The sequence below is a fragment of the Buttiauxella sp. S19-1 genome, from assembly GCF_022134725.1.
Classification (GTDB): Bacteria; Pseudomonadota; Gammaproteobacteria; order Enterobacterales; family Enterobacteriaceae; genus Buttiauxella; species Buttiauxella ferragutiae.
On record NZ_JAHWLU010000006.1, the window covers coordinates 1 to 57,671 of the forward strand.

Here is a 57,671-nt window from a genome sequence, read left to right on the forward strand (position 1 = left end):
TCGCTGGTGCCAGGCCTTTGCCTAACGGCGTGAAGTTTTTCAGCTCGCTTGCACCCACGCCGCCACTTAAATCGCGCCACAGGTCATGACCAAATGCCACTACCGCGCCTAAATTGGCTTCCGGGAATTTATCCTGCAAAGCACTCAGTGACTGATTGAAGGTTTTGCTGCCCTGACGAATGGCATCGAAATCGCCCTGAAAACTCGCTTCCAGCCAAACAGCGGCGCGACAATGTTCTGGCAGAATGCCAGTTTGAACACGAGACATGAATCCTCCTAAATGAACACGCCACTCTACGTGGCGTTTATTCCCTGATGATACCCAATCGCGGCGGCGCCTTCTTGAGAAGACGCAAACCCAGGGTTAATTTTTATCGACGCCAGATAATTTTACTGATTTTCCAGTTTTTGAGCGTGTCGTCAGATGGCATCAACTCCGGCGCACCATGCCATTCGCCGCTAAACAGATAGCTAATATGCTGGCTGTTAGGTGCTTTGCACTCAACGCCATCGCTGTCGTCACCGGTCGCTTTGACACACGAACCAAATGCTTTGTCATAAAGAGTGCTAAAGGTGGTGCCAATTTTAACGCCACTATCGGTTTCAATATCGCTATCCAGCACATCGACACGACTGACCGTACCTTTTTCGCCGTTAACGACAACCATCACCGTTCTGTCAGTCATGGCTTCATAGAAGCGCACAATATCGCCGTTATCGGTTTTCATGCCGCTGCGCAAACGGTAGTTATCGTTCAATGCACTGCTAACGGCTTTTTCATCCATTGGTGTGCTGGCAGTGATTTCACCCACACCTTGCTCGCTCACTTCAAGCGACGAACCGAACCAGTTCATTGGATTTGCCGCAGACCAGTTGACCGAAGACAGCGTCGAGCACCCACTTAAAACCAGTGGCAATCCTATTAGCATCAGGCGCAGTGTTTTCATCAGAAATTCCTTTATTAAGCATGGGGACGCGTTTTGGAGTACAAACTTTCCCAAAAGTGCCAGGTTAATCACGGCTAAGAGTGAAGTAATCGCGTAAACGTTGGCTGCTACACAGCCACCACAAGGCAAAGATATCGGCTATCAGCAGCGATAAAGTCACAGCGGTTAACTCTTCGCCTTGCCATAAAAGCAGCAGTTGCCAGGCCAGAACGATACCCTGCGCGGCAACTAAAACCCAGCGCCAAATCGCCCATAACCGAGGGTGCAAATGGCGACGACCGCTAATCATGAATGCCAGCGCGGCGGGGATACCGGGCAATAATCCAAACCAAAAAGTATCGCGGTCAGGATAGAACACACTGAGGATGGCATCGCCCTGCTGGCGGGACGCCGCTGCAAGCACCAACACAAACCAGGTTCGTGCCTGCAGCAGGAGAATACACCAAAACAAAATGGGTGTTTTCAGATTACCGTGAGTATCGTAATCCGACGGTGGATACAGCTCAGGCATTAATATTCCTGGTCTTCAATCAGCCGTTTGCCGAGTAGCATCACATCCTGCTGCTCGTACTCGAGCCGCTCATACATGCCAATCACCAGGTCGTTTTCTTCACGCACCATGATTTGAATTTTTGGGCAACCGCGGGCAATCAGCTTTTTTTCCAGCCGGCTGAGCAGCGCATTGGCGATGCCGCGACCACGAAATTCTGGGTGCACGCCGAGGTAATAAGCGGAGCCACGGTGGCCGTCATAGCCGCCCATTAATGAGCCAACGACTTCGCCCCCCACTTCCGCGACTAAGAACAGATCCGCGTCATGATTAAGTTTGCGCTCAATATCCATTTCAGGATCGTTCCACGGACGCAGTAAGTCGCAACGTTCCCAAAGCGTAATGACTTCTTCGAAATCATCCTGGCGAAAAACACGTATTTCCATGGGATCAGCCACCTGAAAGTCTAAAAGCCTGATTATGGCTTTAAGTTTCCGTTTAGCCAATAAGCAGCGAAAAAATGGCATACTAGCCACTCATTCATTTTTCGAAATAAAAATTCCGGAAAATGCTTGTCGTTTACCCTTTGCCGATACGCTATAAATGCCTATCAGCAATTTTGAAGATAAAAAAACTCGCCGTATGAGCAAAATTAAATCACTGACGCATTTGACTACTCGCCGCCAGCTACTGCTGACTGGTTTGGCTGCCTTAACCTTAACAGGCGTAAATAAGGCTTTGGCCAGTTCCGAAGCTAAACCCCTTAAAACCACCACTAACCACAGCAAACCGACGAAAAAATCTGGCGCTCGCCGGGTGGTGATGCTCGACCCAGGTCACGGCGGTATTGATACCGGCGCGATTGGTCATAATGGTTCCAAAGAGAAACATGTGGTACTGGCCATTGCTAAAAATGTGAGAAACATTTTAAAAAGTAATGGGATAGAGGCCAAACTCACACGTACCAGCGATGAATTTATTCCGCTATACGATCGCGTTGAAATCGCCCATAAACACGGTGCCGATCTCTTTATGTCGATTCATGCCGATGGATTTACCAACCCATCCGCAGCCGGTGCGTCGGTGTTTGCCCTTTCCAATCGTGGCGCCAGTAGTGCGATGGCAAAATACCTTTCTGATAAAGAAAACGCCGCCGATGACGTCGCGGGCAGCAAAGTGAAACACAAAGATCAGTATTTACAGCAGGTTCTGTTCGATTTGGTTCAAACCGATACCATCAAAAACAGCCTGACACTCGGCTCACATATCCTCAAACAGATAAAGCCAGTGCACAAACTGCACAGCCGTAATACGGAACAAGCGGCGTTTGTAGTCCTGAAATCACCGTCGATCCCGTCAGTACTGGTCGAAACCTCCTTCATCACTAATCCCGGTGAAGAGAAACTGCTTGGCACGACCGCGTTCCGCCAAAAAATTGCTAATGCCATTGCCTCTGGCGTCATTAGCTACTTCCATTGGTTTGATAACCAAAAAGCTCACAGCAAAAAACGTTGATGCCTATGAATACGCCTGATATTCACGCCGTAAAACAATTCCTGCTGCAATTGCAGGACACCATCTGCCAACAACTCAGCGCCGTTGATGGTGCCTCATTTGAAGAAGATAGCTGGCAGCGCGAAGGTGGCGGCGGTGGGCGCAGTCGGGTGTTACGTGGCGGGGGTATTTTTGAGCAAGCGGGAGTTAACTTCTCTCACGTTCATGGTGATGCCATGCCTGCATCAGCCACCGCACATCGTCCGGAACTTGCCGGACGCAGTTTTGAAGCAATGGGCGTGTCGCTGGTAGTGCATCCGCTCAACCCGTACATTCCCACCAGCCACGCCAATGTGCGTTTTTTCATCGCAGAAAAACCGGGCTGTGAACCGGTGTGGTGGTTCGGCGGTGGTTTTGACTTAACGCCGTTTTACGGTTTTGAAGAAGATGCCGTTCACTGGCATAAAACCGCGCACGACCTGTGCCAACCGTTTGGCGATGACGTATTCCCGCGTTACAAAAAGTGGTGCGACGATTACTTCTTTATTAAGCATCGCAACGAACAGCGCGGTATTGGCGGCTTGTTCTTTGACGATCTCAACACGCCTGATTTTGCGCATTGCTTTAGCTTTATGCAGGCAGTGGGCAACGGTTATCTGGATGCGTATTTGCCAATTGTCGAGCGACGCAAAGCGTTGCCGTGGGGCGAGCGTGAGCGCGACTTCCAGCTTTATCGTCGTGGCCGTTATGTCGAGTTTAATCTGGTGTGGGATCGTGGCACGTTATTTGGTTTGCAGACCGGCGGGCGTACAGAGTCGATTTTAATGTCGATGCCACCACTGGTGCGTTGGGAATATAACTATCAGCCAGAAGAAGGCAGCCCGGAGGCTGCCTTGTATCGTGATTTCTTGCCGGTTAAAGATTGGGTCTAACCCTGTTGTCGGATGACGCTTACGCTTATCCGACCTACAAGACTCCACCAAACAATCACAACGGAACGGTCTGCGCCTCAACTACCGCCAGCGCCACCATATTCACAATACGACGAACAGAAGCAATCGGCGTTAACACGTGCACCGGTTTCGCCACGCCCATCAGTACTGGCCCGACGGTCACCCCTTCGGAGCTTGAAACACGCAGTAAGTTGTAGCTAATGCGTGCCGCTTCCACGTTCGGCATGATCAGGATATTTGCCGAACCTTTCAGCGGGCTGTCTGGCATACGTTCGTTGCGAATGCTTTCCACCAATGCCGCATCACCGTGCATTTCGCCGTCAATTTCCAGCTCTGGTGCACGAGCACGCACCATCTCCAGCGTCGCGCGCATTTTGCAGGCGGCTTTTGAGTCGGAAGAACCGTAGTTGGAATGCGACAGCAGCGCAACTTTCGGCTCGATACCAAAGCGGCGCACCGTTTCTGCAGCCAGCAAAGTGATTTCGGTCAACTCTTCCGGCGATGGATCGTCATTGACGTAGGTGTCAGCAATAAAGGTGTTGCCGCTTGGCAGCAACAGCGCGTTCATCGCCCCCGCCGCTTTCACGCCTTCACGGTAGCCGAACAGCTTCTCAACCACACTAAAGTGCTCGTGATATTCACCGATGGTGCCACAAATCATCGCGTCAGCTTCACCACGATGCACCATGATAGCGCCGATCACCGTCGTGTTGCTGATCACCGCACGCTGCGCTTGTTCTTGCGTAATGCCGCGGCGTTTCATGATGTTGTAGTACTCGTTCCAGTACTCTTTGAAACGCGGATCGGATTCGTTATTCACGATTTCGAAGTCGACACCGGCGCGCATTTGCAGGCCCAGTTTCTTCAGACGCATTTCGATAACCGCCGGGCGGCCAATCAGAATCGGCTTCGCCAGGCCCAAGGTAATCAGTTCCTGAGTCGCATGCAGCACACGCGCTTCTTCACCTTCGGTCAGCACCACACGTTTCGGATCTTTACGCGCCTGCGAGAAGATCGGCTTCATAAACAGGTTAGTTTTGTAAACGAACTCGGTCAGTTTTTCGCGGTAAGCGTCGAAATCCTGAATTGGGCGCGTAGCCACACCGGTGTCCATTGCCGCTTTCGCTACCGCTGGTGCGATTTGCACGATTAGACGCGGGTCGAACGGTTTTGGAATCAGGTAATCCGGGCCGAAAGTCAGCTCTTCTTCGCCGTAAGCTGAAGCCACCACATCACTTTGCTCGGCATGTGCCAGCTCGGCAATGGCGTGAACTGCTGCCAGTTTCATCTCTTCGTTAATCGCCGTTGCGCCAACATCCAGCGCGCCACGGAAGATGAACGGGAAGCACAGCACGTTGTTCACCTGGTTTGGGAAGTCAGAACGGCCGGTGCAGATAATCGCATCAGGGCGCACTTCTTTTGCCAACGGTGGAAGGATTTCCGGTTCAGGGTTCGCCAACGCCAGAATCAGTGGCGAACGCGCCATCTTCTTGACCATTTCCTGTGTCATGGCTTTCGGGCCAGAACAACCGAGGAAAATATCCGCACCTTCAATGACTTCAAGCAGCGTGCGCTTGCCGTTATCGTCCACCGCGTAGGCCGCTTTAGTTTCCGCCATGTTGGCTTCACGGCCTTTGTAGATAACGCCTTTCGAGTCGCAAACCACGATGTTGTGTTTCTGGATACCCAACTGAACCAGCAGGTTCATACAGGCAATCGCAGAAGCGCCCGCGCCAGAAACCACCAGGCGGACATCAGAAATATTCTTCTCAACTACGCGCAGGCCGTTAAGCACCGCAGCGGTACAAATGATGGCTGTGCCGTGCTGATCGTCATGGAACACAGGAATGTTCATGCGCTCACGCAGTTTTTTCTCGATGTAGAAACACTCTGGGGCTTTGATGTCTTCTAAGTTGATGCCACCAAAAGTAGGTTCGAGCGCTGCGATAACTTCAATCAGCTTATCCGGATCCATTTCATCGACTTCGATATCAAACACATCGATACCGGCAAATTTCTTGAACAGAACCCCCTTACCTTCCATCACTGGCTTGCCTGCCAGTGCGCCGATGTTGCCCAGACCCAGCACTGCGGTGCCGTTGGAAATCACGCCGACCAGGTTGCCACGTGCGGTGTATTTGTAGGCCGCAAGCGGGTCTTTTTCTATCTCAAGACAAGGTGCCGCCACGCCCGGGGAGTATGCCAATGCCAGGTCACGCTGAGTGGCGAGTGGTTTGGTTGGTGATACCTGAATTTTTCCGGGAGTTGGGAATTCATGAAAATCGAGGGCACTTTGCTTCAGTTGTTCATCCATTTCTTCGTTCCTTTCTTATTACTCTCAAGGGTCGGTAAGGACTTTGTAGGCCACGTAGTATCGCGCTTGCAGGCGCTCTAAACTTTGAACATAGCCATACTATCAGCAACGACTTATAAAAATGTTAGAAAACCAGAACTACTATGTTACCTGGCATTAACAACAATGCCATGCCTATCTGCTATGCTTTTTAGTTATGCCTTTGATGAATTTTCGTCACAAGCAACATGGAGCATGTAAGTAATATTCTGTATTTTAAGGAGATAGTCATGAGCCAGCTAGAGAGTATCAAGAAGTTCACCACCGTTGTTGCCGACAGCGGCGATATCGAATCTATCCGCCATTACCAGCCTATTGATGCAACAACCAACCCCTCGTTATTACTGAAAGCCGCAGGTTTAGCGCACTATCAAACGCTCATTGATGATGCCATTGCTTACGGTAAACAGCGCGGAGACACGCTAGAAGCGCAGGTTGTACAGGCCAGCGACAAACTGGCAGTTAATTTCGGCGCGGAAATACTTAAAAGCATTCCTGGCCGTGTTTCGACGGAAGTCGACGCCCGCCTCTCTTTCGATAAAGAAAAAAGCATCGCCAAAGCGCGCCATTTGATTGCGCTTTATGAAGAAATTGGCATTGATAAATCGAGAGTTCTTATCAAACTCGCTTCAACATGGGAAGGGATTCGTGCTGCTGAGGAACTGCAAAAAGAAGGTATCGACTGCAATCTGACGCTACTGTTCTCATTTGCCCAGGCGCGTGCCTGTGCCGAAGCGGGCGTATTCCTGATATCACCGTTCGTTGGCCGTATCTACGACTGGTATCAGGCTCGTAAACCGATGGACCCGTATGTGGTTGAAGAAGATCCAGGCGTCAAATCGGTGCGCAATATCTATGATTACTTTAAGCAGCATAACTACAACACCATTGTGATGGGCGCGAGTTTCCGCCGCACCGAGCAAATTCTGGCGTTGGTGGGCTGCGACCGCCTGACTATCGCCCCTAACCTGCTGCAACAATTGCAGGAAAGTGATGAACCGGTAGTGCGTAAATTGGTGCCGACTTCGCAAGGCTTCCGCCGTCCAGAACCGATTAGCGAAGCTGATTTCCGTTGGGAACATAATCAGGATCCAATGGCCGTCGAAAAACTCGCAGAAGGCATCCGCCTGTTCGCCATTGATCAACGCAAACTGGAAGATTTACTCGCCGCCAAACTTTGAACGACAACCACGGAGTGAAACATGTCATCTCGTAAAGAGCTTGCTAATGCCATTCGTGCCCTGAGTATGGACGCGGTACAAAAAGCCAATTCGGGCCACCCAGGTGCACCGATGGGGATGGCAGATATTGCCGAAGTGTTATGGAATGACTTCTTGCACCATAATCCGACGAACCCCACCTGGGCTGACCGGGACAGATTTATTCTCTCCAACGGTCACGCCTCGATGCTGCTCTACAGCCTGTTGCATCTGAGCGGGTATGACTTGCCGATGGAGGAATTAAAAAACTTCCGTCAGCTTCACTCCAAAACCCCTGGCCACCCGGAAATTGGCTATACGCCAGGCGTGGAAACCACCACCGGTCCACTTGGCCAGGGTCTCGCTAATGCCGTCGGCATGGCGATTGCTGAACGCACATTAGGGGCGCAATTCAACCGCCCCGACCATGAAATTGTCGATCACTTTACTTACGTTTTTATGGGTGATGGTTGCCTGATGGAAGGCATCTCCCATGAAGTTTGTTCGCTAGCAGGAACGCTCGGGCTGGGCAAACTGATTGGCTTCTACGATCACAACGGCATCTCAATTGACGGTGAAACCGAAGGCTGGTTTACCGACGATACCGCGAAACGCTTTGAGGCTTATCACTGGCATGTGGTGCACGAAATTGACGGTCACGACCCCGAAGCCCTGAAGAAAGCCATTCAGGAAGCGCAGAGTGTTAAAGATAAACCGTCGCTGATTATTTGCCGTACCGTCATCGGTTTTGGCTCACCCAATAAAGCCGGTAAGGAAGAAGCGCATGGCTCACCGCTTGGTGAGCAAGAAGTAGCGCTCGCCCGTAAACAACTGGGCTGGAACTATCCGGCGTTTGAAATCCCAAAAGAGATTTATCACGCCTGGGATGCCAAAGAAAAAGGCGAGCAAGCGCAAGCCGTATGGAATGATAAATTCACCGCTTACGCCACAGCTCATCCTGAACTGGCCGCTGAATTTAACCGCCGGATGCACGGAGACATGCCAGAAAACTGGCAGGAAACTACGCAGAACTTCATCGAAAAATTGCAGGCTAATCCGGAAAAAATTGCCACCCGTAAAGCCTCGCAAAACGCGCTCAACGCCTATGGCCCGAGTTTGCCAGAGTTGCTTGGCGGCTCTGCGGATTTGGCCCCAAGTAACCTGACCATCTGGAAAGAGTCCAAATCCATCAAAGAGGACATCGCCGGGAATTACATTCACTATGGCGTGCGCGAATTCGGTATGACCGCCATCGCCAACGGCATCGCCCACCATGGCGGTTTTGTGCCATATACCGCCACGTTCCTGATGTTTGTTGAATATGCGCGTAATGCCGCGCGTATGGCAGCACTGATGAAAGCGCGGCAAATTATGGTGTATACCCACGATTCAATTGGCCTGGGTGAAGATGGCCCAACTCACCAGGCAGTTGAGCAACTCGCCAGCCTGCGCATGACACCAAACTTCAGCACCTGGCGCCCATGCGACCAGGTGGAAGCCGCGGTGGCGTGGAAAACGGCAATCGAGCGGCATAACGCCCCGACAGCTCTGATTCTTTCACGCCAGAACCTTGCGCAAATGGAACGCACGCCAGAACAGGTCAACGCCATCAGCCGTGGGGGTTACATTCTCAAAGACAGTGGCGGTACGCCGGATGTGATTCTGATCGCGACAGGTTCAGAGATGGAAATTACGGTGCTGGCGGCAGATAAGCTGGCGGCTGAAGGCCATAAAGTGCGCGTAGTTTCACTGCCTTCCACCGATATTTTTGATGCGCAGGAAGAGGCGTATCGCGAGTCAGTGTTGCCTTCTGGTGTTGCTGCACGAGTGGCGGTGGAAGCGAGTATTGCGGATTATTGGTACAAGTATGTCGGCCTGAAAGGGGCGATTGTTGGCATGACCACTTACGGGGAATCGGCACCTGCCGATAAGCTGTTCCCGTTCTTTGGCTTTACCACCGAGAATGTGGTGGCGAAGGCGAAGAAGGTTTTAGGTGTCTGATTCGTTTACGCTCTTGTAGGGCGGATAAGCTTGCGTCATCCGCCGTTGTACTCCGGTGCAATTGGCGGATGACACTGCGTTTATCCGCCCTACAATAAATCTTACTTCGTCACCCACAACGTCGGCCACGACGGGCTAGCATTCCAGCCGTCACACGTCGGTTCCTCGGCATAACGCACCAGACGGAAACGTTGCCCGTCGAAACGCCAGCGCGTCGCGACTCCGCAGTCACCGATACCGCGCCCTTTCGCAAGCGTGGTCAGCTCTTTATTGGTTTCGTCGTATCCTGAATTCATCAGTTCAAGTTCGGTGTTACCGCTTGCTGGTGTGAAAGGCAGTTTTAGATGGATTTGCCGTGCAGCGAACGGCTTCTGGCGCGATACCACCCACGCGAGATCGACAATATTGTAAGCTCCTGCCTCACAACCAATCATCAGCAACGCTTTGTCGTCACTGACAGCAAACACGCGAACATCCCGACGCGCAGGATCTAACGAGCATTGGCTGCTATTGATGCGCCAGGATCCATAATCCATTAAGTCGCTGACTTCCACTTGCGTCAATGGCGTCGGTGTTGGGTTAGTCAGTTTGACGGCTTTTAGAGCGGGAGCGGGCGGGACACTCAATGGCGGATCGTCACCTTTTTTGACCCAGGCTGTTTCGCTACCGACGCGCTGTTGCTGGCTATCAATAAACAGCAACGACGCTTTTAGTCCGCTGAGCGAGATGTTTCCTTTCCCTTGTTTCAGGGTAATGGCATCCGCATTGCCGACTTTTTCGAGGAAACCATTTATCGCATCCGCATCACCGGTTTTGAGATGGTGGGGTGTTATCTGCCATTTTTCCGCATCCAACACCAGCAGCTCGCCATCCACTAACAACTGTGAGGCAATCGGCAGCGCTGTCATGTCGGCAGTGGTCATATTGCCTAAATCGATTCTCAGCGTCGCGTCGGTATGCGCACCGGCACTGCGGGTCAGTGTCATGACCAGACCTTTATGCAGCCCAGAATTACGGGCTGAACAAAAATTTTGGTTGTTGCAGGTGACTTGCCAATCGGAAAACGATTTTTGTGCCGCTGCCGCAAAGGCAGAGTTCGCTATAAAGAATAAAAACAGTAACAGCGATGCTTTGCGCAGAAACATTGGCGACACGTATCCTGAGAAGACGAAGAGAAAAAATGGACAAAATGTGGCGATATCTTCGTCTGGTTAACGTTTGTACTCAATCAGATTTATCGGATAGATATTGTTAAAAACACCCATCCATAATCCATTGAATTTTAAACTCTTTAATCCATAAATCCGCGTAATTTCAGCTGTTGTAACAGAATGACTGTTTTTCCATCACGAATTTCACCTGTCGCGACCATTTCCATCGCTTGTTGGAAGGGAATTTCGAGCACATCGATATCTTCGTCATCAATCCCACCACCCGCATTTTCGCGTTGAGCGTCGCTGTATTCCGCCATGTAGAAATGGATTAACTCGGTGACACCGCCCGGCGACATATACAGCTCGAACAATTTTTCAACGTCCCCGACCTCGTAACCCGTTTCTTCGATGGCTTCTTTACGCGCACAAACTTCCGGTTCGTCGGCATCCAACAGCCCCGCGCAAGTTTCAATCAACATGCCGTCAGGATTACCGTTGACCCACGTCGCGACGCGGAACTGGCGTGTCAGCACCACGGTTTTTTTATCGCGGTTATACAGCATCATAGTCGCGCCGTTACCCCGGTCATAGACTTCGCGTTTATGGCGAATCGCTTCGGAGTCGTTACGGTATAAATCGTAGGTGATATTGCGCAGGATGAAGTAATTATCTGAGAGGATTTTATCTTTGATGACTTCGATTTTAATCGACATACCGTCTCCACAGCGAGTTAGGGGAGCCGATAATCATAGGCTGCTAAGTGGGTAAGCGTCAATTTGATTACCCTCACCCCGGCCCTCTCCCACAGGAGAGGGAGAGAACCGAACCCGTTCCTTCTCCCTCAGGGAGAAGGTCAGGATGAGGGTGGTTACAGACTAAAAGCCATTTTTTACTTCGCTCATATCCGGCAACTTATGTGCAATCCCCTTGTGGCAATCCACACAAGTCTGCCCATCTTTAACTGCTTTATCGTGCATTTTCGCCGCTACAGTTTTCTGCGCGGTGAAATCCATGTAGTCAAAGTTGTGGCAGTTGCGGCACTCTTGCGAGTTGTTGTCTTTCATCCTGCGCCACTCGTTTTGCGCCATCGCCAGACGATGGTCATTAAACTTTTGTGGCGTGTCGATTATGCCAAACGCTTTGGCATACAACTCTTTGCTGGCCTGAAGTTTACGGATAATTTTCGGCACCCACTCGTGCGGGACATGGCAATCCGGGCAAGTGGCCCGCACGCCGCTACGGTTGTTGTAATGCACGGTCTGCATGTATTCCTCGTAGACGTTGGCGCGCATTTCATGGCAGCCGATACAAAATTCTTCGCGGTTAGTCATTTCCATGCCGGTGTTAAAACCGCCCCAGAAAATAATCCCACCAGCGAAGCCAATCAGCAGCAACGTGCCCAGAGCCAGGCGGCTCGGGCGACGCCACCACTGCCATATACGGCGGATGATGCCGGGTTTACCGGTTGATTTATCCATAATGGCCCCTAGTTTCCAAAGCCTTTAGACGGCGTGAAGGTGTTTTCCACAATCGGTGTCGCATCGGTTTGAGGAACATGACATTGCAGGCAGAAATAGCGGCGCGGTGCGACGTTCGAAAGCACTTTGCCATCGCTATCCATGAAGTGCGTCGGGCTGACACGCGGCGCTCCTGTGGTGCGGTAATGTTCAACGCCATGGCATTGCAGGCAACGGTTAGTGTTTTTGCTCACCTGATAACCGTCAACGCTATGCGGGATCATTGGCGGCTGGTTCACGTAGTTGAGCGCCATGCGCCCCTGCTGTTTAGGCATTTTTACCGAACCTTCCGGCGTGCCTGAAACTTCAGGAGATGGTGTGAGATCGACGCTGTTCGCCGCCCACAATGCGCCACTCACCAGCAGCGTCAATGCCGCCATCCATTTGAATAACATTCTGTTTTTCATGATATCCCCCTTACACCTTCGCCAGTTTGACAGCGCATTTCTTATAATCCGTCTCTTTTGAAAGCGGATCGGTCGCGTCGAGCGTCAGGTTATTGACCAGTTGCGCGGCGTCGAAGAACGGCATGTACACCAGCCCCTGCGGCGGCTTGTTACGACCACGGGTTTCGACAATCGAAATCACTTCGCCACGGCGTGAAATCACTTTCACTTTGTCGCCACGACGCAAATCACGCGCTTTGGCATCAAGCGGATGAATAAACAACACCGCTTCCGGGAAGGCACGATGCAGTTCCGGTACACGGCGTGTCATGCTGCCGGTATGCCAGTGTTCCAGCACGCGCCCGGTGGATAACCACAGGTCGTATTCCTGGTCCGGGGATTCTGCCGCAGGCTCAAATGGCAGTGCGAAGATCACCGCTTTGCCGTCGGGTTTGCCATAGAATTTGAAGCCTTCGCCCGCTTTCACATACGGGTCGTGGCCTTCGCTGTAGCGCCACAGCGTTTCTTTGCCATCAACCACCGGCCAGCGTAAACCGCGCGCTTTGTGGTAATCATCAAACGGAGCCAGGTCATGCCCGTGGCCACGCCCAAAACTGGCGTACTCCTCGAACAACCCTTTTTGCAGGTAGAAACCTAACTCGTGGGATTCGTCATTCAACTGCCCTTCAGCCAGTTCCGTGACCGGGAATTTGCTGACACTGGAGTTGGCAAACAGCACGTCAAACAGCGTTTTGCCACGATACTCCGGTTTCTGGTCGAGCAATTCAGCTGGCCACACTTCTTCAACTTTGAAGCGTTTCGCAAACTGGACGAGCTGCCAGAGATCGGATTTAGCCTCACCCGGTGCTTTAACCTGCTGACGCCAGAACTGGGTGCGGCGTTCGGCATTGCCGTAAGCGCCTTCTTTTTCCACCCACATTGCGGTTGGCAGGATCAGATCCGCGCTTAATGCGCTGATCGTCGGGTAAGGATCGGAGACAATCACGAAGTTGCGCGGATCGCGCCAGCCCGGCATTCGTTCTTCGGTAATGTTCGGCCCGGCCTGCATGTTGTTGTTACACATCACCCAGTAAACGTTGAGCTTGCCATCTTTCAGCGCACGGTCTTGTGCCACGGCATGTAAACCGACTTTCGCCGGGATGGTGCCAGCAGGAAGTTGCCAGGTATTTTCGACGATTTGGCGGTGTTTCTCGTTGGTCACCACCATGTCGGCTGGCAGGCGGTGAGAGAAAGTCCCGACTTCACGCGCCGTGCCACAAGCCGAAGGCTGGCCGGTTAACGAGAACGGCCCACAGCCAGGCTGGGAAATTTTGCCGGTCAATAAGTGGATGTTGTAAACCAGGTTGTTAGCCCAGACACCGCGTGAGTGCTGGTTGAAGCCCATCGTCCAGTAAGAAATGACTTTCTTGTTCGGGTCGGCGTACAACTTCGCAAGCGCTTCGAGTTGGTCTGTCGGTACACCGCTCATCTCAGCGGTTTTTTCCAGCGTGTACTCGGCAACGAACGCTTTGTAATCCTCAAAGCTCATCGGCTCGGAGGCATCAGAACCTGGGTTTTTGGCGGCTTTTTCCAGCGGATGGGTTGGGCGCAAACCGTAGCCGATATCCGTCACGCCTTTGCGCAGATTCACATGCTGCTTAAAGAACGATTCGTTGATGGCATTGTTCTGAATGATGTAGTTCGCGATGTAGTTAAGAATCGCCAGGTCGCTTTGCGGCGTAAACACCATGCCGTTGTCGGCCAGCTCAAAGCTTCGATGCTCGAAAGTCGAAAGAACCGCGACGTTAACATTTTCATTCGACAGACGACGGCTGGTGATGCGCGACCATAAAACCGGATGCATCTCGGCCATGTTCGAGCCCCACAGCACGAAGACGTCGGCCTGCTCGATGTCGTCGTAGCAACCCATCGGTTCGTCCATGCCGAAAGTGCGCATAAAGCCCACCACCGCCGAAGCCATGCAGTGGCGCGCGTTCGGGTCGAGGTTGTTAGAACGAAAACCGGCTTTGAATAATTTAGAGGCAGCGTAACCTTCCCAAACCGTCCACTGACCGGAGCCAAACATCCCGACCGCTTCCGGCCCTTTTTCCTTCAGGCTGGCTTTAAATTTTTGTTCCATGATGTCAAAGGCCTGCTCCCAGCTGATGGGAGCGAATTCGCCTTCTTTGTCGTACTGGCCGTCTTTCATGCGCAACAGCGGCTGGGTAAGGCGGTCTTTTCCGTACATGATTTTTGGCAGGAAGTAGCCTTTGATGCAGTTCAGGCCACGGTTTACCGGCGCATCAGGGTCGCCCTGGCTTGCCACTACGCGTCCATCTTGTGTGCCGACTAATACGCCACAACCGGTGCCACAAAAACGGCACGGGGCTTTATCCCATTTGATGGCGTCTTGCTTCCCGACAACGGCTCGGGCAACGCTCGGTACGCTAAGACCTGCGGCAGCCGCCGCGGCTGCAATAGCGTTCGCTTTCATAAAGCTACGACGACTGAGTTTCATGGTGTTTCCTCACCTTGCTCATCCTGCTGGTGATAAACCAGCGACACCGCCAGCACACCCGCAATATTGCGTGCCGACTCAATTTGATTCAGCAGCACATCACTGCGCGCTGCCTCCATAACCACGACTAATTTGCCGTGTTCAGCATCACTTGCTGCAACTTCGCTGCCCGGTAGTTCGTTTATTGCGGCGCCAACCGCGAGAATATTGTGGGGTTGGGCCTGAACCACCAGGCCTGCGACGTGCCAGTTAGCCTGCATTTGCGTGTCTCATAGTGATGGCTGAAACCGGACAACCGGCAATACATGCGCCGCAAGCGGTGCAATCAGCGTGGTTAAGTAGAGGTTGTGCGATGCCTTGTAGCGAGGGGCGAAAGGCAATCGCCTGAGTTTCGCAACTGTCCTGGCAACTGCGGCACTCGATGCTGTTTCTGGCAAGGCAGTTATCGCCAATCGACAAGGTATGTTCCCAGGGGGAAACCTCGCGTTTAAGAAAGATTTTTTCAGGGCAAGCTTGCGCGCAGGCGTAGCAGAAGGTGCATTCACCGTGGGCAAAGTTAACTTCGGGATAGCCACCCTGACCGCGTTTTAAAACACGTGTTTCACAGGCCGACAGGCAGGCATCGCAGCGCGTGCAATCCACCAGAAAATGGTTTTCATCTCCGCTCCAGGGTGGGCGGAAGGCAGTACCGGAGCGGCGAAAGCTGCCGGTTAATAGTCCACGTCGGGAAAAATCAGCCATAAGGCACATCCTTGCATCACAAAAGCCAGGCTCCACATCGCGAAGCTGGCAAAGATAACTTTGTTATTTCCATACTTTTTATGAGTTTTGTAGGGTGGATAAGCGTTAGCGTCATCCACCATTTACGCCAGTGGTGTCGGATGCCGCTGCGCTTATCCGACCTACGAAGACGTTTGTCATCAGTCTCAGATAACGTTGTTATTTCCATACTTTTTATGAGCGTTACCATATGTGACGAAGGGGTGGTAGAGGCATCACCCTTTAGGGGTAAATACAGGGGTGGGATCAAAAAGGAATTCGTTTTGTAAAACAAACACTCACCCCGACACAAAGCCGGGGTGAGATTTGCCGTTAATTCAGGCGCTGAGGGGGAACCGCCAGATATTCCATTATTCCCGCAGCGGCATGGCGGCCTTCCGCCATCGCGGTCACCACCAGGTCGGCGCCACGTACCGCATCGCCCCCGGCAAAAATTTTCGGGTTGCTGGTTTGGTATCGCAATTTATCCTCAACGCTGGCGATGATTCGCCCCCAGCTGTCGAGTTTCACGCTGTGCTCTTCCAGCCACGGCATACCGTGCGGGTGGAAGCCAAATGCCATAATCACCGCATCTGCTGGCATCACAAATTCGGAACCTTCAATCGGTTCCGGACGACGGCGGCCTTGCTCATCCGGCTCACCCATGCGCGTGCGCAGCATGCGAATTCCCATCACCTGGCCACTTTCATCAAGCTCAATGTTCAGCGGCTGCACGTTGAACTCAAACAATGCCCCTTCTTCGCGGGCATTTTTGACCTCTTTTTTGGAGCCCGGCATGTTGGCTTCGTCGCGACGATAAGCACATGTCACCCGCTCCGCCCCATGGCGTAAAGAAGTGCGCACACAGTCCATTGCCGTGTCTCCACCGCCCAAAACTACCACCTGCTGACCCGCCATATTGATATACGGTTCATCAGGTAATTCAGGCAGCCCCATCACCTGTTTGGTGTTAGCAATCAGGAACGGTAGCGCGTCGTAAACCCCTGGCGCGTCTTCGTTTGGCAGCCCGGCTTTCATTGAGCGGTACGTGCCAACACCAACAAATACCGCATCAAACTCAGCCAGAACCTGTTGCAGCGGAATGTCACGACCCACTTCAGTGTTGAGTTTAAATTCGATACCCATCGCACTGAAAATCTCACGACGACGGCTTAATAACGATTTATCCAGCTTGAACGCAGGAATGCCAAACGTCAGCAGCCCGCCGATTTCTGGATGGCGGTCAAACACCGTGGCCTGAACGCCGTTTCGCGCCAGAATATCTGCACAGGCAAGCCCAGCCGGGCCTGCGCCAATCACCGCGACACGGCGGTTTGTCGGTGTGACATAAGAGAGGTCCGGCGTCCAGCCGCTCGCAAACGCATTATCGGAAATATAACGTTCAATATTGCCGATGGTGACAGCACCGTATTCATCTTTGAGGGTACAGGCGCTTTCACATAAGCGGTCTTGCGGGCAGACGCGTCCGGTCACCTCCGGCAGGCAGTTTGTCTGATGCGAAAGCTCGACAGCTTCCAGAATGCGCCCTTCTTTGACCAGTTCAATCCACTGTGGAATATGGTTGTGCAGCGGGCAAGTCCATTCACAAATACTGTGTTCACCGCATTTCAGACAGCGGTCGGCCTGGCTTTCCGCCTGGATTTTATCGAAGGTACGATAGATTTCACCAAAGCCGGTTTTGCGTGATACCAGGTCAATTTTGTCGGGGTCTTGTCGCGCTGGTGTGGCGCGCATTTTGTTCACTTTGGTTAAGTCAGCAGCCAGCAACGGCTGTTGCGCCATGTGTTGCTGCGCGCTACTGTGCCACGGCTGAGATTCCTGAGCCGCGGAGCGTAAACGCCGGGCTTTTGCCAGCCCAGCAAGTGTTTCACTGCTGATGAGTTTCAGTGCTTTACTGGGGCAGTTTTCTACACAAGCCGGGCCATTTTCACGGTGCTGGCATAAATCGCATTTATGGGCGCTGGCTTTTACCGACCGGCCATCATTAAGCGGAACGGTGATGATTTGCATGGCACCAAACGGGCAGGCTACCACGCAGGATTTGCAGCCGATGCACTTGCGCTGGTTAACCTGCACACTCTCTCTGACGCGGGATATTGCTTCATTTGGGCAACTGCTGGCACATGGGGCATCTTCACAATGGCGGCAAGTCACGGCATTGCATCGTCCCTCATGCTTAATCACCGCAATCCGTGGCTGGAATTGTTGGCTGGTCAGAACATGCTTTTCTTCATTGTGGGACATCACACATGCCACTTCGCAGGCATGGCAGCCAATACATTGTTGAGCATTAGCGAGAACAAAACGATTCATCTTTACCCCTTGCCTGTTATCAAGAACAGAAGGCGATTACTCGTTAGCATTCAAGTTGCAGGTAGGCGGCCAGGGAGCTTATCCCGATGAGCTTACTTAAGTAAGTGATTCGGGTAAGTGAGTGCAGCCAACACCCCTGCGGCTTGAAGGATGACGGGTAAATTTTTTATGGGGTGATGTTATCACCTGGGTAACCAATCACTGGCAATGGTCATTTGCCCAGTTTGCTCTGAAATCTGCTAATAACCTGGTACGGATCAATTTCTTTTCGTGTTTGATGAAACCTCGTTTTTCTGCGTTTTGTTATGCAGCAGTTATGCTTGTGATGTCACAGAGTTAATTCCTAAGCCCTATTTTGGAAGATATGCCGAAATATAAACAACCAGGATTTGTGACGAAGCCAGTTTCTGGTACGTTTCGCTCTCTATTATTTCGACGGGTAAATATTTAGTGATAGTAAAACGCTCGGTTTCCACGAGCCTGGCCCGCGCCTTTTTTTATATTATTTTGCTATCGCTGCTTTCTACAGGCATTGCGATGCTTACCCTTGCGAGCAGTTTACGTGATGCCGAAGCGGTGAATGTCGCAGGGTCATTGCGTATGCAAAGCTATCGCCTGGGTTATGATTTGCAGGGCGACCGTGCCCATATCGATAAGCACCTTGAGCAATACAGCCAATCATTACTCTCACCTGCCCTGCTTAAAATCGAGAAATTCTGGGTGCCAGCGGAAGTCCGAACTCGCTTTGCCACAATTAATTACGCCTGGGCGGAGATGGAACAACACATCCGCCAGGGCGATTTGCAATGGTATCGGGCAAACATCGCAGGCTACGTCGAGCAAATCGATCTCTTTGTGCTGGCGCTTCAGCATTATGCTGAACGCAAAATGATGCAGGTTGTTATCGCCTCGGTGGTGGGTTTTATTGCCATTTTCACGCTGGTGTTTTTCACGTTACGCCGCTTCCGCCAGCAGGTGGTGGCTCCACTCAATAAACTGATGGAAGCCAGCCGCGCTATAGAGCGCGGTGAATTCGATTACCCGCTATTGAGTATGCAGTTGCCGAACGAACTGGGTTTGCTGTCACAGACCTTCACTCGCATGTCCGGTGAGTTGAAGAAACTTTATCGCTCACTTGAAGAGAGCGTGCAGGAAAAAACGCTGGATTTACAAGAGGCCAACCGCACACTGGAAGTCTTGTACGCCTGCTCGCAAGCACTGACGGTCAGTACCATCGATCAACACTGTTTCGAGCGCGTGTTGCAGCAAGTAAGACAGAAAACGCAGGTCAATTATCTTGAGATGAAAACCGGTGAAAACTGGAAGATACAAAACGGCGTTCAACATAATGATCAGGCATGGCAAACCTTGCCGATTGTGCTTGAGGATAAAGAACTGGGTCTGCTCCGTTGGCAAGCCCCACAAGGTGTTCCACCGCTGCCGCTGATGCAAAGCCTGGCCAATATGCTGGGGCGCGGGCTCTATTTCAATCAGGCGCAAAAGCACTATCAGCAGCTATTGTTGATGGAAGAGCGCGCGACCATTGCCCGCGAACTGCATGATTCGCTGGCGCAAGTGCTCTCCTATTTACGCATTCAACTCACCTTGCTAAAACGTGCAGTTCCGGCCCAGAACCAGCCTGCACAGCACATTATTAATGATTTTTCCCAGGCATTGAATGATGCCTATCGCCAGTTACGCGAGTTGTTAGCCACCTTCCGCCTGACGCTCCAGCAAGCAGACTTACCTTCAGCATTGCAGGAAATGATCGCTCCGCTGCGCAAGCAGACCGACGCAACTCTCACTCTGGATTGTAATATTCCGACTCAAGCGTTAGATGCCTCGCAGCAGGTGCATTTACTGCAAATTATTCGCGAAGCTGTGTTAAATGCGATTAAACATGCGCATGCCACTAAAATATCCGTAAGCTGTAGCACTTCACGCTCAGGAATTCATACTGTGAATATACTCGATGACGGTACTGGGATTGCCAGCCTGACCGAACCCGAGGGACATTACGGACTTAACATCATGCAGGAACGTGCCACCCGTTTAGGTGGTGAGCTGGCTATTTCCCGCCCTCCTCAGGGTGGGACTTTGATTGCGTTGAGTTTTAGATCGCCACCGGCAGAACAAGCGACGCACGAAACATCCAGAAATTTATAATGATAAAAATGTGAAACATATTGGGGTATATGATGAGTGAGAAAACTGTCTGTCAGGTGTTGATCGTTGATGATCATCCGTTAATGCGTCGTGGCATCCGCCAGTTGCTGGAAATGGATGACAGCTTTCGCGTGGTGGGTGAAGCCAGCAGCGGTGCTGAGGCTATTAGTCTGGCGAATCGCCTGGCTCCCGATCTGATTTTGCTCGACCTCAATATGAAAGGTTTGAGTGGGTTGGACACGCTCAATGCGATGCGTCGTGATGGTGTCAGTGGGCGTATCGTGGTGCTGACGGTATCTGATTCACGTAGCGATATTTTCACGCTGATTGATGCCGGTGCCGATGGATATTTGCTGAAAGATAGCGATCCCGACGTGCTGCTCGAAGATATTCGTCGTGGAGCCACTGAGGGCGAAGCCTATAGCAAACAAGTCGCGGAATATTTACGTACCCGCAGTTTCGAAAAATACAGTGAAGATCCGTTTGCCGTGTTGACCGAACGTGAATTAGACGTGTTACAAGAAGTCGCCAGAGGGTTATCAAATAAACAAATTGCTTCAGGCCTGCATATTTCTGAAGAAACCGTGAAAGTGCATATTCGCAATTTGCTGCGTAAACTTCAGGTTCGTTCCCGAGTCGCAGCAACCGTCTTATATCTTGAACGTCGTGGCTTTTAACATCGCCAACAGCAAACCGATTCCACTACAGAGCGCGAAGATTTTTTACAATATCTCCTCAATTTCTCCACGTTTGGACCTGCGGTAAAGGCTACAGTGACGACTGAGACTCATAATCACAATCTGAAGTACTAACGAGGTCCTGACTGAATGGCGAATTTCTTTATCAATCGCCCCATTTTTGCGTGGGTATTAGCCATTATTTTGTGCCTCACTGGTTTGCTCGCGATTTTCTCTCTTCCTGTCGAACAGTATCCAGACCTCGCACCGCCAAACGTGCGTATCACCGCAAACTATCCAGGTGCATCGGCACAAACGCTGGAAAACACGGTTACGCAGGTGATTGAGCAGAATATGACCGGGCTGGATAACCTGATGTATATGTCGTCACAAAGCAGCGCCACCGGCCAGGCTAGTGTGACACTGACATTTATTGCAGGAACCGATCCTGACGAAGCCGTGCAACAGGTGCAAAACCAGCTGCAATCCGCCTTGCGTAAGCTTCCGCAAGCGGTGCAAACCCAGGGCGTAACCGTCAGGAAAACCGGCGATACCAATATTTTGACGCTCGCTTTCGTTTCTACTGACCACAGTATGGATAAGCAGGACATTGCCGATTACGTCGCCAGTAATATTCAGGAACCGCTGAGCCGTGTGAACGGTGTCGGCGATATCGACGCCTTTGGTTCGCAGTTCTCAATGCGCATCTGGCTCGATCCGAACAAACTCACTAGTTACCAAATGACCGCCAAAGACGTGACGGACGCCATTTCCTCCCAAAATGCGCAGATCGCCGTTGGGCAATTGGGCGGCACGCCATCGGTCGATAAACAGGCATTAAACGCCACCATTAATTCGCAATCCCTGTTACAAACTCCAGAGCAGTTTCGCGATATTACGCTACGGGTGAACCAGGACGGCTCCGTTGTCACCCTCGGTCAGGTGGCCACGGTGGAATTGGGGGGAGAGAACTACAACTACATCAACCGCTACAATCGCGACCCGGCATCCGGCCTTGGCATCAAGCTGGCTTCCGGCGCGAATGAAATGGCGACGGCGGAAAGAGTTCTCTCTCGCCTCGACGAACTGGCCCCCTATTTCCCCCACGGGCTGGAATATAAAATTGCCAATGAAACCACCTCTTTTGTTAAGGCCTCCATTACCGATGTAGTCAAAACATTGCTGGAAGCCATCGCGTTGGTTTTCCTTGTCATGTATTTGTTTTTACAAAACTTCCGCGCAACACTCATTCCCACGATTGCCGTTCCTGTGGTCCTGATGGGAACGTTCGCGATTCTCTATGCCTTTGGCTACAGCATTAATACGTTGACCATGTTTGCTATGGTGCTGGCGATAGGTTTGCTGGTGGATGACGCTATCGTGGTGGTGGAAAACGTCGAGCGCATCATGACCGAGGAAGGGTTATCGCCCAAAGAAGCGACCCGAAAATCAATGGGCCAGATTCAGGGCGCACTGGTAGGCATCGCGATGGTGCTTTCAGCCGTATTTGTGCCCATGGCCTTTTTCGGTGGCACTACCGGAGCTATTTACCGCCAGTTTTCCATCACGATTGTTGCCTCCATGGTGCTGTCAGTGCTGGTGGCGCTGATCCTCACCCCAGCGCTGTGTGCAACATTATTAAAACCGCTGCACAAAGGTGAACAGCACGGACAAAAGGGCTTTTTCGGCTGGTTTAACCGTATGTTTAACCGCAATGCCTTGAGATACGAAAATGCCGTTGGCCGGATTTTGCACCGCAGTCTGCGCTGGATCCTGGTTTATGTTCTGCTGCTGGGGGGCATGGTAGTGCTGTTTTTACATCTGCCCACTTCATTTTTACCGCAGGAAGACCGCGGAATGTTTACCACCTCGGTTCAGCTTCCAAGCGGTGCGACCCAGCAACAAACGCTACAGGTTGTAGAGCAAGTGGAAGATTACTTTTTCAGCCATGAGCAGGAAAATATTCTCTCCATCTTCGCCACCGTAGGCTCCGGTCCAGGGGGGAATGGTCAGAACGTCGCACGTATGTTTATTCGTCTGAAAAACTGGGACGATCGCGATGCTAAAACCGGCACTTCATTTGCCATTATCGAGCGAGCCACCAAAGCATTTAACCGCATTAAAGAAGCACGAGTCTTCGCCAGCAGCCCGCCTGCTATCAACGGTTTAGGTAGTTCGGCAGGTTTTGATATGGAATTGCAAGATCACGGTGGTGTCGGTCACGACGTGCTAATGGCCGCCAGGGATCAGCTTTTGGACCTGGCGGGGAAAGACGATCGCCTCACTCGAGTGCGCCACAATGGCCTTGATGACAGCCCACAGTTGCAAGTCGATATTGACCAGCGCAAAGCTCAGGCATTGGGTGTCTCCATCGACGATATCAACGACACCCTGCAAACAGCATGGGGTTCGAGTTATGTGAATGACTTTATGGACAGGGGTCGCGTGAAGAAGGTGTATGTGCAGGCGGAAGCGAAATACCGCATGCTGCCGGAAGACATTAACCAGTGGTATGTGCGCAACAAAGACGGCGGAATGGTGCCTTTCTCGGCGTTTGCCAGTTCACATTGGGAAACCGGTTCGCCACGTCTTGAGCGCTACAACGGCTATTCAGCATTAGAAATTGTCGGCGAAGCAGCACCAGGCGTCAGCACCGGTACAGCAATGGATATTATGGAAAACCTGGTGCACCAGTTACCTGGCGGGTTGGGTCTTGAGTGGACAGCGATGTCCTATCAGGAACGCCTCTCCGGTGCGCAAGCGCCAGCGTTATACGCCATTTCCCTGTTAGTGGTTTTCCTGTGTCTGGCTGCACTTTATGAAAGCTGGTCTGTGCCGTTCTCGGTGATGCTGGTTGTGCCATTAGGGGTAATCGGTGCGTTACTTGCCACCTGGATGCGTGGGCTGGAAAATGACGTCTACTTCCAGGTCGGCCTGCTGACAGTCATTGGGCTATCAGCGAAGAACGCCATATTAATCGTCGAATTTGCCAATGAAATGAATCAGAAGGGTCAGGATTTGCTGTCGGCTACGCTGTATGCCTGCCGCCAACGTTTACGCCCAATATTAATGACTTCTCTGGCATTTATCTTTGGCGTGTTGCCGATGGCCACCAGCAGTGGCGCAGGCTCCGGTAGCCAGCATGCGGTGGGGACAGGCGTGATGGGCGGGATGATTTCTGCCACGATACTGGCGATATTCTTCGTTCCCCTGTTCTTTGTGCTGGTGCGGCGGCGCTTCCCGCTTAAAGAGCATGCTGAAAAGTAGTCCACAAAAAAGCGACCTGAACAGGTCGCTTTTTGTATGGCTCAAAGTGTATTGAGAATAAGAGCATCATGCTCTTGCTGTTAGTTTCATTTACGAAGCATATCTTCGATGAAATCTTTCCAGTTCCCTAGTTCGTGTTCGATCATAACCGCCTCTCTTATAACTGCTCTAATTATACGTAATCCCTTCCATGGAGTGAAGCGACGATACTTAGTGGCTTCACTGGCTATCATCAAATATTGAGAGTCGACTGCGTATTGCGTTAATTATCAGCTCAGCAGGTAATTTAAAATGTGACGACGAACTTGAAACAAAATGATTCACCAACTTTCGGATTTTTACCCTGTAGGCCACGAAAAATCTGACTTATCGCAGCGTTCAAAGGCTCCGAGTTTATGTAACATCTAATGGCTATAAATTAACCACCCCGGTAAAAAGAAACGCTATTACCTAACTTTTAGATTAGCTATTAGGCTATATTTTGCCTTGCGACTTTTTTATCATTTTAATTATTCTAATTACCTGCATAAATAATCACCTCTAAAGATAAGGATTGACTCCGTGATAATTCTCTACGGTATTAAAAACTGCGACACCATCAAGAAAGCACGCCGCTGGCTGGAGACTCAAGGTGTGGATTATCAATTTCATGATTATCGCGTCGACGGGCTGGATGCGGATTTATTGAATAGTTTCATCGCGCAGTTAGGCTGGGAAGCGCTGTTAAATACCCGAGGAACAACATGGCGGAAACTCGATGAAGCCCATCGGGCGAGCATAACTGACGCGCAGAGCGCAGCGGATCTGATGATTTCAATGCCTGCAATCATCAAACGCCCATTGCTCTACGCGCCCGGTCAGCCTATGCTGCTGGGTTTCAATGAATCGAACTATCAGCAGTTTATCAACGAGGTGTAGTCCTATGTCTTGCCCAGTTATTGAGCTGACGCAACAGCTTATCCGCCGTCCTTCCCTGAGCCCAGACGACGCTGGCTGCCAGGCGCTGATGATTGAGCGACTGCGTGCTATCGGTTTTACTATCGAGCACATGGATTTTGGCGATACACAAAATTTCTGGGCATGGCGAGGAAAAGGCGAAACGCTCGCGTTTGCTGGCCATACCGACGTGGTACCTTCAGGTGACGCCGATCGCTGGATTAACCCGCCGTTTGAACCGACTATCCGCGATGGTCTGCTGTTTGGCCGTGGTGCGGCTGATATGAAAGGTTCGCTGGCAGCCATGGTGGTTGCGGCAGAGCGTTTTGTTGCACAGAACCCGCGCCACAAAGGCCGCCTCGCGTTTCTGATTACTTCAGATGAAGAAGCCAGCGCCAAAAATGGCACGGTGAAAGTGGTTGAAACCTTGATGGCGCGTAATGAGCGCCTCGATTATTGCCTGGTCGGAGAACCGTCCAGCACTGAAGTGGTCGGCGATGTGGTGAAAAATGGTCGTCGCGGCTCATTGACCTGCAATCTCACCGTACATGGTGTGCAGGGGCATGTTGCTTATCCGCATCTGGCTGATAACCCAGTTCACCGCGCAGCACCGATGCTGAACGAATTAGTCACTATTGAGTGGGACAAAGGAAACGAGTTTTTCCCGGCCACCAGTATGCAGATTGCCAACGTTCAGGCCGGAACCGGCAGCAACAATGTCATTCCTGGCGATTTGTACGTGCAATTCAACTTCCGTTTCAGCACCGAACTGACTGACGAAGATATCAAACAGCGCGTGATTGCCCTGCTGGATAAATATCAACTGCGCTATACCCTCGACTGGTGGCTTTCCGGCCAGCCGTTCCTGACCTCACGCGGCAAGTTGGTCGATGCGGTAGTGAATGCAGTTGAGCACTATAATGAAATTAGACCGCAACTGTTGACCACGGGCGGCACGTCAGATGGACGCTTTATCGCGCGTATGGGTGCGCAGGTGGTGGAGCTTGGGCCAGTCAACGCGACCATTCATAAAATTAATGAGTGTGTGAACGCCGCAGACCTGCAACTGCTTGCCCGTATGTATCAACGTATTATGGAGCAGCTTGTCGCCTGACAGACTGCGCAACTTAAGTGAGGTATTGGCATGGAATGGCTATCACACTACTGGTGGATTATCGTACTGGTATTTCTACTCGGTATTTTCCTGAATGTTATTAAGGATCTGAAGCGTATCGATCCGAAAAAATATATGGAGAATAAACCCGAGCTTCCCCCGCATCGTGACTTCAACGACAAGTGGGATGACGAAGACGACTTCCCGAAGAAAAAACCTTAGTTGATTATGTGGCCCTCAAGGGCCACAGTTTTATGAGCAGGATAGTTGCCCACTTTCCTGAATTACTGCTTCACCAAAAGCATCGAACATCTGTCTTTGTGCCGAATGAAAAGGACGAAGCCGGCCATTGATGGGAAGTAACTCAGTCTGCGCAAAGAGCCTTAACGCACCAGAATCGTCAAGTAATTTACTCATTTCAAACTCAAGTTCCTTCAGCCAGACGCTTCTCCAGTTGACCAAAACAGGCGCATTGAGATTCAATTTATCTATGGTCGTCTGAGCTTGTTCTTTTTCTGGGGCTGATAAATTAATCTTCGGTATTACTTTGCCTGTCGATTCATAGTGAAAGTAGCGGCTACAATCAACCTGCAAAGGGCTGATAAACAGATTGTCATCATACCACTTCAGTTTGGCATGACCGCCGAAGACATCTTCTTTAACCAGTTTTCGGTTTTTTGAATCATCTATTCCTGAAACGATCAAGTTAGTGTGATCAAACGTTCTTTGCGGATTTTTACTTTTAGGTTCGACATGCTCTAAATGCATGCCAATCTCCTGACCACGGGCTAACGCCTCAGCGGATAAATCCACCTCGCTATAACCACAAAGATAATATTGCTCTCCCAGGCAACGACTTTTTGTCTCTTGCTTTTTCCAACTCCGAAAATGCCCCCAAGCCCTGGCCGCCTCTTCCTCCGTCTGCGGTGGGGATTCATGCTTTCTGACTAAAGAACTTGCGGCGGGACCTTTAATGATATGTCTCATCCCAGAGCTTTCCTCCGACGCATAACCATTGCAATACGGACCAACTCAGGATGGTCTGCCCCCAGAGTTTTGCTCAGTTTATCTTTCAACTCGTCAATTTCTGAGGACTGACTATTGAGATCGCCCTGTTCTACTAACTGGCGATAATGATCGAGTTCTTCTGTTTCAGGCATTGTAGGCATAGGATCGACATGCATCACACCTTGCAAAACATCTGCATTGCTTCGCCCATAGCTTTCAGCACGAGGCTCAGCAGCGACCAATTCGGCTGCAATATTTTCGCCAATAATTCGAATGTTTTCTTTACTCACGGTCGAAAGCACCTGTGGGCTGTGGGTTGTGACAATAAATTGAACGTTTGGAAATGTTGTGCGTAAACCAGATATTATTTTTTGTTGCCAGGCAGGGTGTAAATGCATATCAACTTCGTCAATAAACACTATCCCGCTGGTTTTACGCGGTGCATCTTGCCCAAAGTGTGGGTTCAATTTGACACAACGCCATGCAAGATCGGCTACCAACGAAACCACTGCCCGCACACCGTCACTTAATAAACTAACGGGTAACAAGCCATGCTCGTAGTGAGACATGACTAACTCTTCATGAGTCAAACTGTAATGAAAATGGTCCCACTGCTCATTTTCCAGCATATCGTTTACAGCCTGCTCTATGCCTTGTACCTGATCGCGCAAATTAGAATTCTTATAACTTTCAGGCTTCTGATCTTGCTGTAACACAGCCTGGGTTGCTTTCGCCATCCATTGCTGGAGTTGTTTATAACTAGAACCAGCGGACAAACAGTCTTCATATCCCATGCTGCGACTTTCGCCGATCACTGATTTTCGCGACATATTTTTATGAACATTCCACAGTCTACCCGTACCGTAATAAGCAACTACGGGGAACATAACTGCAATTTCATCGAGAATCTGTAGACCTTTTGCATACCCTGCCAGAGATGCAGCATCTTTCACCGTAGTGCGCGACTTTGGTCCCATTAATTGACGAAGAATACTAATTTTATTGTGGAATGGGGGAGAGAAGGTCGCAGCGATACTGGCCGGATAAATTGTCTCCTGGAGACTTAATTCGTCTATCCACTGTTTGCGGACATCGCTTTGTTCAATACCTCTTGCGATCCCAAATTCAAACCCACTAACAAAAGTCCCAAGAGCAATAGCACCAGCATCAAGAATGCTGGTTTTTCCTCGACCATTTTTTGCAACGATTACGGTTAACTCATCATGTAGCTCAACATCAAGGGCTTTAAAACGCCGAAAATTTGAGAGGCCCAATTTTTTAATTTTCATCTATCATGGCTCCTGAAACCCACTGGTAATGAGTTCAAACCTTACCGGTATTAAGTACGGTAAAATGGCTATTCCTTCGAATCATAAAAATTTATCACAAACAAATAGCTACATAAACTCAGCTGATAAAATGCCACGCTTTTGGCGTAGCATAATAAGATGACGTATTAACCTCCAGACTCAAAGGAACTCAACAATATCGTCGTCGTTCGGTTTACCGCCGCTCAGCGCTTCATCGAAATAATGCTTCGGCACGGTATAACGCAGATGGTCCAGCGCAATCTGAATGCTGCGGTCATCAATGGCGTGGCCTAAATTGTCAATCACATCCAGCGTCACATCGCCTCCAAGTTCCGTTAACTTTTCCGAGGCGTCAAAGGCATGTTTCACATCAATCACCCCGTCAATATCACCATGAATCAAATGAATGGTGGTTGAGGTTGATGCGCTTTCAGGAAGCGTTGCATAGCGACCATTAAAAGCAACTACGCGAGAAGCGAGGTACGGCTCGGCTTTCACGCCTTCAAGCGCCATGATAGCCCCTTGCGAGAAACCAATCAGCGCAGTGGCATTTGCCGCGACACCGCTGTGTCTCAGCCAGTCACGCACCACTTCGATAAACGTTGGCATGATGGCATCAACCCTTGCCTGGCGGTTTTCTTCCGTCACTCCCGCAACGGAAAACCATTCCCGACCTTGATACGGGCCACTGGGTGCCGGGCCGCCAATGCTGACCACCAGCGCATCAGGAAAATGTGGTGCAAACCAGCCGCCAATTTCACCCATGGCAACAGGATTATCGCCAACACCATGAAATAACAACATCAGTTGCTTAGCCGGAGTGGCAGGGCTTTGGACTACAAAATGGTCATGTTGCATGGTGTTCTCCTTAAGTTTCTGGAGTTGACTATACGCCGACGAATCGTGATGACCATGCCATTTGACTGAACGACTTAGTGGAAAAATTGCAATTGCAAAAGCGCGCTTTTCAGCGCAATGCACTGTTGCTCATCGAGTTTTTCCAGCGCCTTTTGCACTTCCTGACGCATGACGTTCAACAGCGCTTTGCGCCCGGATATGCGCCATTGTTGGCAGAGCATTTCTACACTCAGGTGTTGCTGGATGCGGCCACGCAATGCATTCATTGGCATATCACTAGTGAGTAATAAGCGATTCAGGGAACCCAGACAGGCTTCCTGCGGGCGATGCCCAAACGCAAAACCTGCCAACTCCAGCCAGTCATCACTGTTTAGCGTAGCCTCTTCACAGCCAATCACGGGTAATGGATGGTCAATCCACGGCTGTAACCAGGCAATATCGCGCTGTAATCGGTGCTGTTCGTGGTGAGTGAGTGCTTCCCCTTGTGGTGTAAGCGGTAACAACGCCATCGCGTTATAGCACCCGCTGCTGGCCTCACGATGGCTGCCCACGCGCACCAGCACGAAGCCACAACTTTCCCAAAAGCGCCAAAGCTCGTCGGTAAAACCAAAACTGACTGAAAGGTAATCTGCGGCCTGCTGCGCGTGAGCTTTCACTCTGGCAATCATTTGTTGGCCGATTTGCTGGCGCTGGCGCAAGGGATGCACCGCAATGCGGCTGACGCGCAAGCCTTTAAACGTGGCCGCTAATGGGCTACCGCCGTGAGCCGCCAGCGATTGTGCAACCAGATTCCCACGCGGGCGCCGGAAGCCAGCCCATACAGCACGGCTCAGGTTCTCACTCAGCCCGCCCTCTTCCACCAGCCAGCTGGCACCTATGGTTTCTTCACCGCAGTTGGCGGCAATGAAATGCTGCCCTGGCGCATCCAGCATCCGCCGCCAGTCCAGTGGTGAAGTGCGATAGTGCGCACCTGACAGTAAGCGATACATAAGTTGTAGTTGAAGCGAGGGTTGTGCTTCACGATTGTGTTCAATGAGTTGCAGGGAAATCGTGCCCTGTGCAACGGTGCTGACATCTACCTCATCAAACAGCAAAACCGTATCGATGAATTTTTCCAACGGGTCGTTAATAGCCCAGCGAATAGGGGTCGACAGGGTATAGCGCGTTAACGTGTCGAGGCTTGCGCAAAATTTGAGGATAAAGCCTCTTCCGGTTCCTTCGTAACCCTGAACCGTGGTGGTCAGCAACACACGAGGAAAATGGGAGATTAACTGGCGTAATTGAGGAGCCGGAATAGCGGCCGCCTCATCAATGATTAGCCAGTCGGCCTTAAAGGCCTCACTATTGGTGAGCAGCGCGTCTGGTGCCACAAAATTAAAACAATCACCGGCATGTTCAGCGAGCACATCCGTTGCCGCTTTGGCGGGCGCTGTCACCAGCCCCGTACCGGTAATCCTGCGCAGTAACATACCCGCAAGAGCGGATTTTCCACGCCCCCTCGGCGCGGTTACCACCGCAACCCCTCCAGGCATATCCAGCAATGTATCCAGAATAGCCGCCTGCTCATCGAAAGGCGCACCATTAGCCATATGCCACTGTGGACGTGGGGGAAACTCAGAGAGTTTTAGCGGCTGATGCTGCTGCCAGAGCACGCATTCATTGTCGGCTTGAATACAGTGTTGCAGATGAGAGATAAAGTGCGGCGTGGGAATGGCTTCAGATTGCTCACTCCAGCGGGTCGAATCGGAATCGGGACGTAGCGGCCAACTGTTCCACGCGGGCGCAAGCAGTACTAACCAGCTTCCCGCTTTGAGTGTACCGGCCAGGGCTGCGAGCGCTTCGGCATCCAGCCCGTTTCGCGCGTCAAATACTGCGTGCTGAAACTCTCGCCCCAGCAACGTGCGCAGCGCGGTGGTGGCGCAGTGAAGTGGCAGCTCAGGCGCAGCTCCTACCCACAACCAGTCTCCTGGCAGTTGCCGGACGAGAGACTGGACTTGTTGGCTGCTCCACGTGCTTTCACCGGCCAGTATCAACATGCGACGAATACCCGCATCTACCATACGGGTGGTGGCTTGCCGAAGCTGTTCCATAGCTTGAATCCTTGTCACATCTTGTTATTTGACAGTGTTGCCAAAGGTATTGCACTGGGTAGGGTCACCGCTATCGAAACCGCGTTTAAACCAAGTGTAACGCTGCTCGGAAGTACCATGGGTGAAGCTATCTGGCACTACACGCCCCTGCCCTTGTTGTTGCAGGCGGTCATCGCCAATGGCTTCTGCGGCATTCAATGCTTCCTGTAAATCTCCGGCATCCAGCACTTCTTGTTTCTGCATGCTGTTACCCCAGACACCCGCGAAGCAGTCTGCCTGTAATTCCATTTTTACCGACAGACGATTTCCTTCAGCCTGGCTCGCCCCCTGCTGGAGCTGACGAACTTTCGGTTCAATGCCGAGCAATTTCTGAACGTGATGCCCCACTTCATGAGCAATGACATAGCCCTGAGCGAAATCACCATCTGCGCCCAGTTTGTTTTTCATTTCATCGTAGAAAGACAGATCGATATACACCGTGCTGTCTGCCGGGCAGTAAAATGGCCCCATGATTGACTGACCAGTGCCGCACCCGGTACGTGTCGCGCCACGGTACATCACCAGTTTTGGTTGCTGATACGTCCGCCCCATCTTCTGGAAAATTTGCCCCCAGGTATCTTCCGTGGTTGCCAGAATCACCGAGGTAAATTTGGCAGCTTCATCATCATTAGGGCTGATTGAACGCTGTGTAGATTGCTGTTGAACGGGTTGTCCGCCAGACAACAGTGAAGTCAGGTCAACGCCGTAATAACTCGCGACCACGACCACGATGAGAATGACAATACCGCCTTTACCGCCAGGTAAACGGAACCCGCCACCTCCACCGCCAAAGTTTGGACCTGAAGATTGACCTCTCCTGTCTTCTACATTGTCGCTTTCGCGACGACCTTGCCAGCGCATAATAGACCTCAATATTCACATCTTGTAATCAGTAGATCGTAGGTGGTTAATAGCAGGATTACCATAGGAAACAAGATGTGAAAAAGCCGAATGTGAAAACACATTCGGCTTTAAAAATAATTATGCAGGAAATTAGTCTAATTTAACGCCAAGACGATGAGCCACTTCTTCGTAAGCTTCAATCAAACCACCGAGGCTCTGGCGGAAGCGGTCTTTGTCCATTTTGTCGAGCGTTTGTTTGTCCCACAGGCGGCTACCGTCCGGGGAAAACTCATCACCCAATACGACCTCACCTTTGAATAAACCAAACTCCAGCTTGAAATCGACCAGGATCAGGCCTGCGTCATCAAACAACTTGCTCAGCACGTCGTTAGCTTTGTAGCTCAGCTCACGCATACGCGCCAGGTTCTCTTTGTTCACCCAACCAAACGTTTCGCAATAAGATTCGTTGACCATCGGGTCGTGCATCTCATCGTTTTTCAGGAACAAATCAAACAAGGGTGGATTCAGTTCAATGCCTTCTTCAATACCCAGGCGTTTAACCAATGAACCCGCAGCACGGTTGCGGATAACGCACTCAACCGGCACCATATCGAGCTTCTTCACCAGTATTTCGTTGTCGGAGAGCAGTGCTTCCATTTGCGTAGGAATGCCAGCTTCTTCCAGTTTGGCCATAATGAAATGGTTAAACTTGTTGTTCACCATGCCCTTACGGTCGAACTGTTCGATGCGGGCACCGTCCCCTGCTGACGTATCATTGCGGAATTCGAGCACCAACAGATCCGGGTTTTCCGTGCTGTATACGGTCTTCGCTTTGCCACGATACAACTCAGCTTGCTTTTGCATCTTTCTTACTCCAGGTGTGATTTAACTAAAAATTTCGTTATCCATCGCTACGCACACGTTTGCGTAGCCTGGCAGAAAAAAGGCCAGATTGCTCTGGCCTCTAAAAGTTACTTGCTGAATGCTGCCTGGAATACAGCGACCAGAGCATCGTTCTGGGACTGCGTCAGCGTGTGACCTTTTGGATCGATGAACTGCAGACTGCTGCGGTTATCGAGGTCGCCCACTTGCAGTTTATAGTCGCCACTGGACAGACCTGGGTCTTTCGCCCCTAAATCTTGCCATGCGCTATCAGACAATGGTTTGTAGGTCACCGCCACGCTACCGGTTGAACGCGTAGCATCGGTGACTTTCATGCCGACTTTCTCAAGCGTTGCAGGTAAACGGCCCCAAACAACGTTGTACGGAGCACGCACTACCAGCATTGGTAAGCCAGTGTCGTCAGCGGCACTTTGCACATCAAGTTGCGTCGCTGCACGGTTGTCTTTCGCGTTCTGCTGGTCAGTCTGGGTTTTATCCAGGCCTGCGCTAATGCTGTTCAACATTTCTGCGCTGTAACGCTGCAGGGATGCAGCGTCAGAAACTGGCTTGCCAGCCTGTTCCAGATTCAGCAGTTTAACCACCACAGCTTGTTGATAGCCCTGCGGTTTCACACTGATCTGGTAGCGCCCACGGTACTGTTGATCTTCATCAGCACGGTTCCATTCTACCCACTCAGTGGACAGAGTCTGGCTCGCGTCATCACGTTTATCAATGCCGTAGTTTTTTGCCTGAAGAACACTGACAACTTGCGGCCACAGCGTTGCGCTACGCGCACTTTCAACCATCAGCGTGGCGGTATCCCCAGTAAACTGAGTGCGCGCGCCACTGACTAATGCCAGAGGTTGAGCTGGCGGACGAATATCCAGCTCTTTGCCTACTGCGCCGCTGCCGTTGGTGACCGGAACATTATATTCACCGTTCTGCACCGGCAGGATCATCCCCGCCGGAGAATGGATTTCCGCAAGTGGTGCTGCATCTAAGTAGGCTTCGTCACCGCTAACCTGGCGCTTATAACGCTGGTCGGTGCTGCATGCTGCCAACAGCATGGCTAACGAAACCACTGCAACTTTCGCCACCATCGACTTCTGTACTGAGTGAGCCATCAAATCTCCCTAAACTTTACAGCAAACCGGCATGCTTGAGCGCGCTAATAATCACCGGACGACTGGCTTCAGTCAGCGGTGTCATTGGCAGGCGTAAGGTATCGGTTGCCACAAGTCCCAACTCCCGACATGCCCATTTGACTGGGATAGGGTTGGGTTCAACAAATAATTTATTGTGCAGCGGCATCAAACGTTCGTTGATAACGCGCGCTTGCGCATATTGCCCATTGGCGGCCAGTTTACACACTTCTGCCATTTCACGCGCGGCTACGTTTGCCGTCACAGAAATCACACCGTGGCCACCTAATTGCATGAAGTCCAGTGCACTAGCATCGTCGCCGCTAACCAGGATGAAGTCATCTTCAACCAGCTCTTTGATCTGATTTACTCGAGTTAAGTTCCCGGTAGCTTCTTTGATACCGATAATATTTTTGATTTGCGCCAGGCGGCCTACTGTTTCAGGCAGCATGTCACAACCGGTACGAGAAGGAACATTGTACAGCATCTGCGGCAGGTCGGTGCTTTCAGCAATCGCTTTGAAGTGCTGGAACAGTCCTTCCTGAGTTGGACGGTTGTAGTAAGGCGTTACCGTCAGGCAACCGACGATCCCGCTATTTTCAAAACGCTGAGTCAGGGAGATAGCTTCAGAGGTGGCGTTTGCGCCAGTCCCTGCGATAACCGGAATACGGCCAGCGGCCAGCTCCAGCGTCATCAGAACCACATCACCGTGCTCTTCATGGCTCAACGTAGCAGACTCTCCGGTGGTCCCCACCGAGACAATCGCCGCAGTCCCGCTGGCAACATGGTAATCAATCAGTTTTTTCAGGCTTGACCGGCAGACATTACCTTTCTCATCCATCGGCGTCACAAGCGCGACAATACTTCCAGTGAACATTGGCCATCCTCTGTGCTAACAAGTGTCTCAATGGTACGTTTGGTGCAGGATCAAAAGCAAGTCACCAGGTGACGCTACACGGTTGTACGCAGGTTTTTTTTATGCTTTCCTTATGATATCTCACCGATTCACAGGAAGAATACGTTTGACTCCCTCACCACACCATTATTTGGTCATTACGGCCCTTGGGGCGGATAGACCTGGTATTGTTAATACCATCACCCGCCATGTGAGCAGTTGCGGCTGTAATATTGAAGACAGTCGCCTGGCTATGCTCGGTGAAGAGTTCACGTTTATTATGCTGCTGTCAGGCAGTTGGAATGCGATTACCCTGATTGAATCGACTCTCCCCCTGAAGGGCGCAGAGTTGGATTTGCTGATTGTCATGAAGCGTACCGCCGCGCAAGAACGCCCAGCAATGCCAGCGACAGTCTGGGTACAGGTGGAAGTCACTGATTCCCCTCATTTAATCGAACGCTTCACCAATCTGTTTGATATTCACCATATGAATATTGCCGAACTGAGTTCTCGTACCCAACCGACTCAAGATGGCCAACCAGCACAGCTTTATATTCAGATTACTGCGCATAGTCCCGCCTCAGAAGATGCGAGCCGGATCGAAGATGAGTTCAAGGCCCTCTGTACAGAACTCAAAGCACAGGGCAGTATTAACGTTGTGAATTATCCACAGCAAGATGATTAAGACGGAGAGTTGTAATGAGCCCACTGAAAGCCGGTGATATCGCACCGAAATTTAGCTTACCCGATCAAGACGGTGAGCAAATAAATTTAACCGACTTCCAGGGACAGCGCGTTCTGGTTTATTTCTATCCTAAAGCAATGACGCCAGGCTGTACCGTGCAAGCATGCGGGTTGCGCGACAACATGGACGAGTTGAAAAAGAAGGGTGTAGAAGTGCTGGGTATTAGCACCGACAAACCAGAAAAACTGTCACGTTTTGCCGAAAAAGAGTTACTTAACTTCACCCTGCTTTCTGATGAAGACCATCAAGTCTGCGAACAATTTGGGGTGTGGGGCGAGAAATCGTTTATGGGTAAAACTTACGACGGCATCCATCGTATTAGCTTCCTGCTTGATGGCGAAGGGAAAGTCGAGAAAGTGTTTGATGATTTTAAAACCAGTAACCATCACGATATTGTGGTGAACTGGCTGAAAGAAAACGCTTAATTAGCGCATCACCCGATTAAAGACAAACGTCTTCGTAGGTCGGATAAGCGCAGCGTCATCCGACACCACTGGCGTAAATGGTGGATGACGCTAACGCTTATCCACCCTACAAAACACATTTATCACCCTTTGCCAGCAATCTGAAAGCCGACTTAACGTCGGCTTTTTACTGTCTCTAATTTGGCTTGTCGTCGATAAGCAGAGTATCTGGCCAGGCATGCACCACCGCTTTAATCAGCGTGGCAAGTGGGATAGCAAAGAACACCCCCCAGAACCCCCACAGTCCACCAAAAATCACCACCGACAGAATAATGACCAACGGGTGCAGGTTAACAGCCTCGGAAAATAGCACCGGCACCAGCAAGTTTCCATCCAGTGCCTGAATGATTAAGTAGACGGCAAACAGCGTCCAGAACTCAGTGCCAAGGCCAAACTGGAATAAAGCGACACACACTACCGGAATAGTCACGACAAATGCGCCAATGTAGGGAATCAGCACCGAGAACCCGACCAGTACCGCCAGCAGCAACGAGTAATTCAGGCCAAACACCACAAAGCCAATGTACGTCACCACACCCACAACCAGCATTTCCAGCACTTTACCGCGGATATAGTTGGTAATTTGTTGGTTCATCTCCAGCCACACCTGCCCCGCAAGCCCACGATTTCGGGGTAACACGCGGCGCACAGCATTCAGCATCTGCTCTTTATCTTTGACCAGGAAGAACACCATTAGCGGGACGAGTACCAGATAAATAGCTAGCGTTAGCAGGCCAACTAAAGAGGCAAGCGAATACTTCACCACCTGATCGCCCATGCCTATCATGCGCCCACGCATATTTTCCGCCATCGCATCAATGATGCCCGCGTCCATCAGCGCCGGATAACGCTTCGGCAGCGTTGCGGCATAATCAGAGAGTTTATTCAGCATCCCCGGCATGTCACGAATCAAGTAGATACCCTGTTGCCAGGCGACGGGAGCCACCACTAAGACTAATAACAACAAAATACCAACAAATAACACCAGAACAATTGTCGTCGCCCAGGTACGGGAACACCCGACATGCTGAAGACGCGCAGTGGGCCACTCCAGCAAATAAGCCAACACAATCGCCATCAATAACGGCGCTAACAGCCCATGGAAGAAGAAAAGAATAACAAATCCTGCAACCAGAATGACCAGCAGTGCGATAGCCTCGGGGTCGCTAAACCGCCGTCTATACCACTGCAACAACATTTCGAGCATACATCCCTTCCCTGACAGCATTGTGCGAGGATCGATTGTATCTAAATGTCACAATAAAGACTTCGCTTTTTATCGCTGTTCAATAGCAGTTTAAAATTGACGCAGATAAGATATGTCTTAGTCATGCGGTGAGTTAGAGTTCATCGTAGAGTGCGAACAAAATCAGGTAACACTTGTCGAAGATTAACTTTGATTAAACAGGACAGGACGTATGTTCAAGCAGTTGAAAAAATCGCTGGTTGCAACACTGATGGCAGCTTTGCTTGCGGGTCCGGTCACACCAGCGTTTGCTGATGTGACCGATCAACTGCCAGATATGGGAACTTCAGCCTCAAGCACCCTGTCAATCGGCCAGGAATTGCAGATGGGCGACTATTATGTTCGCCAACTGCGAGGCAGCGCCCCATTAATCAATGATCCTTTACTCGTACAGTACATTAATAAACTCGGCATGCGCCTGGTGAGTAATGCCAATTCGGTTAAGACCCCGTTCCACTTCTTCCTGATTAACAACGACGAAATTAACGCCTTTGCTTTCTTCGGCGGAAATGTGGTGCTGCACTCAGCCCTGTTCCGTTATGCCGATAATGAAAGCCAACTCGCCTCGGTTATGGCGCACGAAATTTCACACGTTACGCAGCGCCACCTGGCGCGTGCCATGGAAGATCAGAAAAAGAACGCCCCTCTGACTTGGGTGGGTGCGTTAGGGTCCATTTTACTGGCGATGGCTAGCCCACAAGCGGGTATGGCGGCACTTAGCGGTACGCTTGCGGGAACGCAGCAGGGCATGATCAGCTTTACACAACAGAACGAACAGGAAGCTGACCGCATCGGGATTCAGGTGTTGCAGCACGCGGGCTTTGATCCGCAAGCGATGCCGACATTCCTGGAGAAACTCCTCGACCAGTCACGTTATTCCTCGCGTCCGCCGGAAATTCTTCTTACTCACCCATTACCAGAAAGCCGTTTATCAGATGCCCGTAACCGCGCCAACCAAATGCGGCCAGTGGTGGTGCAATCTTCTGAAGATTTTTACATGGCAAAAGCCCGTACGCTTGGGATGTACAACTCTGGTCGTAATCAGTTAACCAATGATTTGTTGGATAGCTGGTCGAAGGGCAATATCCGTGAACAGCATGCCGCCACTTATGGCCGTGCGCTTCAGGCAATGGGGGCAGAAAAATGGGATGAGGCGCGCAAGCTATTGCAACCGCTACTCTCAGCGCAGCCGGCTAATGAGTGGTATCTCGATTTATCGACCGATATCGACCTTGGGCAGAAGAAAACCGCAGATGCGATTAATCGCCTGAAGAACGCCCCAGGCCTGAAACAAAACCCGGTGTTGCAGCTAAACCTTGCCAACGCCTACGTGCAGGCGGGCCAGCCTAACCAGGCAGCAGAAATTCTTAATCGCTATACCTTTGCTCATCCGGACGACAGCAACGGTTGGGACTTGTTAGCGCAAACCCAGGCTGCGTTGGGTAATCGCGATCAAGAACTCGCCGCTCGTGCCGAAGTTATGGCGCTGGTCGGGAAACTCGATCAGGCTATTACGCTGCTCAGTGGTGCCAGCGCACAAGTTAAGTTGGGTAGTTTGCAACAAGCGCGTTATGACGCGAGAATCGATCAGTTCCGCGAATTGCAAAAACGTTTCCTTCAGTATTCGAAGATGTAACAGGAGTTACGATGTCCACAACTGTTTCTATTTATCACAATCCACGCTGCTCCAAGAGCCGTGAAACATTAAGCCTGCTGAAAGCGAATGGCATAGAACCTGAAGTGGTGTTGTATCTGGAAACCCCGCCCGATGCCGCAACGATAGAATCATTGCTGAGCAAACTGGGTTTTGGCAGCGCACGTGACCTGATGCGTCAGAAAGAGGATTTATACAAGGAGTTGAATCTGGCTGAGCCGACATTAAGCGAGGATCAATTGATTCAGGCGATGGTCAAGAATCCAAAATTGATTGAACGCCCGATTGTGCTGGCGAATGGCGAAGCAAGAATTGGCCGCCCGCCGGAGTCGGTGCTGGAGATTTTGTAATTTAGTGATTTAACGCCCTCACCCTAACCCTCTCCCCCAGGAGAGGGAATTTCCCTGTTTTCTCCTTCGCACTCAGGAGAGGGAATTAGTTTTCTCCTTCGCACTCAGGAGAGGGAATTAGTTTTCTCCTTCTCCCACAGGAGAGGGAATTGGTTTTCTCCTTCTCCCACAGGAGAGGGAATTGGTTTTCTCCTTCTCCCACAGGAGAGGGAATTGGTTTTCTCCTTCTCCCTCAGGGAGAAGGCCGGGATGAGGGTGGTTTTACAGCCCCAAAATCTCTTTCACAAACGGGATAGTCAATTTACGTTGCGCTGTAATCGAAGCCAGATCAAGCTGATCAAGCGTCATAAAAAGCGTACGCATTTCCCTGTCCAGACGTTTTAGCAGGAAACGCCCCACGTCCTCGGGCAATTCAAAACCACGAAGTCGGGATCGCAATTGCAGCGCCTGGAGTTTGTCATCATCGGAAAGCGGTTGCAGCTTATAGATTTGGCCCCAATCAAGGCGTGATGCGAGATCGGGCAATTGCAGGTTGAGCTGGCGCGGTGGGCGATCGCCGGTAATTAACAGCCGCGTTTTGCCAGATTCCAGAATGCGGTTATAGAGATTAAAAATCGCCATTTCCCACAGTTCGTCGCCCGCAACACACTCAATATTGTCGATACACACCAACGAAAGCTGTTCCATGCCATCAAGCACTTCCGGAACAAACCAGGTGCGTTTATCGAGAGGCACATAGCCAACGGCTTCGCCACGTTGCGAGAGTTCCGCACAGGCTGCATGAAGCAAGTGGCTACGTCCTCCTCCTTCTCGCGACCAGAAATAGATATATCCGCTGTGATCCTGACGGAGCACGGACTGGAGTGCGGCGAGTAAAGAAGGGTTATCACCCGGCCAGAAACTTGCAAAAGTTTCGTCATCAGGCAAATAGAGTGGCAGTGATAGCTGTGCCGGCGTATTCAGAATTACCTCAACCATAACAGGCAGAAAAACGCAGAGAGTCTATCACAGAATTGGCGATCAGGAGAACCGGGCGCACACGTCGCCCGGCTTGCATCAAAACTACGGTTTTACGTTGGTTTCTTCTGCATCAAGCACCACTTCTTCCGGGCGCAGGATACTGATCAATTTGAAGATCAGGCTCAGACCAATACCGACGATAGTCGCCAGCGCCATCCCTTTCAGCTCAGCCGCACCAATATGTAGGGTCGCACCGCTGACGCCAACGATCAGAATGATAGCGGTCAGGATCAGGTTTTGCGTTTTGTTGTAATCCACTTTCGAATCAATCAGCACGCGGATACCTGAAGCGCCGATCACCCCATACAGCAACAGAGAAACACCGCCGATTACCGGAACCGGGATGATTTGGATCGCCGCCGCCAGTTTACCGACACACGACAATAGAATCGCGATAATCGCCGCACCGCCGATAACCCAGGTGCTGTACACGCGGGTGATCGCCATAACGCCAATGTTTTCACCATAAGTGGTGTTCGGCGTAGAGCCGAAGAAACCGGAAATCACGGTGGAAAGACCGTTAGCAAACATCGAACGATGCAGACCTGGGTCGCGGATCAGATCCTTTTTGACGATATTCGCCGTCACCACCAGGTGCCCGACGTGCTCGGCGATAACCACCAGCGCTGCTGGCAAAATGGTGAAGATGGCAAACCACTCAAAGCGCGGCGTGTAGAAGGTTGGCAGTGCAAACCACGGAGCCTGAGCAATCGCCGCGGTATCCACAATCCCGACGGCAAATGACAGCGCGTAGCCAGTCAGCACGCCAATCAGAATGGGGATAATTGCCAGAAAACCACGGAACAAGACTGAGCTAAATACCGTCACACCCAGCGTTACCAGCGAGATCATGATGCTGGTGGTATTCGGTTCGGTACCCGCAGCTGGCAATAGGCCTGACATTTCTGCGGCAACACGTGCCAGTTCCAGGCCGATAACCGCCACAATTGCGCCCATTGCCGCCGGAGGGAACATCACATCCAGCCAGCCGGTACCGGCTTTTTTCACAATCAACGCCACGATACAGAACAACACACCGCACATAATAAAGCCGCCCAGCGCCACTTCATAACCCAATGGCAACAGCAACAGTACTGGCGAAATAAACGCAAAACTTGAACCGAGATACGCCGGGATTTTGCCTTTACAAATAAAGAGGTACAGCAGCGTCCCGATCCCGTTAAACAGCAAAACCGTAGCCGGGTTGATGTGGAACAGGAATGGCACCAGAACGGTAGCTCCAAACATAGCGAACAGGTGCTGTAAGCTTAACGGTATCGTTTGCAGCAGGGGTGGTCTTTCGTGTACCCCAATGGCGCGGCGCGTCATAATGTTGTCCTCTGAATGATGGTGTTGTTGTGTTTTAGTCAAAAAAAAGCCGACTCTCAAAGTCGGCTCAATTTTTTAATGCTCAATAGATTTCGGATTGCAGGAAGGCGGCAACTGCGCAAATCCCTGGGAGCGTAGATTTGCTACGTGACCAAGGTGAGCAAAGGCAGCCAACGCATCAGCAATTCGAAAGATGAAGAGCATTATTTGGTACCAAAAATCTTATCGCCCGCATCGCCAAGACCCGGAATAATGTATCCGTGCTCGTTCAGGCCCTGATCGATAGAAGCAGTAAACAGCTCTACGTCCGGGTGCGCTTTTTCCAGTGCCGCGATACCTTCTGGTGCTGCTACCAGAACCAGCACCTTAATGCTGGTACAACCGGCATTCTTCAGCAGGTCGATAGTAGCAATCATAGAACCGCCGGTTGCCAGCATTGGGTCAACCACCAGCGCCATACGTTCTTCAATGTTAGAAACCAGTTTCTGGAAGTAAGGCACTGGCTCCAGGGTTTCTTCATTACGATAGATACCCACTACGCTGATACGTGCGCTTGGAACGTTTTCCAGCACGCCTTCCATCATGCCCAAACCGGCACGCAGAATTGGCACAACGGTAATCTTTTTGCCTTTGATCTGGTCAATTTCTACCGGGCCATTCCAGCCTTCGATAGTGACTTTTTCAGTTTCCAAATCCGCCGTGGCTTCGTAAGTTAGCAAGCTGCCAACTTCTGAGGCGAGTTCACGAAAGCGTTTGGTGCTAATGTCGTTCTCACGCATCAGGCCCAGCTTGTGTTTGACGAGTGGGTGTTTGACTTCCACGATCTTCATACTCTTTCTCCCCGAGATAGTTGGCCACCACAAAAAAAATCGCCGGATTATACCGCTTTTTGATGGTGGTGCCACAGGAATTGGCACCGATTGGGGTTGATCAAGATCAACGAGACTGGAATGAGTATATATCAACAATAATTACATCCTGCTGAATAAGGGGCTCGCAAACGTTTGCCTGCACTGTTAGAATTGCGGCGTTTTTTATTCCTAACCCATCCGCGGGGACTTAGCAGTGACCGACAAAACTTCTCTTAGCTATAAAGATGCCGGTGTTGATATTGATGCTGGTAACGCTCTGGTCGATAAAATCAAAGGTGTAGTGAAAAAGACCCGCCGCCCGGAAGTGATGGGTGGCCTGGGCGGTTTCGGTGCGCTGTGTGCGTTACCGCAGAAGTATCGTGAACCTGTGCTGGTTTCCGGCACCGACGGTGTGGGTACTAAACTGCGTCTGGCTATGGATTTAAAACGTCACGACACAATCGGCATCGACCTGGTGGCCATGTGTGTGAACGACCTGGTCGTTCAGGGTGCTGAACCGCTGTTCTTCCTCGATTATTACGCAACGGGCAAACTTGAAGTCGAAACGGCTGCAAGCGTCATTACTGGTATTGCCGAAGGTTGTCTGCAATCTGGCTGCGCATTAGTCGGCGGTGAAACTGCTGAAATGCCGGGCATGTACCACGGTGAAGATTACGACGTGGCTGGTTTCTGTGTCGGCGTGGTCGAGAAATCTGAAATCATCGACGGCTCCAAAGTGACCGATGGCGATGTGCTGATTGCGCTGGCTTCCAGTGGCCCGCATTCCAACGGTTATTCTCTGGTGCGTAAAGTGCTGGAAGTGAGCGGTACTGACCCACTGACTACCGAATTAGAAGGCAAACCGCTGGCAGATCACCTGCTGGAACCGACGCGCATTTACGTGAAGTCGATTCTGGAATTGATTGAACAGGTTGACGTTCACGCGATTGCTCACCTGACCGGTGGCGGTTTCTGGGAAAATATCCCACGCGTTCTGCCAGACAACACTCAGGCGATTATCACTGAGTCTTCATGGCAGTGGCCTGCGGTATTCGGCTGGTTGCAACAAGCCGGAAATATCAGCCGTCATGAAATGTACCGCACCTTTAACTGTGGCGTGGGTATGCTGATTGCGCTGCCTGCTGCTGAAGCGGACAAAGCGGTTGAGTTTTTGAATGCAAAAGGTGAAAACGCCTGGAAAATCGGTAGTATCAAAGCTTCCGATTCCTCTGAGCGCGTGGTTATTGAGTGATGAAACGCATTGTAGTGCTGGTTTCCGGCAACGGAAGCAATCTTCAGGCAATCATTGATGCCTGCAAGCTTAAAAAGATTAATGGCACTGTAGCGGCTGTATTCAGTAATAAAACCGAAGCTTTTGGGCTTGAACGTGCGCGTGAAGCAGAAATTCCTGCTCACGCGTTAACCGCCAGCCAGTTCGTCGATCGCGCAGCGTTCGATCGTGAGTTAATGCTTGAGATCGACGCTTACGCCCCGGATCTGGTGGTTTTGGCAGGTTACATGCGTATTTTGAGCCCAGAGTTTGTCGGGCATTATGCCGGGCGCTTGATTAACATCCACCCTTCTCTGTTGCCGAAATATCCCGGCCTGCATACCCATCGTCAGGTGCTGGAAAACGGTGATGAAGTCCATGGGACATCGGTGCATTTTGTCACCGAAGAACTGGATGGTGGCCCGGTTATTCTGCAAGCCGAAGTGCCTGTTTTTGAAGGTGATGACGAAGAAGACATCACCGCTCGCGTGCAGAATCAAGAACACGCAATTTATCCGTTAGTCGTTTCCTGGTTTATTGAGGGGCGGCTGGAGATGCGTGAAAACAGCGCCTGGCTTGATGGCAAAGAATTACCACCGCAAGGCCACGCTGCAGACGAGTAAATCAACTGCCTTCTCCTCAACAGAGAAGGCAGTATCCCGCTTATTTCGCTCGTTCGTTCATCACCTTCATTGTTAACACGGTCGCCGCTAACAACAGGGTGATACCGTTGGCGATCATCAGCGGCATATCACCGCTTGTTAGCCCATAAAGCAACCAACATAACACCCCAAAAACAAACACCAGATACATACTCAGAGAGATCGCTTTAGTATCGCGATTTTTCAGGATATGAATCACTTGCAGGGCAAAAGAACCGGTGGTGCAGCAGGCAGCAACTCCACCCAGCCATGCGAAATCAGACATCTTGTTTTACTCCATCACACTCTACCAATACCACAGCCTGTTCGTTCCAGTCGGAAGGTAGAGACTGTGGACGAAAAACATCGATATTGCGCAGCGTCAGGCCATTCACTCCACAGCAATACAGCGCGGGCAAACCACCGGGATAAGCCTCAACACCGTAAGCACGCTGCGTATCAGGATTAAGACACCAGGCGTTGTCCAGCCCCATACCCGTTGGCGAAAGCGGGTTACAGGGTGGACGAATGTCGTATAAACCCTGCTCCGGTGAGGCGCTGATGCTTTGGGTGAGTTGCAAACCATCAATGATTACCTGGCGCACCAGTCCTGGTTGCTCGCTGTGTAAATTAACCGCCCCTTCACTCACGCCGGTTAAACCACGGAACTGGATAAACTCAATCGCACCAGGTTGAATCGCTGGGTCACGGAAACGGGCAGACAAGTAGACTGGATCAGCCTTACCCCAATGGCAGGCATGCACCATCTCGCAGTTAAAAGTGATGTTACTGAAGATCATGCGTCGTAAGCGTCCGCCGTCGCGGGAGACAATCCCGATGGCGCGGTTTGATTCGTAAATGGCACAGTTGGTGACACAAATATCTTCAATGTCTTCCCAGGTTTCAGTACCAATTTTTACCGCACAACTTTTGGAACGTAACGTGCAGTTGTTCACTACCACATGGCGCGTCGGGCGTTGCAACGGTGCCGGTTTACGGCTCGTCTTCAGGCAGATAGTGTCATCGGCGGCGCTGAAATGACTATTGCTGATATGCACTTGCTGGCAACTGTCGATATCCAGTGCATCGGTATTAGCCAGTGAAAGATCGTTATCGATGGTGATGCCATGTACTTTTACCAGCTCACACGCCACCAGATGAATCGTCCACATTGGGGCATTTTCGATAGTAAAGTCGCGGAGTTGTACGTGACGGCAATCTTCAAAAACAATCATGCGCGGGCGCTGTTCGGCAGGCTTGCGATAGCCCATATCATCGGCCTGTGCATCAAACCAGCCGTCAGCATTGCCATTAATCTTCCCGGCGCCACAGATGGTGATGTTATGCGCACCATAGGCGTATAAGAATGCCCAGCGCGAGCATTCCGCCTGGCTTTTAGTGGTGGCTTGCCCAAAGTCCTGGCCGTCATCGCTGACCCACAACTCAGCACCAGCCTGCAAACTGAGCGTAATATTGGAGCCAAGTGTCAGACCACCCAGTCTGTAACAGCCACTTTCAACTTCCAGCGTTCCTCCCCCCTGTTGCGCCAAAGTATCCAGCGCTTTTTGGAAGCGGAGCGTATCGTGATTCTTATCGTCAGTATTCGCCCACTGCGGGGTCAGAGTCAGTTTCATGGTTCTCTCATCACTCGATGTAATAGACCCAGACATCTCACCATGCCCCTTCTCAGCACTCCACCGCGCCGCAATAGCTGATTAGCAGGAATGCTGCCTGACTCGCAAAATACCTTTTGCCCTGGGGTAAAAGGTGATCTTCATCACATCAGGTTTAAGCAGCATTTTTCCATTAGTGACACAGATCACACTTTATTGCCCTTTCTGGCTTCTACGCCGCTCAAATACCAGGGGAACGATGAATACACATTCGATATTTCCCCACCCCCTTCGCATTACCGGACAAAACCCTTCCTGTCGCCATAGAGACTGCGGCCCACACTTCGTACCGTAGATGCCGAACTCCTTTTTTATCGACACGAGATAAGAACAATGGACACAACGACAAAAAACACGGCTCCAGCTGGAAGGGAAGTCAAAACCAAAAATATTCTCGCCTGGGGTATGGGCGATATTTTTGGTAGTGGCGCGATGACCATTACCGGCCTTTGGCTGCTGTATTTCTATATTGAGGTTGCCGGGTTATCGCCTGCTGCTGCCGCTTCCATCTTTGCCATCGCCAAAATTTGGGATGGGATTACCGACCCGGTGATGGGCTACATCACGGATAACATTCGCAGCCGTTGGGGACGCCGCCGCCTGTTCTTTATTATTGGCGCACCGTTCTCACTGACCTTCGCCTTGATGTGGATGAGTGGCTACGGATACTTCTGGTATCTCGGCACCTATTTGCTGTTCAGCACTGTCTTCACATTGCTGATGGTGCCTTACGATACGCTACCTGCGGAGATGACCAACCGCTACGAAACCCGCTCGAAAATGTCGGGTGCACGTATGCTGTTTGCACAAGCCACCGCGTTTCTTTCCGCACTGATACCTGGGCAAATTCTGGCGCACGTTGCTGATAAAGATCAGGCATTTATGCTTATCGGTATTACCTTCGCCGTGCTGTTCTCGCTGCCGTGGATTTTCGTCTGGCGTGGCACCTGGGAGCGTGACAACCTGCCGCCGCCACAAACGCAAACCGGGCTGCTCAACACGCTGAAATCGCTGTATCGGGAAATGTTGTCAACGTTTCGCCTTAAGACCTTCCGCATTCATATCATGATGTATGTCGGCGGCGCGGTTGCACTGGATATCTTCGGCTCGCTGTTTATGCACTTCATGACCTACGTGCTGCAAATCAGTGCCGGTCTGGCTTCGCAGGCGCTGAGCCTGATGACCTTGTTCCAGTTTCTCGCCATCCCTGTTTTCACCTGGCTGTGTATTCGCGTCGGCAACGGCCATGCGTATAAAGCGGCTATCGGCATGATTTTGATAAGCCTGGTCTACTTCAGCCAACTTTCCGCAAGCTACGCCTCCATTGGCATGCTGGTGCTTGGCGGGGCTGTCATGATGGGTATCGCGCGTGGTGGTACCTATCTCATTCCATGGAACGTGTACAACTTCTTACCTGATGTCGATGAGGCTTATACCGGCGTGCGCCGTGAAGGGATCTATGCCGGTGTCATGATGTTGACCCGCAAATTCTCCCAGGCACTGGCACTGTTTATTGTTGGCCTGGCGCTTGAGTCTTTCGGTTTTACCAAAGGTGTGGCATCGCAAAGCAGCACGGCCATTGATGGTATCTGGTGGGTGTTCGTTGTCGGCCCTGGCGTGTTGGCAGTCATGGCGATGTGCGGTGCCTTCCGCTTCCGCCTCAGCCAGTCACGCCACCAGGTACTGATCAGCGAACTGGAACGCTTACGTGCAGGTGGGAAACCGGAAGATGCCAGCCCTGAGACCAAAGAGGTTGTCGAAACCCTGACCGGCCACCCGCACAGCAATGCTAACTGGGCGTATCGTCCAACCCACGAAATCAAAATTACTCCAGCTACAACTTCTGTTTAAGGAACAGACCATGACTACGACACTGTTATCCCCAACCCGTGAACACACCACTGAGCTGATTGATAGCCTGATTGGTGGTCTGGTCGACATCAAAGACGCTGACGGGCGTTTTTTACAACGCCTCAGTGATGGCCGAATTGTTGATACCAAAGGCTGGGCAGGCTGGGAATGGACACACGGAATCGGCCTGTTTGGTTTATATCGCTACTATCAAGTAAGCGGCTCTGAGCGCGCCAAAGAGCTTATCGACCTCTGGTTTAGCGATCGTTTTGCCGAAGGCACTCCGGTCAAAAACGTCAATACTGCCTGCCCATTCCTGACACTGGCATTATGTTATGAAGAGCAGCCAAATCCGCAATGGCTGCCATACCTGGAAACCTGGGGCCGTTGGCTCCAGCACCAGCTGCCACGCACCGATGAAGGCTGCTTCCAGCATGTGACTTATGAAAACGACCACCACCAGCAAATCTGGGACGATACGCTGATGATGGCAGTTCTTCCGCTGGCTAAGATTGGCAAAATGCTCAACAAACCAGAGTGGATTGAAGAAGCGAAGTATCAGTTTACTCAGCATATTCAGTACCTGGCGGAACCTAAAACAGGGCTGTGGTATCACGGCTGGAACTTTGAAGGGCGACACCATTTTGCTGGCGCACTGTGGGCGCGTGGCAACAGCTGGATTACGCTCGCCATTCCTGAGTTTTTGGAGTTGTTAGATTTATCACCGCAGGACGCGCTGTATCGCCAGTTGTGCAATGTTTTGCGCAATCAGGTCGCGGCACTGGCCGAATGCCAGGCGGAAAATGGCCTGTGGCCAACGCTGCTTAATGACCCTGAAAGCTATGTTGAAGCTTCGGCCAGTGCTGGCTTCGCGGCGGGGATCTTCAAAGCTGTGCGTCTGGGTTACCTGGAAAGCCACTGGCTGCCAGTCGCACAACGCGCCACCGATGGGATTATCAAGCACATCACGCCAGAAGGGGAATTGACGCAGGTTTCATTTGGTACCGCGATGGGTCACGACCTTGACCACTACCGAAATATCCCTCTGACCTCAATGCCATACGGGCAAGCAATGGCCATTCTTTGCCTGGTTGAATCACTGCGTTTACACATCTAGTCATCAGGTGGATAAAGCTTTTGCTTTATCCACCTTTTCTCCCCCTAACCTGACAATTTCGCTAACTCTTTGCTTAAACTCCCGGCCAGTGCGCGGGCGCGCCCGGCATCAAACATCACATGAATGGCCGGAGGAATGTCACTCCATTTGCCACAGAAATCTTCCATCTCATGAGCGGTGCCATACAAAGCCTGAATATTGGCCTGGCAAACTTCACGTAGGCTCCAGTTGTTTTCAACTTCACGCGCGTAGTGCAGGGTGAAAAAGGCTTTCTGCGCATGAATAAACGCCCGGCAATATAAAAACAGCCCCTGCCACTCCGTTTGCCAGCGTTGCGCTAATGCTGGCGGGAAGCCAGCATGTTTCGCGAATTCTAATGCCTGGCGCTGTACATTTTCCGCCCCTTGCCAGGCGAGATCTTTCTCGGCAGCAATCAACGACAGCTTCCGTGAAGCCCCTGCCGCATCCTGGCTTGCAAAGACGATGTCATCAGCAGAACCGGGCAACCAGTGGTTACGGTTAAGTTGCCCGTACAAACTCCAGACCACCTGGCCGTAGCTTTCAGGCAACAAGCTGTGACGATGAAAAACATGGTGGCGGGCATAAATAGCGCTGTAAATCACCTGATGCGCCTGTTCAAACAACCCCATTAGTACCAGAAGCTGTTGTTCATCCGCCGGCCATTGCCAGCATTCCAGTAACCAACGTTTCAGCAGTTGCGCGGTATTCTCTGACGGAGCCTGGGGATCGAGAAATTTGGCGCAGCTAAACAGGTTAAATTCACTTAACGTGCCAATCACACAGTGGTTATCGATACCTTCCCAACTGGCTTTGCATAACACACCTTTGATCGCCGGATTGCTGGCCCGGCACCACAGTAATCGCCCCTGGATTTCATCAACGCGGATAAACGGCAGATTTCCCCAGCAGACCTCTTCGCCTGCGGCATCGACTTCCGCCCAGACTTCACGGTCTGTAATCGCCAGCAATGCCGGGTTATTAGGGAATTCGGGCCAGAAGCGTTCTGGTGTCAGTTTTATCGACACCGCCACATCAGCAGGTAAACCGGTGATAGCTTCAAGAACCGGTTCAACGCCGTCGATACTGGCGGGGAAAAGACGCAGCACCAGATGTTTGTGATGGCGAGCCATGACCTGAGCGGCAGCATTAAAGCAGCAACGATAAAGCGCCGAGCTGGCCGATTTTTTTTGCTGCGCTACGTTCTTTTTCCAGTCAGGCGTGGCTATCGGCACCAGACTGTCAGTATTGGAAATGGCCAGCAGCAGGCCATCTATCGCGGGAATCTGCTGGCACACCAGCGCCAGTTTATCGGCCAGATACTGGCTCCAGAAATCAACATCAAAACGCAGGCCGCCGTGACCATCGAATAATTGCGGTTGATGGAGCAGTAAATCAGCCGGAAAGCCTAGCTCTTTAGCCTGCAGATAAAAACGCAGACCGCGCGCTTTGCAATACTGAGCAAGCCGATTCAGGTAAACGCAACAGCAACGCTGATGCACGGAGATACGGTCATTGTATTGCGCAGGAGTGTAGCCCGCCGGAGTGACAAGCTTGCCGAGCAGATCGGTTTGCCCGATCACCACGGTATTAAAGTTATGTGCACAAGCGTAATCGACAAACTGGCAGGCTTGATGCCAGTTCCATAGCTCCTGGTTGTTCAGTTCAAGCGCCCGTGTTTCCCACATTCCCTACTCCTACTACAGTTTAAAACGCTATTTTAATTTATAGTTTCGCCTGTGACTGTTTCCTTTCTCACAGAGTCATGCGCTATACCTGAAGTTATTCAGACCCCAGCATTGGACAATCCCCGCCAAAGCTCGCCATAATGTCCAACGTGACGGCATTTAACGTCCACGAAAACGCAAGTGAGGGCTAATGGGTCAGGATAAGCTGTATATCGAAAAAGAACTGAGCTGGTTGTCTTTTAACGAACGTGTGCTCCAGGAAGCAGCGGACAAAATTAATCCGTTGATTGAGCGAATGCGTTTTCTCGGCATCTATTCGAATAACCTTGATGAGTTTTACAAAGTCCGTTTCGCTGAACTCAAACGGCGCATTCTGATCAGTGAAGAACAAGGTACGGCGCCCAATTCGCGTCATTTACTCAATAAAATTCAGGCGCGGGTGCTGAAAGCCGATCAAGAATTTGATGGCTTATACAACGATCTGCTGCTGGAAATGGCGCGTAATCAGATATTTTTGATCAACGAACGCCAGCTTTCCCCAAATCAGCAAAACTGGCTGCGCCACTACTTTAAACATTATCTGCGCCAGCACATCACCCCGATTCTGATTAACCACGACACCGACCTGGTGCAGTTCCTGAAAGATGATTACACCTATCTGGCGGTAGAAATTATCCAGGGCAGCGACATCCGCTACGCCTTGCTGGAAATCCCGTCCGATAAAGTGCCGCGTTTTGTGAATCTTCCACCGGAAGCACCACGCCGCCGCAAGCCGATGATCCTGCTGGATAACATTCTGCGCTATTGCCTGGACGACATTTTTAAAGGCTTCTTCGATTACGACTCATTAAACGCGTATTCGATGAAAATGACTCGTGACGCAGAATATGATCTGGTCACCGAAATGGAATCCAGCCTGCTGGAACTGATGTCATCAAGCCTGAAACAGCGTTTGACCGCCGAACCGGTGCGCTTTGTGTATCAGCGAGATATGCCCGACGCGATGGTTGAAATGCTGCGTAATAAGCTCACCATCACTAATTACGACTCTATTATTCCTGGTGGTCGGTATCACAATTTTAAAGATTTCATTAGCTTCCCGAATGTCGGCAAAGCCAATTTAATCAACAAACCGCTGCCGCGCCTGCGTCATATCTGGTTCGACAAATTCCGCAACGGCTTTGATGCGATCCGTAATCGCGACGTGCTGCTCTATTATCCGTATCACACGTTCGAGCATGTGCTGGAATTGCTGCGTCAGGCCTCGTTCGACCCCAGCGTACTGGCGATAAAAATCAATATTTACCGTGTGGCAAAAGACTCGCGCATCATTGAGTCGATGATCCACGCCGCGCATAACGGCAAGAAAGTCACCGTGGTGGTTGAGTTGCAGGCGCGCTTTGACGAAGAAGCCAATATTCATTGGGCAAAACGCCTGACGGAAGCCGGCGTGCACGTTATTTTCTCCGCACCTGGGCTGAAAATTCACGCCAAGTTATTCCTGATATCCCGTAAAGAAGGTGAGGAAGTGGTGCGTTATGCCCACATCGGCACCGGCAACTTTAACGAGAAAACCGCCCGTCTTTATACTGACTATTCGTTGCTGACCTGTGACGCACGTATCACTAATGAAGTACGCCGGGTATTCAACTTTATCGAAAACCCGTATCGTCCGGTGACCTTTGAGCACCTGATGGTCTCGCCGCAAAACTCGCGCCGCCTGCTGTACGATTTGGTCGATAAAGAAATTGCCAATGCGCAAAACGGACAACCGTCTGGCATTACTCTGAAACTGAATAATCTGGTCGATAAAGGGCTGGTAGACCGGCTGTATGCTGCGTCAAGCTCTGGCGTGAAGGTGAATCTGTTGGTGCGAGGAATGTGTTCGTTAATCCCTAATCTGGAAGGCATCAGCGATAACATCCGCGTGATCAGTATTGTTGACCGTTATCTGGAACACGATCGCGTCTATATTTTTGAAAATGGTGGCGATAAGAAAGTCTATCTCTCCTCCGCCGACTGGATGACCCGTAACATTGATTACCGCATTGAAGTAGCCGTCGCTATTCTCGACCCGCGCCTGAAACAGCGGGTGCTGGATATCATTGAAATTTTATTCAGTGATACGGTGAAAGCGCGCTACATCGACAAAGAACTCAGTAATCGCTATGTGCCGCGTGGCAACCGCCGCAAGGTGCGCTCGCAACTGGCGATTTACGATTACATCAAATCTCTGGAACAACCTGAATAACGCCATGCCGATAAAAAAACACGCTCCACGACCGCAAGAATTTGCCGCGGTAGACCTTGGTTCGAACAGCTTCCACATGGTTATCGCCCGTGTGGTTGATGGCGCGATGCAAATTATCGGGCGCCTGAAACAACGCGTCCACTTAGCTGATGGTCTGAATGCTGATAACGAGTTAAGCGAAGAAGCGATGGAACGTGGGCTGTCATGCCTGGCGTTATTTGCTGAACGCCTGCAAGGGTTCTCAGCCGAAAATGTCTGTATTGTCGGTACGCATAGTTTGCGCCAGGCGGTCAACGCCGAAGCGTTCCTGAAACGCGCCGAGCAGGTTATTCCCTACCCGATTGAAATTATTTCCGGTAACGAAGAAGCGCGTCTGATTTTCATGGGCGTGGAACATACCCAGCCGGAAAAAGGCCGCAAACTGGTGATTGATATTGGAGGGGGTTCCACTGAACTGGTGATTGGCGAGGATTTTGAACCGAAGCTGGTCGAAAGCCGCCGTATGGGCTGCGTGAGCTTTGCGCAAAACTTTTTCCCCAACGGGAATATCACGCCAGAAAACTTCAAACGTGCGCGCCTTGCCGCAGTGCAAAAACTGGAGAATCTCTCCTGGCAGTATCGCTTGCAAGGCTGGAATGTGGCGATGGGTGCTTCCGGCACCATCAAAGCCGCTCATGAAGTGCTGGTGAATATGGGTGAGAAAGACGGAATAATTACCCCTGAACGCCTGGAAATGCTGCGCGATGAAGTATTGAAGTACAAGAGTTTCAGCGCCATGAGCCTGCCGGGGTTATCCGAAGAACGAAAAGCGGTATTTGTGCCGGGTCTGGCGATTCTTTGCGGCGTGTTTGATTCACTGGCAATTCGTGAATTACGTCTGTCTGACGGAGCGCTTCGCGAAGGTGTGCTGTATGAAATGGAAGGCCGTTTCCGCCATCAGGACATTCGTATTCGTACCGCGCAAAGCCTGGCAGATCAGTACCATATCGATAGTGATCAGGCTAAACGGGTACTGACAACCACCGAGCATATGTATCAGCAGTGGGAGATTCAAAACCCGAAACTGGCCAATCCCCAGATGGGCGCACTACTGAAATGGTCTGCAATGCTGCACGAAGTGGGGCTGAATATTAATCACAGCGGGTTACATCGCCATTCAGCTTATATTCTGCAACACAGCAACTTGCCGGGGTTTAACCAGGAACAGCAGATGTTGATAGCTTCCCTGGTGCGCTATCATCGTAAAGCGATAAAGATTGACGATCTACCACGCTTTACCCTGTTTAAGAAAAAGCAGTTCTTGCCGTTAATTCAGATCCTGCGCCTCGGCGTGTTGCTTAATAACCAGCGCCAGGCCACCACCACCCCACCGACTCTGGTGCTGGAAACGGATGAAAGCCATTGGACGTTGCGTTTTCCACACGACTGGTTCAGCCAAAACACGCTGGTGTTGCTGGATTTAGAGCGTGAACAGCAATATTGGGAGAGTACTCCCGGATGGCGGCTCTCAATCGAAGAAGAAGTCAGCCCGAACGTGGCTGCCTGACAGCAAAAAGCATAAACGCCCATCAGGGCGTTTCAGACTGATGACAAACCTCTTCGTAGGTCGGATAAGCGCAGCGTCATCCGACACTTTTATCTGCAACAACAGGCGAAAATGGTGGATGGCGCTAGCGCTTATCCCCCCTACAACACCGGTTTAATGACCGTTGTCAGCCATCTAAAACGCCCATCAGGGCGTTTATTGCTTTCTACGCCTTATCTGGCTGCTCAAGCAGAGTTTCAAGCAGTTGCGGGCGTCCTATCAAATAGCCCTGGACGTAATCGATTCCGAGGCTTTGCACGGCGGCTTTGACCTGTTCGCTTTCAACATACTCAGCCACCAGCTGCATCTTTTTCATGCGTGCCAGCTGACAGATAGAATCCACAATCTGATAATCCAGGCTACTGGTCATCATATTGCGAATAAAACTGCCGTCGATTTTGAGGATGTCCGCATTAATATCTTTCAGACGTGCATAACTGGCGTAACCGGTACCAAAATCATCAATCGCTATCCGGCACCCCATATTTTGTAATGCGTTCAACGTCGCATTGACCTGTTCAATATTAGTTAACGAGTTGCTTTCAGTAATTTCAAAAATAAGCTGCCAGGGTTCAATGCTGTAGCATTTCAACAAGTTTTTCACTTCACTGGCGAACTGCAATCGTCCCACCGATGCCGGAGTTAAGTTGATGGAAAAACGGCTGCCGGGGAGTTGTTCCCGATGGTTATTCATAAATTTCAATGTGGCTTCTAATACCCATCTATCGATTTTAGAAGATAAGCCAAACTCATGTGCCACCGGCAAAAACGCGTCAGGCATAAACAGATTATCCCCTGCGTTATCGCCCTTCATACGCAGCAATATTTCATGATAATTATCGCCGCGGATCCCTTCGATACGCTGCACCATCAACACGAAACTTCCGGAATCAATCGCTATCTGCAGGCGGTTCATCATTGCGACTTTATTTCTCACCGCGTTCTGCACATGGTTTGACCCCTGTTGCTGCAAGCTTTCTGGTTTTAGGGTCGTTAGCGACAAGTCAGCCATGGTGCTGAGTTCGCCCAGCAGGTAGTAAATGTGGGTGACGGGTTGGCGAATATGGCAATAACTGATGCCCACTTGTGGCTGCATCGCCATGCCATCCCACATAAAGCGAAATTTTTTCACATGCTGATCAAGGGACTCAATGCGCTCATGATACGAATCATAATTTACGCGCACTGCCAATTCATGGCCTGACAGGTGATAAACATTTTCGTTATTGCTCAAGAAAGGTTGCAGATAATCATTGAGCTGCTGCTTATATTGGATACGTAGTTGTACGCCGTAGTTACGCCCTAAAAGCTCTAGCTCTGGCACACGCAAAAAAGCTAACGCCGACCACGGATGAGTGGATAACTCGCGGTTAAGTGCCCGTAAATTTGGCATCTGTACGACGGGGTCAATAAACGCAACACGGCGTGCTTTTCTATGCAGAAAGCGCTGGCGAGTGGTGACAACCGCCATCAGATAAATAGTCACCGAGAAGACGGCGTAACACGATGAAGCTATAGCCAGATGGAGCTGAAAGCCCATGTAGGGCGGCAAGTAGTTATGAAAACCGCTGCACAGGATAGTTAAAATAACGGTCCAGATGGTGGTGATAAACAGGAAACCAAAACGCATTGCCCCCCACAGCATGATCGGCAGAATGAGCGTTAGCGTGTAATCGGTGGTGAAAATGGTGCTGTAATCATTATTTGGCAATAACAGCAGGCTAATCAGAAGGACGACAAATGCGGCCCAAAGTGCCATCTCCGTTTTCGTCACCCCCGACTGCATCTGCGCTTTCATTCGCGAAATAAACGAGAAAACAAAACGCGGATTGCGGCACATCCGGATGACGATATAAAAGAACGGTATACCGGTTAAACAACCAATCAGCACTGCCTGAAAATTGATTAATGTCCTGGCATGGAAAAGATTTTCTACACTGTTTTGGCCCGCAACCTGGTACCAGCCAAAGAAAATACCAAACTGGTAGATAGCCCAAAAAATCAATGAGTTGATCAGTATCAACCAAATCATGCGTGGTGCTGTAAGGGTGATGACACCAAACATAACTGAATTGCGTCGGGGCACGAAAATACGATAGCCACCCCAGCTTATCATTATGGGAATTAAGAAATGTATGACCGCAATTAATGGGGCAAACTCACCACTAAATGGAATAAAGCAGATCGATAGCGCAAGCATAATTCCCGGCAGGGCTGCCCATCCGAAAATCAACATAAATGCGGTCATCAAACCAAGCGGCATGTAGACCAGGAACACCAGCCCGCCATCCATGATGGTATGGGCGTTACACCACATCGCGATGGGCAGCAGAATACTCGGCAGCACCAAAGGAAGCGCCCACCATTTGTTTTTAGATTTCTGATACCAGCTTGCCAGATACATTGATTGTCGCCAAAAACCCTGTCATCCAGCCTGGGTAAACTCCGAACAGGAATCCTGCCTGGTCGATAAGCCATATTGCTATGGAACGGAGTGCAGATTTTAGTTAGGGATTATCTGATGAAGGTGATCTATATCAACTTCTTGCCGGAGTTTTCATTTCTTGAGTAAAGAATTCAAAACAA

Annotated in this window: 50 protein-coding genes; 20 read left to right on the forward strand and 30 right to left on the reverse strand. The window is 51.0% G+C overall.

Annotated features, from left to right (window positions below; genetic code table 11):
• The 4 genes from MES37_RS02580 to MES37_RS02595 all read right to left on the reverse strand — a co-directional run.
• Positions 1–268 (reverse strand): Dyp-type peroxidase domain-containing protein (locus MES37_RS02580; RefSeq protein ID WP_237930046.1); only part of this gene is annotated, 268 nt, incomplete at its 3' end.
• Between the two features lie 103 nt (positions 269–371).
• Positions 372–947 carry an RpoE-regulated lipoprotein gene (locus MES37_RS02585; RefSeq protein ID WP_237930047.1) on the reverse strand — a complete coding sequence of 192 codons (576 nt, stop codon included), beginning with the start codon at positions 945–947 and terminating at the stop codon, positions 372–374.
• A gap of 64 nt (positions 948–1,011) precedes the next feature.
• A complete protein-coding gene (locus tag MES37_RS02590; RefSeq protein WP_064544566.1) occupies positions 1,012–1,458 on the reverse strand; it encodes a DUF2919 domain-containing protein in 447 nt (148 codons plus the stop codon).
• Positions 1,458–1,883 (reverse strand): GNAT family acetyltransferase, encoded by a 426-nt coding sequence (locus MES37_RS02595; protein ID WP_064544564.1) that lies wholly within the window; start codon positions 1,881–1,883, stop codon positions 1,458–1,460. The genes MES37_RS02590 and MES37_RS02595 overlap by 1 nt, the downstream gene beginning before the upstream one ends.
• Before the next feature lie 196 nt (positions 1,884–2,079).
• Here MES37_RS02595 and amiA point away from each other — a divergent pair, with 196 nt between their 5' ends.
• Together amiA and hemF are read left to right on the forward strand one after the other, a co-directional pair.
• Positions 2,080–2,952, forward strand: coding sequence for an N-acetylmuramoyl-L-alanine amidase AmiA (gene amiA, locus MES37_RS02600; protein ID WP_064544604.1), 873 nt, complete (start codon positions 2,080–2,082; stop codon positions 2,950–2,952).
• A 5-nt stretch (positions 2,953–2,957) separates the two neighbouring features.
• Positions 2,958–3,863 carry an oxygen-dependent coproporphyrinogen oxidase gene (hemF, locus tag MES37_RS02605; protein WP_064544603.1) on the forward strand — a complete coding sequence of 302 codons (906 nt, stop codon included), beginning with the start codon at positions 2,958–2,960 and terminating at the stop codon, positions 3,861–3,863.
• 55 nt (positions 3,864–3,918) lie between these two features.
• Here the strand turns inward: hemF and maeB are convergent, their stop codons facing one another.
• A complete protein-coding gene (gene maeB, locus MES37_RS02610; RefSeq protein ID WP_064544563.1) occupies positions 3,919–6,198 on the reverse strand; it encodes an NADP-dependent oxaloacetate-decarboxylating malate dehydrogenase in 2,280 nt (759 codons plus the stop codon).
• A gap of 269 nt (positions 6,199–6,467) precedes the next feature.
• On the opposite strand from maeB, the gene tal reads away from it, so the two are divergent.
• The gene (tal, locus tag MES37_RS02615; protein ID WP_064544560.1) at positions 6,468–7,418 is read left to right on the forward strand and encodes a transaldolase; all 951 of its coding nucleotides are present in this window, start codon (positions 6,468–6,470) and stop codon (positions 7,416–7,418) included.
• 21 nt (positions 7,419–7,439) lie between these two features.
• On the forward strand, positions 7,440–9,437 hold the full coding sequence (gene tkt, locus MES37_RS02620) for a transketolase (protein ID WP_237930048.1): 1,998 nt from the start codon (positions 7,440–7,442) through the stop codon (positions 9,435–9,437).
• 101 nt (positions 9,438–9,538) lie between these two features.
• Here the strand turns inward: tkt and MES37_RS02625 are convergent, their stop codons facing one another.
• From MES37_RS02625 to aegA, 8 genes are all read right to left on the reverse strand, one after another.
• Positions 9,539–10,576 (reverse strand): DUF1176 domain-containing protein, encoded by a 1,038-nt coding sequence (locus MES37_RS02625; protein WP_370090882.1) that lies wholly within the window; start codon positions 10,574–10,576, stop codon positions 9,539–9,541.
• Positions 10,577–10,728: 152 nt separating this feature from the next.
• Positions 10,729–11,304, reverse strand: coding sequence for a GDP-mannose pyrophosphatase NudK (nudK, locus tag MES37_RS02630; RefSeq protein ID WP_064544556.1), 576 nt, complete (start codon positions 11,302–11,304; stop codon positions 10,729–10,731).
• A 162-nt stretch (positions 11,305–11,466) separates the two neighbouring features.
• Positions 11,467–12,069: a cytochrome c-type protein NapC gene (gene napC / locus MES37_RS02635; RefSeq protein ID WP_064544554.1), complete on the reverse strand. Its 603-nt coding sequence runs from the start codon at positions 12,067–12,069 to the stop codon at positions 11,467–11,469.
• 8 nt (positions 12,070–12,077) lie between these two features.
• Entirely contained in the window at positions 12,078–12,515 is a 438-nt protein-coding gene (gene napB / locus MES37_RS02640; RefSeq protein ID WP_064544552.1) for a nitrate reductase cytochrome c-type subunit, read from the reverse strand.
• A gap of 10 nt (positions 12,516–12,525) precedes the next feature.
• Complete coding sequence (gene napA / locus MES37_RS02645; RefSeq protein ID WP_237930049.1) at positions 12,526–15,012, reverse strand: nitrate reductase catalytic subunit NapA; 2,487 nt, start codon at positions 15,010–15,012, stop codon at positions 12,526–12,528.
• Positions 15,009–15,272, reverse strand: a complete 264-nt coding sequence (napD, locus tag MES37_RS02650) for a chaperone NapD (RefSeq protein WP_064544547.1) — start codon at positions 15,270–15,272, stop codon at positions 15,009–15,011. Before napD ends, napA begins: the two co-directional genes overlap by 4 nt.
• Positions 15,262–15,753 carry a ferredoxin-type protein NapF gene (gene napF, locus MES37_RS02655; protein WP_133522004.1) on the reverse strand — a complete coding sequence of 164 codons (492 nt, stop codon included), beginning with the start codon at positions 15,751–15,753 and terminating at the stop codon, positions 15,262–15,264. The genes napD and napF overlap by 11 nt, the downstream gene beginning before the upstream one ends.
• 351 nt (positions 15,754–16,104) lie before the next feature.
• Positions 16,105–18,105 (reverse strand): formate-dependent uric acid utilization protein AegA, encoded by a 2,001-nt coding sequence (aegA, locus tag MES37_RS02660; RefSeq protein WP_237930050.1) that lies wholly within the window; start codon positions 18,103–18,105, stop codon positions 16,105–16,107.
• Positions 18,106–18,555: 450 nt separating this feature from the next.
• On the opposite strand from aegA, the gene narQ reads away from it, so the two are divergent.
• The 3 genes from narQ (at position 18,556) to acrD (ending at position 24,215) form a co-directional block, all read left to right on the forward strand.
• The gene (gene narQ, locus MES37_RS02665) at positions 18,556–20,271 is read left to right on the forward strand and encodes a nitrate/nitrite two-component system sensor histidine kinase NarQ (protein WP_237930051.1); all 1,716 of its coding nucleotides are present in this window, start codon (positions 18,556–18,558) and stop codon (positions 20,269–20,271) included.
• Positions 20,272–20,303: 32 nt separating this feature from the next.
• Positions 20,304–20,948 (forward strand): nitrate/nitrite response regulator protein NarP, encoded by a 645-nt coding sequence (narP, locus tag MES37_RS02670; RefSeq protein WP_064544536.1) that lies wholly within the window; start codon positions 20,304–20,306, stop codon positions 20,946–20,948.
• A 150-nt stretch (positions 20,949–21,098) separates the two neighbouring features.
• Positions 21,099–24,215: a multidrug efflux RND transporter permease AcrD gene (acrD, locus tag MES37_RS02675; RefSeq protein WP_064544534.1), complete on the forward strand. Its 3,117-nt coding sequence runs from the start codon at positions 21,099–21,101 to the stop codon at positions 24,213–24,215.
• A gap of 86 nt (positions 24,216–24,301) precedes the next feature.
• Here the strand turns inward: acrD and ypfM are convergent, their stop codons facing one another.
• Entirely contained in the window at positions 24,302–24,361 is a 60-nt protein-coding gene (ypfM, locus tag MES37_RS02680) for a protein YpfM (protein WP_087867655.1), read from the reverse strand.
• A gap of 415 nt (positions 24,362–24,776) precedes the next feature.
• On the opposite strand from ypfM, the gene MES37_RS02685 reads away from it, so the two are divergent.
• The 3 genes from MES37_RS02685 to MES37_RS02695 are packed head-to-tail and all read left to right on the forward strand — an operon-like array spanning position 24,777 to position 26,487.
• Positions 24,777–25,133 (forward strand): ArsC family reductase, encoded by a 357-nt coding sequence (locus MES37_RS02685; protein ID WP_064544531.1) that lies wholly within the window; start codon positions 24,777–24,779, stop codon positions 25,131–25,133.
• Positions 25,134–25,137: 4 nt separating this feature from the next.
• Positions 25,138–26,265 (forward strand): succinyl-diaminopimelate desuccinylase, encoded by a 1,128-nt coding sequence (gene dapE, locus MES37_RS02690; RefSeq protein WP_064544529.1) that lies wholly within the window; start codon positions 25,138–25,140, stop codon positions 26,263–26,265.
• 30 nt (positions 26,266–26,295) lie between these two features.
• Positions 26,296–26,487, forward strand: coding sequence for a YpfN family protein (locus MES37_RS02695; RefSeq protein WP_064544527.1), 192 nt, complete (start codon positions 26,296–26,298; stop codon positions 26,485–26,487).
• A 30-nt stretch (positions 26,488–26,517) separates the two neighbouring features.
• Here the strand turns inward: MES37_RS02695 and MES37_RS02700 are convergent, their stop codons facing one another.
• The 8 genes from MES37_RS02700 to dapA all read right to left on the reverse strand — a co-directional run bounded on the left by MES37_RS02700 (position 26,518) and on the right by dapA (position 35,314).
• On the reverse strand, positions 26,518–27,252 hold the full coding sequence (locus MES37_RS02700) for a retron system putative HNH endonuclease (protein ID WP_237930052.1): 735 nt from the start codon (positions 27,250–27,252) through the stop codon (positions 26,518–26,520).
• Positions 27,249–28,562 (reverse strand): AAA family ATPase, encoded by a 1,314-nt coding sequence (locus tag MES37_RS02705; protein ID WP_237930053.1) that lies wholly within the window; start codon positions 28,560–28,562, stop codon positions 27,249–27,251. The genes MES37_RS02700 and MES37_RS02705 overlap by 4 nt, the downstream gene beginning before the upstream one ends.
• 180 nt (positions 28,563–28,742) lie before the next feature.
• The gene (gene ypfH, locus MES37_RS02710) at positions 28,743–29,441 is read right to left on the reverse strand and encodes an esterase (protein ID WP_237930054.1); all 699 of its coding nucleotides are present in this window, start codon (positions 29,439–29,441) and stop codon (positions 28,743–28,745) included.
• A gap of 74 nt (positions 29,442–29,515) precedes the next feature.
• A complete protein-coding gene (locus MES37_RS02715) occupies positions 29,516–31,531 on the reverse strand; it encodes a tRNA(Met) cytidine acetyltransferase TmcA (RefSeq protein ID WP_232886280.1) in 2,016 nt (671 codons plus the stop codon).
• A 24-nt stretch (positions 31,532–31,555) separates the two neighbouring features.
• On the reverse strand, positions 31,556–32,431 hold the full coding sequence (ypfJ, locus tag MES37_RS02720; protein ID WP_064544520.1) for a KPN_02809 family neutral zinc metallopeptidase: 876 nt from the start codon (positions 32,429–32,431) through the stop codon (positions 31,556–31,558).
• Between the two features lie 132 nt (positions 32,432–32,563).
• Positions 32,564–33,277: a phosphoribosylaminoimidazolesuccinocarboxamide synthase gene (purC, locus tag MES37_RS02725; protein WP_064544519.1), complete on the reverse strand. Its 714-nt coding sequence runs from the start codon at positions 33,275–33,277 to the stop codon at positions 32,564–32,566.
• A 107-nt stretch (positions 33,278–33,384) separates the two neighbouring features.
• Complete coding sequence (gene bamC / locus MES37_RS02730; RefSeq protein WP_064544517.1) at positions 33,385–34,419, reverse strand: outer membrane protein assembly factor BamC; 1,035 nt, start codon at positions 34,417–34,419, stop codon at positions 33,385–33,387.
• Between the two features lie 16 nt (positions 34,420–34,435).
• Positions 34,436–35,314 (reverse strand): 4-hydroxy-tetrahydrodipicolinate synthase, encoded by an 879-nt coding sequence (gene dapA, locus MES37_RS02735; protein ID WP_064544515.1) that lies wholly within the window; start codon positions 35,312–35,314, stop codon positions 34,436–34,438.
• 145 nt (positions 35,315–35,459) lie between these two features.
• On the opposite strand from dapA, the gene MES37_RS02740 reads away from it, so the two are divergent.
• Together MES37_RS02740 and bcp are read left to right on the forward strand one after the other, a co-directional pair.
• Positions 35,460–36,017: a glycine cleavage system transcriptional repressor gene (locus MES37_RS02740; protein ID WP_064544513.1), complete on the forward strand. Its 558-nt coding sequence runs from the start codon at positions 35,460–35,462 to the stop codon at positions 36,015–36,017.
• Positions 36,018–36,031: 14 nt separating this feature from the next.
• A complete protein-coding gene (gene bcp, locus MES37_RS02745) occupies positions 36,032–36,502 on the forward strand; it encodes a thioredoxin-dependent thiol peroxidase (RefSeq protein WP_064544511.1) in 471 nt (156 codons plus the stop codon).
• Between the two features lie 175 nt (positions 36,503–36,677).
• Here the strand turns inward: bcp and MES37_RS02750 are convergent, their stop codons facing one another.
• A complete protein-coding gene (locus MES37_RS02750; protein ID WP_133522009.1) occupies positions 36,678–37,748 on the reverse strand; it encodes an AI-2E family transporter in 1,071 nt (356 codons plus the stop codon).
• 211 nt (positions 37,749–37,959) lie between these two features.
• Between MES37_RS02750 and bepA the strand changes: the two genes are divergently transcribed.
• Together bepA and arsC are read left to right on the forward strand one after the other, a co-directional pair.
• A complete protein-coding gene (gene bepA, locus MES37_RS02755) occupies positions 37,960–39,423 on the forward strand; it encodes a beta-barrel assembly-enhancing protease (protein ID WP_064544507.1) in 1,464 nt (487 codons plus the stop codon).
• An 11-nt stretch (positions 39,424–39,434) separates the two neighbouring features.
• A complete protein-coding gene (arsC, locus tag MES37_RS02760) occupies positions 39,435–39,791 on the forward strand; it encodes an arsenate reductase (glutaredoxin) (protein WP_064544505.1) in 357 nt (118 codons plus the stop codon).
• A gap of 261 nt (positions 39,792–40,052) precedes the next feature.
• Here arsC and MES37_RS02765 read toward each other — a convergent pair whose 3' ends face one another.
• From MES37_RS02765 to upp, 3 genes are all read right to left on the reverse strand, one after another.
• Positions 40,053–40,754: a DnaA inactivator Hda gene (locus MES37_RS02765; RefSeq protein ID WP_221200562.1), complete on the reverse strand. Its 702-nt coding sequence runs from the start codon at positions 40,752–40,754 to the stop codon at positions 40,053–40,055.
• A 99-nt stretch (positions 40,755–40,853) separates the two neighbouring features.
• Positions 40,854–42,140, reverse strand: a complete 1,287-nt coding sequence (gene uraA / locus MES37_RS02770; RefSeq protein WP_064544501.1) for a uracil permease — start codon at positions 42,138–42,140, stop codon at positions 40,854–40,856.
• A 203-nt stretch (positions 42,141–42,343) separates the two neighbouring features.
• Complete coding sequence (gene upp, locus MES37_RS02775; RefSeq protein WP_034459132.1) at positions 42,344–42,970, reverse strand: uracil phosphoribosyltransferase; 627 nt, start codon at positions 42,968–42,970, stop codon at positions 42,344–42,346.
• Positions 42,971–43,205: 235 nt separating this feature from the next.
• Between upp and purM the strand changes: the two genes are divergently transcribed.
• Both purM and purN read left to right on the forward strand, forming a co-directional pair.
• Complete coding sequence (purM, locus tag MES37_RS02780) at positions 43,206–44,243, forward strand: phosphoribosylformylglycinamidine cyclo-ligase (RefSeq protein WP_064544499.1); 1,038 nt, start codon at positions 43,206–43,208, stop codon at positions 44,241–44,243.
• Positions 44,243–44,884 carry a phosphoribosylglycinamide formyltransferase gene (gene purN / locus MES37_RS02785; protein ID WP_064544498.1) on the forward strand — a complete coding sequence of 214 codons (642 nt, stop codon included), beginning with the start codon at positions 44,243–44,245 and terminating at the stop codon, positions 44,882–44,884. The genes purM and purN overlap by 1 nt, the downstream gene beginning before the upstream one ends.
• A gap of 40 nt (positions 44,885–44,924) precedes the next feature.
• Here the strand turns inward: purN and MES37_RS02790 are convergent, their stop codons facing one another.
• Together MES37_RS02790 and MES37_RS02795 are read right to left on the reverse strand one after the other, a co-directional pair.
• Positions 44,925–45,188: a SemiSWEET family sugar transporter gene (locus MES37_RS02790; protein WP_064544495.1), complete on the reverse strand. Its 264-nt coding sequence runs from the start codon at positions 45,186–45,188 to the stop codon at positions 44,925–44,927.
• A complete protein-coding gene (locus tag MES37_RS02795; protein ID WP_237930055.1) occupies positions 45,181–46,536 on the reverse strand; it encodes a glycoside hydrolase family 28 protein in 1,356 nt (451 codons plus the stop codon). The genes MES37_RS02790 and MES37_RS02795 overlap by 8 nt, the downstream gene beginning before the upstream one ends.
• Positions 46,537–46,980: 444 nt before the next feature.
• On the opposite strand from MES37_RS02795, the gene MES37_RS02800 reads away from it, so the two are divergent.
• Both MES37_RS02800 and bglB read left to right on the forward strand, forming a co-directional pair.
• Positions 46,981–48,426, forward strand: coding sequence for an MFS transporter (locus tag MES37_RS02800; RefSeq protein ID WP_064544491.1), 1,446 nt, complete (start codon positions 46,981–46,983; stop codon positions 48,424–48,426).
• A gap of 10 nt (positions 48,427–48,436) precedes the next feature.
• Positions 48,437–49,543, forward strand: coding sequence for a beta-galactosidase BglB (gene bglB, locus MES37_RS02805; RefSeq protein WP_064544489.1), 1,107 nt, complete (start codon positions 48,437–48,439; stop codon positions 49,541–49,543).
• Positions 49,544–49,587: 44 nt separating this feature from the next.
• On the opposite strand, the gene MES37_RS02810 is transcribed toward bglB, so the two are convergent.
• On the reverse strand, positions 49,588–51,249 hold the full coding sequence (locus MES37_RS02810; RefSeq protein ID WP_064544487.1) for a hypothetical protein: 1,662 nt from the start codon (positions 51,247–51,249) through the stop codon (positions 49,588–49,590).
• 190 nt (positions 51,250–51,439) lie between these two features.
• On the opposite strand from MES37_RS02810, the gene ppk1 reads away from it, so the two are divergent.
• A complete protein-coding gene (gene ppk1, locus MES37_RS02815) occupies positions 51,440–53,500 on the forward strand; it encodes a polyphosphate kinase 1 (protein WP_064544485.1) in 2,061 nt (686 codons plus the stop codon).
• A gap of 4 nt (positions 53,501–53,504) precedes the next feature.
• The gene (ppx, locus tag MES37_RS02820; protein WP_064544483.1) at positions 53,505–55,046 is read left to right on the forward strand and encodes an exopolyphosphatase; all 1,542 of its coding nucleotides are present in this window, start codon (positions 53,505–53,507) and stop codon (positions 55,044–55,046) included.
• Between the two features lie 205 nt (positions 55,047–55,251).
• Here the strand turns inward: ppx and MES37_RS02825 are convergent, their stop codons facing one another.
• On the reverse strand, positions 55,252–57,489 hold the full coding sequence (locus tag MES37_RS02825) for a sensor domain-containing phosphodiesterase (RefSeq protein ID WP_237930056.1): 2,238 nt from the start codon (positions 57,487–57,489) through the stop codon (positions 55,252–55,254).
• Positions 57,490–57,671 lie beyond the last annotated feature (182 nt).

Coding starts and splice junctions, on each gene's coding strand:
- MES37_RS02585 (WP_237930047.1), bottom strand. CDS start 947: ATGAAAACACTGCGCCTGATGCTAATAGGATTGCCACTGGTTTTAAGT.
- MES37_RS02590 (WP_064544566.1), bottom strand. CDS start 1,458: ATGCCTGAGCTGTATCCACCGTCGGATTACGATACTCACGGTAATCTG.
- MES37_RS02595 (WP_064544564.1), bottom strand. CDS start 1,883: ATGGAAATACGTGTTTTTCGCCAGGATGATTTCGAAGAAGTCATTACG.
- amiA (WP_064544604.1), top strand. CDS start 2,080: ATGAGCAAAATTAAATCACTGACGCATTTGACTACTCGCCGCCAGCTA.
- hemF (WP_064544603.1), top strand. CDS start 2,958: ATGAATACGCCTGATATTCACGCCGTAAAACAATTCCTGCTGCAATTG.
- maeB (WP_064544563.1), bottom strand. CDS start 6,198: ATGGATGAACAACTGAAGCAAAGTGCCCTCGATTTTCATGAATTCCCA.
- tal (WP_064544560.1), top strand. CDS start 6,468: ATGAGCCAGCTAGAGAGTATCAAGAAGTTCACCACCGTTGTTGCCGAC.
- tkt (WP_237930048.1), top strand. CDS start 7,440: ATGTCATCTCGTAAAGAGCTTGCTAATGCCATTCGTGCCCTGAGTATG.
- nudK (WP_064544556.1), bottom strand. CDS start 11,304: ATGTCGATTAAAATCGAAGTCATCAAAGATAAAATCCTCTCAGATAAT.
- napC (WP_064544554.1), bottom strand. CDS start 12,069: ATGGATAAATCAACCGGTAAACCCGGCATCATCCGCCGTATATGGCAG.
- napB (WP_064544552.1), bottom strand. CDS start 12,515: ATGAAAAACAGAATGTTATTCAAATGGATGGCGGCATTGACGCTGCTG.
- napA (WP_237930049.1), bottom strand. CDS start 15,012: ATGAAACTCAGTCGTCGTAGCTTTATGAAAGCGAACGCTATTGCAGCC.
- napD (WP_064544547.1), bottom strand. CDS start 15,272: ATGCAGGCTAACTGGCACGTCGCAGGCCTGGTGGTTCAGGCCCAACCC.
- napF (WP_133522004.1), bottom strand. CDS start 15,753: ATGGCTGATTTTTCCCGACGTGGACTATTAACCGGCAGCTTTCGCCGC.
- aegA (WP_237930050.1), bottom strand. CDS start 18,105: ATGAATCGTTTTGTTCTCGCTAATGCTCAACAATGTATTGGCTGCCAT.
- narP (WP_064544536.1), top strand. CDS start 20,304: ATGAGTGAGAAAACTGTCTGTCAGGTGTTGATCGTTGATGATCATCCG.
- acrD (WP_064544534.1), top strand. CDS start 21,099: ATGGCGAATTTCTTTATCAATCGCCCCATTTTTGCGTGGGTATTAGCC.
- dapE (WP_064544529.1), top strand. CDS start 25,138: ATGTCTTGCCCAGTTATTGAGCTGACGCAACAGCTTATCCGCCGTCCT.
- MES37_RS02695 (WP_064544527.1), top strand. CDS start 26,296: ATGGAATGGCTATCACACTACTGGTGGATTATCGTACTGGTATTTCTA.
- MES37_RS02700 (WP_237930052.1), bottom strand. CDS start 27,252: ATGAGACATATCATTAAAGGTCCCGCCGCAAGTTCTTTAGTCAGAAAG.
- MES37_RS02705 (WP_237930053.1), bottom strand. CDS start 28,562: ATGAAAATTAAAAAATTGGGCCTCTCAAATTTTCGGCGTTTTAAAGCC.
- ypfH (WP_237930054.1), bottom strand. CDS start 29,441: ATGCAACATGACCATTTTGTAGTCCAAAGCCCTGCCACTCCGGCTAAG.
- MES37_RS02715 (WP_232886280.1), bottom strand. CDS start 31,531: ATGGAACAGCTTCGGCAAGCCACCACCCGTATGGTAGATGCGGGTATT.
- ypfJ (WP_064544520.1), bottom strand. CDS start 32,431: ATGCGCTGGCAAGGTCGTCGCGAAAGCGACAATGTAGAAGACAGGAGA.
- purC (WP_064544519.1), bottom strand. CDS start 33,277: ATGCAAAAGCAAGCTGAGTTGTATCGTGGCAAAGCGAAGACCGTATAC.
- bamC (WP_064544517.1), bottom strand. CDS start 34,419: ATGGCTCACTCAGTACAGAAGTCGATGGTGGCGAAAGTTGCAGTGGTT.
- dapA (WP_064544515.1), bottom strand. CDS start 35,314: ATGTTCACTGGAAGTATTGTCGCGCTTGTGACGCCGATGGATGAGAAA.
- bcp (WP_064544511.1), top strand. CDS start 36,032: ATGAGCCCACTGAAAGCCGGTGATATCGCACCGAAATTTAGCTTACCC.
- MES37_RS02750 (WP_133522009.1), bottom strand. CDS start 37,748: ATGCTCGAAATGTTGTTGCAGTGGTATAGACGGCGGTTTAGCGACCCC.
- bepA (WP_064544507.1), top strand. CDS start 37,960: ATGTTCAAGCAGTTGAAAAAATCGCTGGTTGCAACACTGATGGCAGCT.
- arsC (WP_064544505.1), top strand. CDS start 39,435: ATGTCCACAACTGTTTCTATTTATCACAATCCACGCTGCTCCAAGAGC.
- uraA (WP_064544501.1), bottom strand. CDS start 42,140: ATGACGCGCCGCGCCATTGGGGTACACGAAAGACCACCCCTGCTGCAA.
- upp (WP_034459132.1), bottom strand. CDS start 42,970: ATGAAGATCGTGGAAGTCAAACACCCACTCGTCAAACACAAGCTGGGC.
- purN (WP_064544498.1), top strand. CDS start 44,243: ATGAAACGCATTGTAGTGCTGGTTTCCGGCAACGGAAGCAATCTTCAG.
- MES37_RS02790 (WP_064544495.1), bottom strand. CDS start 45,188: ATGTCTGATTTCGCATGGCTGGGTGGAGTTGCTGCCTGCTGCACCACC.
- MES37_RS02795 (WP_237930055.1), bottom strand. CDS start 46,536: ATGAAACTGACTCTGACCCCGCAGTGGGCGAATACTGACGATAAGAAT.
- MES37_RS02800 (WP_064544491.1), top strand. CDS start 46,981: ATGGGCGATATTTTTGGTAGTGGCGCGATGACCATTACCGGCCTTTGG.
- bglB (WP_064544489.1), top strand. CDS start 48,437: ATGACTACGACACTGTTATCCCCAACCCGTGAACACACCACTGAGCTG.
- MES37_RS02810 (WP_064544487.1), bottom strand. CDS start 51,249: ATGTGGGAAACACGGGCGCTTGAACTGAACAACCAGGAGCTATGGAAC.
- ppk1 (WP_064544485.1), top strand. CDS start 51,440: ATGGGTCAGGATAAGCTGTATATCGAAAAAGAACTGAGCTGGTTGTCT.
- ppx (WP_064544483.1), top strand. CDS start 53,505: ATGCCGATAAAAAAACACGCTCCACGACCGCAAGAATTTGCCGCGGTA.
- MES37_RS02825 (WP_237930056.1), bottom strand. CDS start 57,489: ATGTATCTGGCAAGCTGGTATCAGAAATCTAAAAACAAATGGTGGGCG.